The 57,671-nt window shown below is 55.6% G+C and carries 41 protein-coding genes and 1 pseudogene (2 of these 42 cut by a window edge); 14 read left to right on the top strand and 28 right to left on the bottom strand.

Features of this window, described 5'->3' with window-relative positions:
* The 4 genes in view from PGS10_RS04875 to ssuB are tightly spaced (at most 10 nt apart) and all read left to right on the top strand, a layout consistent with a single transcriptional unit that may run on beyond the window.
* On the top strand, positions 1–774 hold the 3' portion of the coding sequence (locus tag PGS10_RS04875; RefSeq protein WP_045395665.1) for a sulfonate ABC transporter substrate-binding protein. 189 nt of this gene lie to the left of the window's left edge; 774 of the gene's 963 nt are visible here — the last part of the coding sequence; its start codon lies off the left edge, out of view; it ends in the stop codon at positions 772–774.
* Positions 771–1,916 (top strand): FMNH2-dependent alkanesulfonate monooxygenase, encoded by a 1,146-nt coding sequence (ssuD, locus tag PGS10_RS04870; protein ID WP_213797506.1) that lies wholly within the window; start codon positions 771–773, stop codon positions 1,914–1,916. Before PGS10_RS04875 ends, ssuD begins: the two co-directional genes overlap by 4 nt.
* A gap of 10 nt (positions 1,917–1,926) precedes the next feature.
* Positions 1,927–2,718: an aliphatic sulfonate ABC transporter permease SsuC gene (gene ssuC / locus PGS10_RS04865; protein WP_015367447.1), complete on the top strand. Its 792-nt coding sequence runs from the start codon at positions 1,927–1,929 to the stop codon at positions 2,716–2,718.
* Positions 2,715–3,488 carry an aliphatic sulfonates ABC transporter ATP-binding protein gene (ssuB, locus tag PGS10_RS04860; protein WP_213797508.1) on the top strand — a complete coding sequence of 258 codons (774 nt, stop codon included), beginning with the start codon at positions 2,715–2,717 and terminating at the stop codon, positions 3,486–3,488. The genes ssuC and ssuB overlap by 4 nt, the downstream gene beginning before the upstream one ends.
* 183 nt (positions 3,489–3,671) lie before the next feature.
* Here the strand turns inward: ssuB and pepN are convergent, their stop codons facing one another.
* The gene (pepN, locus tag PGS10_RS04855) at positions 3,672–6,287 is read right to left on the bottom strand and encodes an aminopeptidase N (RefSeq protein WP_213797509.1); all 2,616 of its coding nucleotides are present in this window, start codon (positions 6,285–6,287) and stop codon (positions 3,672–3,674) included.
* A 328-nt stretch (positions 6,288–6,615) separates the two neighbouring features.
* Between pepN and pncB the strand changes: the two genes are divergently transcribed.
* The 4 genes from pncB to PGS10_RS04835 all read left to right on the top strand — a co-directional run bounded on the left by pncB (position 6,616) and on the right by PGS10_RS04835 (position 12,432).
* A complete protein-coding gene (gene pncB, locus PGS10_RS04850) occupies positions 6,616–7,818 on the top strand; it encodes a nicotinate phosphoribosyltransferase (RefSeq protein WP_047065560.1) in 1,203 nt (400 codons plus the stop codon).
* 164 nt (positions 7,819–7,982) lie between these two features.
* Positions 7,983–9,383, top strand: coding sequence for an asparagine--tRNA ligase (asnS, locus tag PGS10_RS04845; protein WP_047045619.1), 1,401 nt, complete (start codon positions 7,983–7,985; stop codon positions 9,381–9,383).
* Positions 9,384–9,975: 592 nt separating this feature from the next.
* Positions 9,976–11,055: a porin OmpK35 gene (gene ompK35 / locus PGS10_RS04840; protein WP_213797511.1), complete on the top strand. Its 1,080-nt coding sequence runs from the start codon at positions 9,976–9,978 to the stop codon at positions 11,053–11,055.
* Between the two features lie 186 nt (positions 11,056–11,241).
* Complete coding sequence (locus tag PGS10_RS04835; RefSeq protein WP_045395708.1) at positions 11,242–12,432, top strand: amino acid aminotransferase; 1,191 nt, start codon at positions 11,242–11,244, stop codon at positions 12,430–12,432.
* A 66-nt stretch (positions 12,433–12,498) separates the two neighbouring features.
* On the opposite strand, the gene PGS10_RS04830 is transcribed toward PGS10_RS04835, so the two are convergent.
* From PGS10_RS04830 to cmoM, 7 genes and pseudogenes are all read right to left on the bottom strand, one after another.
* Positions 12,499–13,146 carry an MBL fold metallo-hydrolase gene (locus PGS10_RS04830; RefSeq protein WP_316422491.1) on the bottom strand — a complete coding sequence of 216 codons (648 nt, stop codon included), beginning with the start codon at positions 13,144–13,146 and terminating at the stop codon, positions 12,499–12,501.
* A 13-nt stretch (positions 13,147–13,159) separates the two neighbouring features.
* On the bottom strand, positions 13,160–13,711 hold the full coding sequence (locus tag PGS10_RS04825; RefSeq protein WP_015367456.1) for a YcbK family protein: 552 nt from the start codon (positions 13,709–13,711) through the stop codon (positions 13,160–13,162).
* 302 nt (positions 13,712–14,013) lie between these two features.
* On the bottom strand, positions 14,014–15,810 hold the full coding sequence (gene ldtD / locus PGS10_RS04820) for a L,D-transpeptidase (protein WP_045395714.1): 1,797 nt from the start codon (positions 15,808–15,810) through the stop codon (positions 14,014–14,016).
* Positions 15,811–15,994: 184 nt separating this feature from the next.
* Positions 15,995–20,443: a chromosome partition protein MukB gene (mukB, locus tag PGS10_RS04815; RefSeq protein ID WP_316422490.1), complete on the bottom strand. Its 4,449-nt coding sequence runs from the start codon at positions 20,441–20,443 to the stop codon at positions 15,995–15,997.
* Positions 20,443–21,147, bottom strand: coding sequence for a chromosome partition protein MukE (gene mukE / locus PGS10_RS04810; protein WP_015367459.1), 705 nt, complete (start codon positions 21,145–21,147; stop codon positions 20,443–20,445). Before mukE ends, mukB begins: the two co-directional genes overlap by 1 nt.
* Positions 21,128–22,450, bottom strand: a complete 1,323-nt coding sequence (gene mukF, locus PGS10_RS04805; protein WP_015367460.1) for a chromosome partition protein MukF — start codon at positions 22,448–22,450, stop codon at positions 21,128–21,130. Before mukF ends, mukE begins: the two co-directional genes overlap by 20 nt.
* Positions 22,447–23,251 (bottom strand): annotated as a pseudogene (cmoM, locus tag PGS10_RS04800) (tRNA uridine 5-oxyacetic acid(34) methyltransferase CmoM). Before cmoM ends, mukF begins: the two are co-directional and overlap by 4 nt.
* Positions 23,252–23,372: 121 nt before the next feature.
* Here cmoM and elyC point away from each other — a divergent pair.
* The gene (elyC, locus tag PGS10_RS04795; protein WP_047045607.1) at positions 23,373–24,152 is read left to right on the top strand and encodes an envelope biogenesis factor ElyC; all 780 of its coding nucleotides are present in this window, start codon (positions 23,373–23,375) and stop codon (positions 24,150–24,152) included.
* Here the strand turns inward: elyC and PGS10_RS04790 are convergent.
* From PGS10_RS04790 to serC, 12 genes are all read right to left on the bottom strand, one after another.
* On the bottom strand, positions 24,129–25,022 hold the full coding sequence (locus PGS10_RS04790; protein ID WP_213797541.1) for a YcbJ family phosphotransferase: 894 nt from the start codon (positions 25,020–25,022) through the stop codon (positions 24,129–24,131). The two genes, elyC and PGS10_RS04790, sit on opposite strands and share 24 nt — an antisense overlap.
* A 130-nt stretch (positions 25,023–25,152) precedes the next feature.
* Positions 25,153–25,899, bottom strand: coding sequence for a 3-deoxy-manno-octulosonate cytidylyltransferase (gene kdsB / locus PGS10_RS04785; RefSeq protein WP_045395726.1), 747 nt, complete (start codon positions 25,897–25,899; stop codon positions 25,153–25,155).
* A complete protein-coding gene (gene ycaR / locus PGS10_RS04780) occupies positions 25,896–26,078 on the bottom strand; it encodes a protein YcaR (RefSeq protein ID WP_042892909.1) in 183 nt (60 codons plus the stop codon). Before ycaR ends, kdsB begins: the two co-directional genes overlap by 4 nt.
* Before the next feature lie 62 nt (positions 26,079–26,140).
* Positions 26,141–27,370 (bottom strand): winged helix-turn-helix domain-containing protein, encoded by a 1,230-nt coding sequence (locus PGS10_RS04775; protein WP_047077865.1) that lies wholly within the window; start codon positions 27,368–27,370, stop codon positions 26,141–26,143.
* Between the two features lie 54 nt (positions 27,371–27,424).
* Positions 27,425–28,405 (bottom strand): tetraacyldisaccharide 4'-kinase, encoded by a 981-nt coding sequence (gene lpxK, locus PGS10_RS04770; RefSeq protein ID WP_047045600.1) that lies wholly within the window; start codon positions 28,403–28,405, stop codon positions 27,425–27,427.
* Positions 28,402–30,150 (bottom strand): lipid A ABC transporter ATP-binding protein/permease MsbA, encoded by a 1,749-nt coding sequence (msbA, locus tag PGS10_RS04765; protein WP_032707692.1) that lies wholly within the window; start codon positions 30,148–30,150, stop codon positions 28,402–28,404. The genes lpxK and msbA overlap by 4 nt, the downstream gene beginning before the upstream one ends.
* Positions 30,151–30,186: 36 nt before the next feature.
* Positions 30,187–32,451, bottom strand: coding sequence for a ComEC family protein (locus PGS10_RS04760; RefSeq protein WP_047045594.1), 2,265 nt, complete (start codon positions 32,449–32,451; stop codon positions 30,187–30,189).
* Positions 32,452–32,656: 205 nt separating this feature from the next.
* Positions 32,657–32,944 (bottom strand): integration host factor subunit beta, encoded by a 288-nt coding sequence (ihfB, locus tag PGS10_RS04755; RefSeq protein WP_004100704.1) that lies wholly within the window; start codon positions 32,942–32,944, stop codon positions 32,657–32,659.
* 150 nt (positions 32,945–33,094) lie between these two features.
* A complete protein-coding gene (gene rpsA / locus PGS10_RS04750) occupies positions 33,095–34,768 on the bottom strand; it encodes a 30S ribosomal protein S1 (protein ID WP_015367470.1) in 1,674 nt (557 codons plus the stop codon).
* A 137-nt stretch (positions 34,769–34,905) separates the two neighbouring features.
* Positions 34,906–35,589: a (d)CMP kinase gene (cmk, locus tag PGS10_RS04745; protein ID WP_045395738.1), complete on the bottom strand. Its 684-nt coding sequence runs from the start codon at positions 35,587–35,589 to the stop codon at positions 34,906–34,908.
* Positions 35,590–35,783: 194 nt separating this feature from the next.
* The gene (aroA, locus tag PGS10_RS04740; RefSeq protein WP_047045592.1) at positions 35,784–37,067 is read right to left on the bottom strand and encodes a 3-phosphoshikimate 1-carboxyvinyltransferase; all 1,284 of its coding nucleotides are present in this window, start codon (positions 37,065–37,067) and stop codon (positions 35,784–35,786) included.
* Positions 37,068–37,141: 74 nt separating this feature from the next.
* Positions 37,142–38,230, bottom strand: coding sequence for a 3-phosphoserine/phosphohydroxythreonine transaminase (serC, locus tag PGS10_RS04735; protein WP_045395743.1), 1,089 nt, complete (start codon positions 38,228–38,230; stop codon positions 37,142–37,144).
* A 448-nt stretch (positions 38,231–38,678) separates the two neighbouring features.
* Here serC and PGS10_RS04730 point away from each other — a divergent pair, with 448 nt between their 5' ends.
* The 5 genes from PGS10_RS04730 to pflA all read left to right on the top strand — a co-directional run bounded on the left by PGS10_RS04730 (position 38,679) and on the right by pflA (position 45,309).
* Positions 38,679–38,906 carry a hypothetical protein gene (locus PGS10_RS04730; RefSeq protein WP_045395746.1) on the top strand — a complete coding sequence of 76 codons (228 nt, stop codon included), beginning with the start codon at positions 38,679–38,681 and terminating at the stop codon, positions 38,904–38,906.
* Positions 38,907–39,043: 137 nt separating this feature from the next.
* The gene (gene ycaO / locus PGS10_RS04725; protein WP_047045589.1) at positions 39,044–40,804 is read left to right on the top strand and encodes a 30S ribosomal protein S12 methylthiotransferase accessory factor YcaO; all 1,761 of its coding nucleotides are present in this window, start codon (positions 39,044–39,046) and stop codon (positions 40,802–40,804) included.
* 381 nt (positions 40,805–41,185) lie between these two features.
* Positions 41,186–42,043 (top strand): formate transporter FocA, encoded by an 858-nt coding sequence (focA, locus tag PGS10_RS04720; RefSeq protein ID WP_047045585.1) that lies wholly within the window; start codon positions 41,186–41,188, stop codon positions 42,041–42,043.
* Between the two features lie 51 nt (positions 42,044–42,094).
* Entirely contained in the window at positions 42,095–44,377 is a 2,283-nt protein-coding gene (gene pflB, locus PGS10_RS04715) for a formate C-acetyltransferase (protein WP_015367478.1), read from the top strand.
* A gap of 191 nt (positions 44,378–44,568) precedes the next feature.
* On the top strand, positions 44,569–45,309 hold the full coding sequence (pflA, locus tag PGS10_RS04710) for a pyruvate formate lyase 1-activating protein (protein WP_015367479.1): 741 nt from the start codon (positions 44,569–44,571) through the stop codon (positions 45,307–45,309).
* Between the two features lie 156 nt (positions 45,310–45,465).
* On the opposite strand, the gene PGS10_RS04705 is transcribed toward pflA, so the two are convergent.
* The 8 genes from PGS10_RS04705 to ftsK all read right to left on the bottom strand — a co-directional run.
* A complete protein-coding gene (locus tag PGS10_RS04705; RefSeq protein ID WP_015367480.1) occupies positions 45,466–46,614 on the bottom strand; it encodes an MFS transporter in 1,149 nt (382 codons plus the stop codon).
* A 273-nt stretch (positions 46,615–46,887) separates the two neighbouring features.
* Positions 46,888–47,751: a dimethyl sulfoxide reductase anchor subunit family protein gene (locus tag PGS10_RS04700; protein ID WP_045395752.1), complete on the bottom strand. Its 864-nt coding sequence runs from the start codon at positions 47,749–47,751 to the stop codon at positions 46,888–46,890.
* A gap of 1 nt (position 47,752) precedes the next feature.
* Entirely contained in the window at positions 47,753–48,370 is a 618-nt protein-coding gene (locus PGS10_RS04695) for a DMSO/selenate family reductase complex B subunit (RefSeq protein WP_315709817.1), read from the bottom strand.
* Between the two features lie 10 nt (positions 48,371–48,380).
* Positions 48,381–50,819 (bottom strand): dimethylsulfoxide reductase subunit A, encoded by a 2,439-nt coding sequence (gene dmsA / locus PGS10_RS04690; protein WP_063416358.1) that lies wholly within the window; start codon positions 50,817–50,819, stop codon positions 48,381–48,383.
* Between the two features lie 194 nt (positions 50,820–51,013).
* A complete protein-coding gene (gene serS / locus PGS10_RS04685) occupies positions 51,014–52,306 on the bottom strand; it encodes a serine--tRNA ligase (RefSeq protein WP_015367484.1) in 1,293 nt (430 codons plus the stop codon).
* 92 nt (positions 52,307–52,398) lie between these two features.
* Positions 52,399–53,742 (bottom strand): replication-associated recombination protein RarA, encoded by a 1,344-nt coding sequence (gene rarA, locus PGS10_RS04680; protein WP_045396235.1) that lies wholly within the window; start codon positions 53,740–53,742, stop codon positions 52,399–52,401.
* Between the two features lie 8 nt (positions 53,743–53,750).
* The gene (lolA, locus tag PGS10_RS04675; RefSeq protein WP_015367486.1) at positions 53,751–54,362 is read right to left on the bottom strand and encodes an outer membrane lipoprotein chaperone LolA; all 612 of its coding nucleotides are present in this window, start codon (positions 54,360–54,362) and stop codon (positions 53,751–53,753) included.
* Positions 54,363–54,484: 122 nt separating this feature from the next.
* Positions 54,485–57,671: the 3' portion of a DNA translocase FtsK gene (ftsK, locus tag PGS10_RS04670; protein ID WP_316422489.1), read on the bottom strand. The gene runs 785 nt beyond the window's last position; the window shows 3,187 of its 3,972 coding nt (coding positions 786–3,972); its start codon lies off the right edge, out of view; it ends in the stop codon at positions 54,485–54,487.

The raw sequence follows: 57,671 nt of genomic DNA, 5'->3' as shown, positions 1-57,671 counted from the left end.
TTTCCCGCCGGGCCGCAAATGCTGGAAGCGCTGAACGTCGGCAGTATTGATATCGGCAGTACTGGCGATATTCCACCGATTTTCGCTCAGGCTGCCGGCGCCGATCTGGTCTATATCGGCGCGGAACCCGCGAAACCGAAAGCGGAAGTGATTCTGGTTGCCGATAACAGCCCAATCAAAAGCGTGGCAGAACTGAAAGGACGTAAGGTGGCGTTCCAGAAGGGCTCCAGCTCGCACAATCTGCTGCTGCGCGCTCTGCAGCAGGCAGGCCTGAAATTCAGCGATATCCAGCCGGTATATCTTGCCCCCGCCGATGCCCGCGCCGCATTTCAGCAGGGTAATGTCGACGCCTGGGCTATCTGGGATCCCTATTACTCTGCGGCGCTGCTGCAAGGCGGGGTACGGGTACTGAAAGATGGTAGCGACCTGAAGCAGACCGGTTCGTTCTATCTTGCCGCCCGTCCTTATGCCGAAAAGAACGGCGCCTTTATCGAAGGCGTGTTGGCGACCTTTAGCCAGGCGGATGCCCTGACCATCAGCCATCGCCAGGAAAGTATTGCCCTGCTGGCCAAAACGATGGGGCTACCCGAAGCGGTAATCGCCAGCTATCTCGACCATCGTCCGCCAACCGCGATATCCCCGGTAAGCGCGGAAACGGCCGCTCGCCAACAGCAAACCGCCGATCTGTTCTATGAGAACAAGCTGGTACCGAAAAAAATCACTATTCAAAACCGTATCTGGCAGCCTGCCCCCGCACAAGGAGCGAAATCATGAGTCTGAATATGTTCTGGTTCTTACCCACCCACGGTGACGGCCGCTATCTGGGCACCGACGAAGGGGCGCGCCCGGTAGACTACAGCTATCTGCAGCAAATCGCCCAGACCGCCGACCGACTCGGCTTTACCGGCGTACTTATTCCCACCGGACGCTCCTGTGAAGATGCCTGGCTGGTTGCCGCTTCAATGATCCCCGTCACCCAGCGGCTGAAGTTCCTCGTCGCGCTGCGCCCAAGCGTCGTATCGCCTACCGTCGCCGCGCGCCAGGCAGCTACGCTTGATCGGCTCTCTAATGGCCGGGCCTTGTTCAACCTGGTCACCGGCAGCGATCCAAATGAATTAGCCGGCGATGGCGTATTCCTCGACCACACCGAACGCTATGAAGCCTCCGCCGAGTTCACCCATATCTGGCGCAAGCTGATGGAAGGCGAAACCGTGACCTTTCACGGCAAACATCAGCACGTACGCGGGGCGAAACTGCTCTTCCCGCCGCAGCAACAGCCGCGACCGCCGCTCTACTTTGGCGGCTCCTCGGACGTTGCCCAGGATCTGGCCGCCGAACAGGTAGACCTCTATCTGACCTGGGGCGAACCGCCGGCGCAGGTGGCGGAAAAAATCGCCCAGGTGCGTGAGAAAGCCGCGCGCCTCGGCCGCAGCGTCCGCTTTGGTATTCGTTTGCACGTCATCGTTCGCGAAACCAATGAAGAGGCATGGCAAGCGGCGGAAAGCTTAATTTCCCATCTGGATGACGAGACCATCGCCCGCGCGCAGGCAGCCTTCGCGCAAACCGATTCTGTTGGCCAGCACCGCATGGCGGCGCTGCACAACGGCCGTCGCGACAAACTGGAGATCAGCCCGAACCTGTGGGCCGGGGTCGGTCTGGCGCGCGGCGGCGCAGGTACTGCGCTGGTTGGCGATGCGTCCACCGTCGCTGAACGTATTAATGAATACGCCGAACTTGGCATCGACAGTTTTATCTTCTCCGGCTACCCGCACCTTGAGGAAGCCTGGCGAGTCGGCGAACTGCTGTTCCCGCTGCTCGATGTCAACGTTCCGACGATCCCTCAGCCGCAAAACCTGCGCCTGCAGGGGGAAGCGGTAGCGAATGAATTTATCCCGCGTAAAGCGGCGCAAAGTTAGGGAGCGAACTATGGCAGCCTCTTCGCAAAAACTTCTGTTACGCCTCGCCCCCTGGTTTTTACCGGTAGGCACCGTGTTGATCTGGCAATTGGCGTCCTCGGTAGGCTGGCTCTCAACCCGTATTCTCCCCTCTCCGGAGGGGGTACTGAAAGCCTTCTGGACGCTCTCCGCCAGCGGCGAACTGTGGCAACATCTGGCGATCAGTTCCTGGCGCGCCTTGCTTGGCTTCGCCATCGGCGGCTCCATCGGCCTGACGCTCGGGCTCATTAGCGGGCTCTCGCGTTGGGGCGAACGCCTGCTGGATACCTCCATCCAGATGTTGCGCAATGTGCCGCATCTCGCGCTGATCCCCCTGGTGATTTTGTGGTTCGGTATTGATGAAAGCGCCAAAATATTTCTTGTCGCGTTGGGGACGATGTTTCCGATTTATATCAATACCTGGCACGGCATTCGCAATATCGATCGCGGTCTGGTGGAAATGGCGCGTAGCTATGGCTTATCCGGATTCGCTCTTTTCCGCCACGTGATCCTCCCCGGCGCCCTGCCCTCGATTATGGTCGGCATTCGCTTCGCCCTCGGATTGATGTGGCTGACGCTTATCGTCGCTGAGACCATCTCCGCCAATGCCGGCATCGGCTATCTGGCGATGAACGCCCGTGAGTTTCTGCAAACCGATGTGGTGGTGGTCGCCATTATTCTTTACGCCATACTCGGCAAGCTCGCCGATTTCAGCGCGCAACTGCTGGAACGCGTCTGGTTGCGCTGGAACCCGGCGTACCGTCTTCAGGAGGCTAACGCATGAATACTGCTCGTCTTAATCCCGGGATCCCGCTGTTACTCAATGGGGTCAGTAAACGCTACGGCGACAATGTCATTCTCAATGAGCTGGATTTACATATTCCTACCGGGCAATTTGTCGCGGTGGTCGGCCGCAGCGGCGGCGGTAAAAGCACCCTGCTGCGCCTGCTGGCCGGGTTGGAAAAACCCAACGGCGGCGAACTACTGGCAGGCGCGACGCCGCTTGCGCAGATTCAGGAGGATACGCGCATGATGTTCCAGGACGCGCGGTTGCTGCCCTGGAAGACGGTTATCGACAACGTTGGGCTTGGGCTGAAGAGCCAGTGGCGCGATGCCGCTCGCCAGGCGCTGGCCAGCGTCGGGCTGGAAGAGAGAGCCGATGAGTGGCCGGCCGCGCTTTCCGGCGGGCAAAAACAGCGCGTTGCGCTGGCCCGCGCGCTGATCCATCGCCCGCGCCTGTTATTGCTGGATGAACCGCTGGGAGCCCTCGACGCCCTCACCCGCCTGGAAATGCAGGAATTGATTGTTTCGCTCTGGCAGGAGCACGGCTTTACCGTGTTGCTGGTAACTCATGATGTGAGTGAAGCGGTGGCGATGGCCGACCGGGTGCTGTTAATAGAAGAAAAGAAAATCGGCCTCGATTTGAACGTGGATATTCCACGTCCGCGGCGGTTCGGCTCGGCGAAGCTGGCGGAACTGGAAGCACAGGTGCTCGATCGGGTGATGAAGCGCGGCGACAGCGAGCGCGCGCCGCGTTTGTTTAGTCATGGCTAACTAACGTCCCCGGCCCGCGCTTCGCTCGGCCGGACTACCAAATCGCAAAGCGCTGTAGCCCCGGTAAGCGAGTGCGCCACCGGGGATTTTGCGGCCACCAACACCGGCAGTTTCAGCCAGCGTAGTGAATGAACGGTAGCCCGGATAAGGCGCTTGCGCCGCTATCCGGGATTTGCACCGCCGTTACGCCAGCGCCTTGGCGATCTTCTCGAACAGATCGCCGGAGAGATTCTCCAGCCCTTTCAGCTGTTCCAGCGCCGCACGCATCTTGGCCTGACGTTTCTCATCGTAACGTTTCAGACGAATCAGCGGCTCAATCAGACGCGACGCCACCTGCGGGTTGCGGCTATTGAGCTCGGTCAGCATTTCCACCAGGAACTGGTAACCGCTGCCGTCTTCGGCATGGAACGCCGCCGGGTTGCTACTCGCGAAGGCGCCGATCAGCGAACGTACACGGTTCGGGTTGCTCATCGTGAATGAACGGTGCTTGAGCAATCCGCGTACCGTCTCAACCACATTGGCCGCCGGGCTGGTGGACTGCAGGATGAACCACTTGTCCATCACCAGACCGTCCTGGTGCCACTTATCGTCATACTCCTGCATTAATACATCACGGCACGGCAACTCCGCCGCCACCGCCGACGACAGCGCAGCCAGCGCGTCGGTCATGTTGTCAGCATGATGATACTGGGCTTGCACCAGCTTATCTGCCAACTCAACATCGCCAAAAGCCAGATAGCGCAGGCAGGTATTGCGCAGAGAACGTTTACCGATATCGGCATGGTCTACGCGATAGCTGTCGAGCTTGTTGGCGTTGTAAACCACCAGCAGCTCATCGGCCAGCTCTTTCGCCAGCGTACGGGTCAGCGCTTCGCGCACCGCCGCGATGGCAATCGGATCGATGATGGTGAACAGTTCAGCGATTTCGTTGGCCGACGGCAGCGTTAAAATTTCCGCCGCCAGCGCCGGATCGATTTTTTCGTCGAGCAGGATCGCGCGGAAGGCGTCAGCGACGTGGATCGGCAGCGACAGCGGCTGTCCCTGCTGATGACGATTAACGTTGAGCTTGATGTAGGTCGCCAGCAGACTCTGCGCGGCATCCCAGCGCGAGAAGTCGTTACGCGCGTGGCGCATCAGGAACGTCAGCTGCTGGTCGCTCCATTTATATTCAAGCTTGACCGGCGCGGAGAATTCACACAGCAGCGCCGGTACCGGCTGGAAGTAAACGTTATCAAAGACGAATGTCTGCTCCGCCTGGGTCACGTTCAGCACGTGGTGCACGGGATGGCCGCCCTTCTGCAGCGGGATCGCTTTGCCTTCGTTATCGTACAGCTCGATACTGAACGGGATGTGCAGCGGCTGCTTGTCGGCCTGTTCCGCGGTCGGCGGCGTACGCTGGCTGATAGTCAGCGTGTACTGCTCGGTTTCCGGGTTATAGTCGTCATGCACGGTAACGACCGGCGTGCCGGACTGGCTGTACCAGCGACGGAAATGCGACAGATCTACGTTCGAAGCATCTTCCATCGCCTGCACGAAATCATCGCAGGTGGCGGCGCTGCCGTCGTGGCGTTCAAAGTACAACTGCATCCCTTTCTGGAAATTGGCTTCGCCTAACAGGGTGTGCAGCATACGGATCACTTCCGCGCCCTTTTCGTAGACCGTCAGGGTGTAGAAGTTGTTCATTTCAATAACCATATCCGGACGGATCGGGTGCGCCATCGGGCTGGCGTCTTCGGCAAACTGCAGCCCGCGCATGGTACGCACGTTGTTGATACGGTTTACCGCACGCGAGCCGAGATCGGAACTGAACTCCTGATCGCGAAATACGGTCAGCCCTTCTTTCAGGCTGAGCTGGAACCAGTCGCGACAGGTCACACGGTTGCCGGTCCAGTTATGGAAATATTCGTGACCAATGACGCGCTCGATATCGAGATAGTCTTTATCGGTCGCGGTATCGGTACGGGCCAGCACATATTTAGAGTTAAAGACGTTGAGGCCTTTGTTCTCCATCGCGCCCATGTTGAAGAAGTCGACGGCGACGATCATATAGATGTCGAGGTCATATTCGAGACCGAAACGGGTTTCGTCCCACTTCATTGAGTTTTTCAGCGAGGTCATCGCCCACGGCGCGCGGTCGAGATTGCCGCGGTCAACGTACAGTTCGAGCGCGACTTCACGCCCGGAACGGGTGGTGAAGGTATCACGCAGCACGTCGAAATCGCCGGCCACCAGCGCGAACAGGTAACAGGGTTTTGGGAACGGATCCTGCCACTGGATCCAGTGACGGCCATTGTCCAGCTCGCCCTGCGCTACGCGGTTGCCGTTAGAAAGCAGGTAGGGGTATTTCGCTTTATCGGCGATGATTTTGGTGGTGAAGCGCGCCAGCACGTCCGGGCGGTCGAGGTACCAGGTAATATGGCGGAAGCCTTCTGCTTCGCACTGGGTACATAGCGCTTCGCCTGACTGATACAGGCCTTCCAGCGCGGTGTTCGCCGCCGGGCTAATTTCATTGACGATAGTCAGAGTGAAACTGTCCGGCAAACCGCTAATCACCAGCTGATTGTTTTCTTCTTTATAGTCGTTCCACGGCTGGCCGTTCACCTGCAGTGAAATCAGGGTCAGGTCTTCGCCATCCAGACGCAATGGCACATCAGACGCAGCCGCGTGACGGGAAACCTTACTCTCGGCCGTGACAACGGTTTTCGCGGCATCCAGGTCAAAGGTCAAATCAATATCGCTAATCAGATAATCCGGCGCACGGTAGTCGTGGCGGTATTTGGCTTGGGGCTGTTGTGTCATAAAAAACCTTTAGCGTGTCTGTAAAGTATCGGCTCCAGTCTATTCCTGTTGCGCAGATCGCGCTATGCAGAATCTTCATCTTTTCAACGTTCAACACGAAAATCGCTACATATTGATAACACATGAGGCACGAAATGCGCTCGACCCGGCGCAAAGCTTGTGGTGTGATCCGTGTTCAATATATTAAACTAGGCCTCGCAAATGACCGTCAGCGTTACCGTCGAGCCATCGCAGCAGGACAGCACCGGGTATTAAAGGTATACTCCGCCTCCTTTTTTCTGCTTTGGTTTGAATGGAACGCCCCAGTGAGAGGATGCTACTGCGCACCATGACACAATTCACTTCTCCTGTACTGCACTCGCTGCTTGATACGGATGCCTATAAGCTGCATATGCAGCAGGCCGTCTTCCACCGCTACTATGATGTGGAGGTGGCGGCAGAGTTCCGCTGCCGCGGAGACGATCTGCTCGGCATCTATGCCGACGCGATTCGCGAGCAGGTCGAAACCATGCGCGACCTGAAGCTGCAGGACGATGAGTATCACTGGCTGTCCACCCTGCCGTTCTTCTCGCAGGACTATCTCGACTGGCTGCGCGACTTCCGCTACGACCCGAGCCAGGTCACCGTCATCAACGATCATGGCAAGCTGAATATTCGCCTCGCCGGGCCGTGGCGCGAAGTGATCATGTGGGAAGTGCCGCTGCTGGCGGTCATCAGCGAACTGGTGCACCACTACCGTTCGCCGGAAATCGGCGTCGATCTGGCGCTGGAGACGCTCGAACATAAGCTTGCCGACTTCGCCGACATGACCGCCGACATCGATATGTCGGCATTCCGCCTGATGGATTTCGGCACCCGCCGCCGCTTCTCCCGTGAAGTACAGCAGGCTATCGTGCAGCGCTTGCAGCAGGAGCCGTGGTTTGTCGGCACCAGCAACTACGATCTGGCCCGCCGACTCAATTTAACCCCGATGGGCACCCAGGCGCACGAATGGTTCCAGGCCCACCAGCAAATCAGTCCAAACCTGGCCAGCAGCCAGCGCGCGGCGCTAGCCGCCTGGCTGGCGGAATATCCGGATCAACTGGGTATCGCCCTGACCGACTGCATCACCATGGACGCTTTCCTGCGTGATTTCGGTCCTGAATTCGCTACCCGCTATCAGGGACTGCGTCATGACTCCGGGGATCCGCTGGAGTGGGGCGAAAAAGCAATCGCCCATTATCAGAAATTGGGTATCGACCCGATGAGTAAAGTGCTGGTGTTCTCCGATAACCTCGACCTCGGCAAAGCGGTCGAACTGTATCGCCACTTCTCCTCGCGGGTGAAGCTCAGCTTCGGTATCGGCACCCGGTTAACCTGCGACATCCCACAGGTGAAACCGCTAAATATCGTAATAAAACTAGTAGAATGTAACGGCAAGCCGGTGGCGAAACTCTCCGATAGCCCGGGAAAAACCATCTGCCACGATAAGGCGTTCGTCCGCGCCCTGCGCGAGGCCTTCGACCTGCCGCCGATTAAAAAGGCGAGTTAATTTCAACAAGGAGCCTCTCAGGCTCCTTTTTCTTTATTATTTATTGTCAAATTATCCCTTTATGATGCGAATTCTGCTTGTCTGATGGAAGATGACAGGTAACATAGATATCCCCCCGTTGAAGGGGAAGAGACTTTTTTATTGGACTATATAGAGAGAATATTATGAGCGTTGTGCCTGTAGCCGACGTACTCCAGGGCCGCGTTGCCGTTGACAGCGAAGTCACCGTGCGCGGATGGGTGCGTACCCGCCGAGATTCTAAAGCTGGCTTTTCTTTCCTCGCCGTCTATGACGGTTCCTGCTTTGATCCTGTACAGGCCGTTATTAATAATTCTCTGCCCAATTACAATCAGGAAGTGTTGCGCCTGACCACCGGCTGCTCGGTTATCGTCACCGGTAAAGTCGTGGCCTCCCAGGGTCAGGGCCAGAGCTTTGAAATCCAGGCCTCCAGCGTGGAAGTCACCGGCTGGGTTGAAGATCCGGACACCTACCCGATGGCGGCGAAACGCCACAGCATCGAGTATCTGCGTGAAGTGGCGCACCTGCGTCCGCGCACCAACCTGATTGGCGCGGTAGCGCGTGTACGCCACACCCTGGCGCAGGCGCTGCATCGCTTCTTCGACGAACAGGGTTTCTTCTGGGTATCCACCCCGCTTATCACCGCTTCCGATACCGAAGGCGCCGGTGAAATGTTCCGCGTATCGACGCTGGATCTGGAAAACCTGCCGCGTAACGACCAGGGTAAAGTCGATTTCGATAAAGACTTCTTCGGTAAAGAGTCGTTCCTGACCGTTTCTGGCCAGTTGAACGGTGAGACCTATGCCTGCGCATTGTCCAAAATCTATACCTTCGGCCCAACCTTCCGCGCCGAAAACTCCAACACCAGCCGCCACCTGGCGGAGTTCTGGATGCTGGAGCCGGAGGTTGCCTTCGCCAGCCTCAACGATGTTGCCGGTCTGGCGGAAGCCATGCTGAAGTACGTCTTCAAGGCGGTACTGGAAGAGCGTGCGGATGACATGAAGTTCTTTGCCGAGCGCGTGGATAAAGACGCCATCGACCGTCTGCAGCGTTTTGTCTCTGCTGATTTCGCCCAGGTTGATTACACCGACGCCGTCACTATCCTGGAAAACTGCGGCAAGCAGTTTGAAAACCCGGTGTACTGGGGCGTGGATCTCTCCTCAGAGCATGAGCGTTATCTGGCCGAAGAGCACTTCAAAGCGCCTGTGGTCGTGAAAAACTATCCGAAAGACATTAAGGCGTTCTACATGCGCCTTAACGAAGACGGTAAAACCGTCGCCGCAATGGACGTTCTGGCGCCGGGCATCGGTGAAATCATCGGCGGCTCCCAGCGTGAAGAACGTCTCGATGTGCTGGACGCGCGTATGGCCGAAATGGGCCTGAATAAAGAAGACTACTGGTGGTATCGCGACCTGCGCCGTTACGGCACCGTACCGCATTCTGGCTTCGGTCTGGGCTTCGAGCGTCTTATCGCCTACGTAACAGGGGTACAGAACGTTCGCGACGTGATTCCTTTCCCACGTACGCCACGTAACGCCACATTCTAATCGCGTTTCGTTAAAACACTGACAAGGTCGGCGCAAGCCGGCCTTTTTTTATGTCAATTTTCGTGAGCGAATTTCAACAAACTTAAACATCAACCTTCACAATTCGTAATTATGTTACTCACTATTTCCTTACCCTTAGTACGTAGATTTCGCACCTTATGTTAAGACACAAATGAATACACTGATTGAATTGGCTATTTTTTAATCATTACGCGCACGTTATGCAAAAAAGGCGCCTGAACGAAAAAGGAGCCAAACTGAGACAAAAAATAATCAAATCTGTCTTTAGCGAAAATATTCATAACTAATTCATATAGATATATATAAGAAGGTGACAATCTTCGCAAAGTGGAACGGAATTTTGATTGAGTTCACAAAGTTCCCAAAAATAAATATTTGGTTACATGTTTTTTCTTTTTGTTACTACTTTACGATATTGGTAGCATTTTCCGGCTAGCGAAACGGCACTACCGATGGAAAGATGCCTTCAGACACCAAACTATCTTCAATAGTTCTGTAAATTTTCATTGACGGAATTTATTGGCGGCGGTGGCAAGTGTCATATAAAAAATATTAATGAGGGTAATAAATAATGATGAAGCGCAATATTCTGGCAGTGGTGATCCCTGCCCTGCTGGTAGCCGGTGCGGCCAACGCTGCGGAAATCTATAACAAAAATGGTAACAAGCTGGATTTCTACGGAAAAATGGTTGGCGAACATGTCTGGACCACCAATGGTGACACCAGCAGCGACGACACCACCTATGCCCGTATCGGCCTGAAAGGCGAAACCCAAATCAACGACCAGTTGATCGGTTACGGCCAGTGGGAATACAACATGGATGCGTCCAACGTTGAAGGTTCCCAGACCACTAAAACCCGTCTGGCCTTCGCCGGTCTGAAAGCGGGCGAATATGGTTCATTCGACTATGGCCGTAACTACGGCGCCATCTACGACGTCGAATCCGCAACCGATATGCTGGTTGAGTGGGGCGGCGACGGCTGGAACTACACCGATAACTACATGACCGGCCGTACTAACGGCGTGGCCACCTACCGTAACTCAGACTTCTTCGGTCTGGTTGACGGTCTGAGCTTCGCGCTGCAGTACCAGGGTAAAAACGATCACGACCGTGTGATTCGTAAACAGAACGGCGACGGCTTCAGCACCGCGGCAACCTACGCGTTTGATAACGGTATCGCGCTGTCCGCAGGTTACGCTAACTCCAACCGTAGCGTTGACCAGAAGCGCGACGGCAACGGTAACAAAGCTGAAGCATGGGCAACCTCTGCTAAGTACGATGCTAACAACATCTACGCCGCTGTTATGTACTCCCAGACTTACAACATGACCCCGGAAGAAGATAACTACTTCGCGGGCAAAACTCAGAACTTCGAAGCTGTGGTTCAGTATCAGTTCGATTTCGGTCTGCGTCCGTCCCTCGGCTACGTGCAGACTAAAGGTAAAAATCTGCAGGCTCGCGGCGGCTTCGGCGGCGGCGATGCGGACCTGGTTAAATACGTAGAACTGGGTACCTGGTACTACTTCAACAAAAACATGAACGTGTACGCGGCGTACAAGTTCAACCAACTGGACGACAATTCCTATACTCGTGAAGCAGGCGTTGCCACCGACGACCAGGCTGCGGTTGGTATCGTTTACCAGTTCTAATCTGTAGTACACCCCTTCGTGATATGCCTAAAAAGCAGGACTTCGGTCCTGCTTTTCTGCGTTACTAAGACGAAGATCGTAACTTGCAAAAACCTTCTCGCTTTTTGTCGCAAACGGTTGGCAATTTGTAAATCTACCGTTACCCTGATAGCGGATTTCCCTCAGTAATCACAATGGAACCTCGTCATGTTTGAGAACATTACAGCCGCCCCTGCCGACCCTATTCTGGGCCTGGCCGATCTGTTTCGTGCCGATGACCGCCCAGGCAAAATTAACCTCGGAATTGGTGTTTACAAAGATGAGACAGGTAAAACGCCTGTTCTGACCAGCGTAAAAAAAGCCGAGCAATATCTGCTGGAAAATGAAACCACCAAAAACTACCTAGGTATTGATGGTATTCCGGAGTTTGGTCGTTGCACTCAGGAGCTGCTGTTCGGTAAAGGAAGCGCAATTATCAGCGATAAGCGCGCCCGTACCGCCCAAACCCCAGGCGGCACCGGCGGCCTGCGCGTAGCGGCTGATTTCCTTGCCAAAAACACCGACGTTAAACGGGTATGGGTAAGCAACCCAAGCTGGCCGAACCATAAAAGCGTTTTCGGCGCTGCCGGGCTGGAAGTGCGTGAGTACGCTTACTACGATGCCGCTAACCACCAGCTTGATTTCGACGGTCTGCTGGCCAGCCTGAACGAAGCGCAGGCGGGCGACGTTGTGCTGTTCCACGGCTGCTGCCACAACCCAACCGGCATCGATCCAACGCTGGAACAGTGGCAACAGCTGGCGCAGATGTCCGCCGAAAAAGGCTGGCTGCCGCTGTTTGACTTCGCCTACCAGGGCTTCGCCCGCGGTCTGGAAGAAGACGCTGAAGGCCTGCGCGCGTTTGCCGCGCTGCATAAAGAGCTACTGGTCGCCAGCTCTTACTCGAAAAACTTCGGCCTGTATAACGAGCGCGTTGGCGCCTGTACGCTGGTTGCCGCCGATCAGGACACCGTCGATCGCGCGTTCAGCCAGATGAAAGCGGTTATCCGCGCCAACTACTCAAACCCGCCGGCGCACGGCGCCTCGGTGGTGGCGACGATTCTCAGCAACGACGCGCTGCGCGCCATCTGGGAACAAGAACTCACCGATATGCGCCAGCGTATTCAGCGCATGCGCTTACTGTTTGTGAATACTCTGCAGGAAAAAGGCGCCAGCCGCGACTTTACCTTCATCACCAAACAGAATGGGATGTTCTCGTTTAGCGGCCTGACCAAAGAGCAGGTACTGCGTCTGCGTGAAGAGTTCGCTATTTATGCGGTCGCGTCCGGGCGTATCAACGTTGCCGGCATGACGCCTGATAATATGGCGCCGCTGTGCGAAGCCATCGTCGCGGTACTGTAATTCCCAGCCCTGACACATAAGAAAAGGCCGCAATCGCGGCCTTTTTTACTTCCTTGAGGTCAGGCATTACCAGACCGGCATTTCATCCTGCAGGAACGGATTATGCAGGCGCTCATATCCCAGCGTCGATAACGGGCCATGACCGGGGATAAATGTCACGTCGTCGCCCAAAGGCAACAGTTTACGTTTAATCGCATCAATCAGCTGGCCGTGGTCGCCGCGCGGGAAGTCGCTGCGCCCTACTCCGCCTTTGAAAATCACATCGCCGGAAATCAGCAGACGCGAGGCATCGTCAAAGAAAACCACGTGCCCCGGCGTATGGCCAGGACAGTGCAATACCTGCAAAGCGATATTGCCGACGGTTACCACATCCCCTTCATTCAGCCAGCGGTCCGGCTGCAAAGGCTGACATTCATCCAGCCCGAACATGCGGCTTTGCGCCGGCAATCCTTCCAGCCAGAACTCATCTTCTTTTTCCGGTCCAATAATTGGCACACCGTAATGTTGCGCCAGCTCGGCTGCCGCGCCGACGTGATCCAGGTGACCATGCGTCAACAGGATCTGCATCAGGCTGACGCCTGCCGTCGCGACTTCTTCCTTGATGCGCTCGGCATCGCCGCCAGGATCGACCAGAGCGGCAAGCCGGGTTTGTTCACACCAAATTAAAGAACAGTTCTGGGCGAACGCCGTGACCGGAATAATACGATAGTTCATGATGCTCCTTTCGTTACCAGTGCCGTACCGGACCGGTATCAATATGCACAAAGTTGCTACGTGGGTAGTATCCTACACCACCTGAGCGCATAGATAACGCCGCTTTGCGAATATTGCTTAAGGCAACGCCTTCAATGTGGAAATCCATCGCCTGGCCTTTGGTGTGATAGCTATGTTTCGCTACACCACGGCTTCGTGCGCGAAGTTCATCGTTGGTATCGACGGAGCGATAACCGGAGATGAGCTGGACAGGCTTATTGGTGCCGAGTAGTCCCTGTAGGCGATAAAGCTGATCGAATAATCCTGGGTCAATAGACTTAATTTTATTCGCGCGGAAATCACGGAAAAAATGGTTAAGTCTTGCTAATTCATCCTGAATATAGCCTCTACCATCGAAAAACTCCGCCTTGAGTGATTCACCGGTGTGCAGGTTATTCAGCGTCAAAATACGCGGTCGGGGGGTCGAGAGGGTGGCAAATGCCGGCGCAGGGAGAATGGCGGCAGCACCGAGGGCAGCGCCACCCAACGCCAGCAATCTGCGGCGATTAGCGTCAAATTTGTCCATGATAATCAGGTCTACAGGTAAATGAATCGTAATATACTATTCCGCTACAACGTATTTGGCTGACGACGCGCTAACGCTCCCTTACCGCTAATAAAGCTCAGCAGGAGAGCGTTTTCGTTCTGACCGCCGCAATACATTTTTGCGGATTATATGTATATGCACTTCTGGCGCACGAAAGGCACCTTACCGGGCATTATTGCCAACGTCAAGGCAGCCTCACCCCAGGAAATACGGGCCTTGTAGACGACCATGGCCCGATTTCGTTCAGTGCTAGGACAACATTTTTCGCAGAACTACTTCATTTACCTGATTAATTGTTCCGCTTTTGGCAGAATTTGTGCGCTGGATCGCGCGGTGAGATCGTAATTGTAAATATCTGTTCGATATTGTGTACGTCCATCAGCGCCAACAAAGGCAGTCAAATAATATAAATTAACCGGAATATTTTGCCGAATATTGACGTAGCGCGTATCCCCTTGTTTCAGCGCGTCGGAAATGCGTGAATCATTCCAGCCCGCATCCTGCAATAGCATATTCGCCAGTTCAGATGCTTTATTGACGCGAACGCAGCCCGAGCTCAACGCGCGAACATCTTTCTGGAACAGATTGTGGTTCGGCGTATCGTGGAGATAAATAGCATCCGAGCTTGGCATATTGAACTTATACCGCCCCAGCGAGTTGCGCGCGCCCGGCGCCTGCTGGAAACGGAACGGTAGATTCTTCTCGGTGATGGTAGACCAATCGACACCATACGGATCGATAGCTTCTTTGCTGTTCCAGCCGCGCATCAACGTATAACCATGCTGCTCCAGATAGCCTGGATTGTTGCGCACCTTCGGCAGGATATCTTTGCGCGCCAGCGTCGGCGGCACGTTCCACGGCGGGTTGACCACCACGTTGTTCAACGCGCTGCTCATCATCGGCGTTTTACGATCCGGACGACCGACAATGACCCGCGATGCCAGCACCTGACTGCCGTCCTGATAGTAGACCAGCGAGAACGCCGGAATATTGACCATGATGCCGGTGGACAATTTACTCGGTAGCAAACGCAGACGCTGGATATTCAGCGCCAGCACCCCGGCACGCTGCGCCGAAGAGACGTTCAGCCAGTCGCGGGTAGACTGACCGATGACGCCGTCAGCGCCCAGCCCCTGCCAGGCCTGAAAGCGTTTAACGCCCTCGACCAGTTGGCGATCGTACACGCCACGCGCGGCAGGTTTTGTTTTCGATTTCGGTTTCGCCGATGGGCTTACCACATCGCCCGGGAGGGCGATTTTCGCCGAATCATCCAGCATGCCGGTACGCTGCAGGATTTCACGCAGCGCGCCAATATCGTTGCTCCACTCTCCCGGACGTAGCGAGGCGTTGCTGGTCAGTTGCGGCCACGGACGATTATCCGCCACCAGCGTCAGCAGCGCCTGATGCATTGCTTCATATTGTGAATGTTGCGGCGCCAGTCCGGCAATAAATTGCGTTAACGAACCGTTATCCAGCGCCAGCTGCCACTGATTGATGACCGAGAGCGGCGGCGTCGTCATTTTGTAAGGCGTTGAGCCGTACAGCCAACGGTTTCCCTGCATCGGAATACCGCTAATAAAATGCAGATATCCCATCATGGCGTCGGAGAGCACGACATCGCGGGCCAGGCCGCTGACTGACGGGTCAGTCAGTAGGCTCACCCAGGTGGTGAACTGCGGCTGGAAGCCAGCGATAGCGACCTCCGCCAGCTGCTGCTGGAAGGCCTGTACCGCTTCGCGGTTCTCCCACATGGGTTTCATGTCGCGGGCAGCGTACAGCGCTACCAGCGGATTGATATAAACCGGATGATAACCAGACGGCAGTAAGGCCTCGATTTCAGCACGGCTTTTCGCCACCGCATCCGCCGCCAGCGGCTTCTCGCCGGCCATTTGCGCGACCGCAGCGGACTGGCCGTCGCTTTGGGCTAATGCCGACGACAGATCGCCCACCGTCGCGGAACTATCTGTGGGTATAACTTCAGGCTCTGCGGCCTGGACATTGAACAGCGGAGCAAATGCAAAAGCCAGGCTCAGGCTGAGCACCGACAATTGTCGACCATACCGTTTCTTTAGCAACATCCCTTGCCCCCTGTTAACACATTGCTGCCCGCCTAATGGGGCTTATTCTCAGTATATAAAGGCGAAAACGCTTTTGCCTTACCAAATGTAAAGAAGTTTAAAGACTATACCTTGTTAGCGTACTGTACAGAAAAACAAAAAGGGCGACAAATTGTCACCCTTTTTCCTATTAATCGACACCCTTTCAGGAGGCGTCAGCGGTTCCAGGCAGCGCTTCCGGCACCGGCGCGGCAAAACCGCGCAGGCCGACAACGTGTACGTGTTCGTGATTATTAAACACTTTACGCACCAGTTTATAAGTTGTGCCTTTTTCCGGGCTGATATTTTCAGGCGCCGCGATAATCAGCTGCATCTCCAGACGTTCGCACAGTTCGAACAGCGTGGCGATAGAGCGAGCATCAAGACGCGCTGCTTCATCGAGGAACAGCAGACGGCAAGGCGAGATATCCTTACCGCGCAGTCGACGGGATTCATCTTCCCAGCTCTGCACCACCATCACCAGAATCGACATCCCGGTACCGATCGCTTCACCGGTTGACAGCGCGCCGGACTCCGCGCGCAGCCAGCCGTCGGAACCACGGTTAACTTCCACTTCCATCTCCAGATAGTTGCGGTAGTCGAGCAGCTCCTCGCCGATGGTTTGCGGCGTACGTTGCCCCATATCAATCTGCGGATTCAGGCGCTGATAAAGTTTCGCTAGCGCTTCCGAGAAGGTCAGGCGATTACTGTTAAACAGATCCTGATGCTGCTCATGCTGTTCGGAGAGGACATCAAGCAGCGTCGAGTGGGTTTCACGCACGTTGACGTTCAGACGCACGCTGTTGACCTGACCAAACGATACGCTCTGCAGCCCCTGGTTGAGCATGCGAATACGGTTCTGCTCACGCTGAATGGTCTTGCGAATGATATTCGCCACGCTGCGTGAGCTGATCGCCAGCTTCTGCTCGCGGTTGGTCAGCTCTTCGGTCAGACGACTGAGCTCGATTTCCATCTGCTCGATCGCTTCTACCGGATCATCGGTGCGAATAATATCCTGACGGATACGCTCGCGCAGATGCTGATAAACGGCAACGAAGAACTGAATTTTGCGCTCCGGACGTTTTGGATCTTCCGAAATACGCAGAACGTCGCGCAGGTGCTCGTTATCAGCGACCGCCAGACGCAGCGCGCCCAGCGCCTTATCCGACATCGAACGCAGTTCGTCGGCGGAGAGATAGGCCAGCTCGCGGCGGTGCAGACGACGTTCCACGCCGTTGTCTTTCACCAGACGCATCACCGCGCACCAGCCCGCTTTAGCGCTCACCACCTGCTCGCGCATTTCGCAGTAATCGCGCTCCAGCTTGCGCAGTTTGCGGGTCAGGTTGTCCATCTCCGCTTCGCAGAAGGTCAACGCTTTTTCCAGCTGATTACGGCGGGAGCGGTTGTTGCTCAGCTGCATATGCAGCTCATCACGACGCGCGCGCGCGCGCTCTTCCGCGCCGGCATCGGCACGCACGCCGATATCCTGCAGCTCTTTATACAGATCGTTGAGCAGCTCTTTCTTGGTGTCATACGAACTTTTCAGCGACGCCAGCACCTGGTTGTACTGGTTCAACTGCGCAACGTGGCTACGCATCGCTTCGCGAGCGCGGCTACGCTCGGATTCTGCTTGTTGCAGGCGCTGGCGCAGCTTTTCGTTAAGATCGCTGTTGCCGCTGAGCATCTCCGCCGAGTCAGAGTAGCTGAAGTGAGCGCGGCGCTGCACGACTTCCGCCAGCGCGAAAGCCTGCTGGCGCGCATCGCGCTGGATTTGCTGCGAATAGGCGTAGTCTTCTTTCAGCTGTTCGAACTGTTCCGGGTCGCTCTGCAGTACCGAGACGATGGGTTCCAGTTTCGCCAGCTGATTGCCATGCTGCTGGATAAAGCGCGCCGCTTCCTGCGCTTCATCCAGACGCTCCTGAATTTCATCTACGCGATCGGCCAGCGTCTCATCGGCCAGCAGATTCAGGCGCGGCAGCAGGCGGTTAAGCGCCGACACGCCCTCTTTCGCCTGCTCATACTGGACGCGGTTGTGCTGGTTATCACTTTCATGCGCATTCAGCGCGCGCTCCAGTTCGCCGCGGCGGCTATTGAGTTTGCGGATCTCTTCTTCCGGATCGTCATCAAAGGCAACCGCCAAATGGCTACCGATGAAGCGGCTGAAGGCCTGATGCAGGCGCTGCGTTTTCTGCACGTCAAACGACAGCGTAGCAAAACGCTCGGAGAGGCTTTCACGCTCGGCGTGCAGCGTTTCGATGCGGTTTTCACGCGCGGCGCGGCCAAACAGCGGCAGCGTCGGGAAGCGCGAATAGCGCCACTGGCGGTCGGCAATTTTCACGACCACCGCTTTTTCCAGCTCATCGACGCTGAAAACGCTGTCATCGAAGGACTGCGGATCGCCTTCGATCAGATACAGGTCTTCCGGGCAATCTTCCAGCCCTTCGAGCTGCTCCGCCACCTGCGACAGATCCGGAACCACGATCGCATGGCGCGATGGGCCATACAGCGCGGAGAAGTACGGGGCATCTTCGAGGCTAACGTCGTCGTAGATTTCCGACAACAGCACGCCGCCAAAGCGCTCCGCCAGCGCGTTCAGACGCGGGTCTTCAGAACCGCCCGGCTGGCTGAGACGCTCGATTTCTTCGTCGATGGCGCGCTTGCGGGCGCCGACTTCATCGCGCTCAACGATTGCTTCGCGCTCGCGCTCCAGCAGCTGCTGCAGGTACTCGGTGACGTCCTGGCTTGATTCAAACTGCTCGCCGCTCTGCTCGCACAGCTGGTTGAGGCTGTTTTGCGCCGCCAGCCAAATCGGCGCCCGGCGCATCAACGTCTGGGTACGCGACTGCAGCTGTTCCAGCTCCTGACGCAGAGCCATGCGCTGTTCCTGAGCGTTAGAAACGCTATCGGCCAATGACGCGATGCGCGCTTCCAGCTCCTGATGCAGCGTTTCCAAATCGTCGATATCGTAGCGTTTGCCCTGGCGCTTACAGAACTCGGCCAGCTGGCGCTCGGCGTCCTGTTGTTCACGCAGGCGCTGCTCCAGCTCATTGAGACGGCTACGCAACCCATGAGCCTGCTCCGCCAGATGACGCTGGTTGACGCCATCGCGTAGTAATTCACGCGCCACATCCCAGGCTTCATTACGCGCCAGCGGGCCGTTGATCGCCGCAACCAGCTGATACGCTTGTTCAAACTGGCTGTGCGCGGTTTGCGCCACGCTCATTTTTTGTTCCAGCGACAGCATTTTTTCCGTCGCTTCCAGCTCTTTCGCCTGGAAAGTTTCCAGCCATTCGTCGGCGCTGTCGGCGGTTAAATCCGGCAGGTGACACAGCGCGCGCGCGCGCTCCAGCGCCTGTAGCGCCTGATTGTACTGAATGGCGCGAGTCTGCTGCACGTCGAGCGCCTGCTGGTAATCGGCGAGCTGGCTTTTCAGCTCATCCACTTCCAGTTCGGCGGCCTCGGCGCGGGCTTCGTTCTCTTCCTGCTGGTCTGCGGCTTCCGCCACCACTTCATTTTGCTCTTCCAGACGAATCTGCAGTTCGTCGAGATCCGCTTCGTAGCGCTCGATTTTTTCCTGCTGACGCAGCGCCGTTTGTACCAGGTTCAGGTGATCGCTGGCGGCCTGGTAGTCGGCTTCCAGATCGCCTTCTGCGCCGTTGTGTTCCTGCAGCTCGCGCGCCATATCGACATGTTTGTACTGCTCTGCCGCCAGCTGCGAACGCGAGGTAAAGAGCTCGCGACGGTACTCCAGCGCTTTATCCAGATGGATTCGCCGCTCGTTGGCGTGGCGCATGTAGTCCGCCGCCACGTAGTTGGTGGCTTCGCTGATAAGGTGCTTAAACAGATCGCGATCGGACTGAGTTACGCGAATCGCTTCCAGGGTCATACGGTTTTCACGCAGCGCCGCTTCCATATCCTGGAACGCCTTACGCACGCCGCTGTTTTCCGGCAGCAGGTAATCGCGCAGCGAGCGGGTAATGGTGCTGGAAATCCCGCCGTACAGCGAGGCCTCAATCAGGCGGTAGTATTTGCTACGATCGGATGCTGAACGCAGACGACGGGCCACCACGCCCAAATCAAACATCAGCGAGTGATATTCGGTGATCGAGTTGAACTGTTTGAACTGCACCCCTTCCATCGCGTCGAGCTTGTCTTTCAGCTCGTTGAGGCTCACGACACGCGCCTGGCGCTCGTTGAGCGTTTCGGTCAACAGTTGGGTCGGCTGGATCGAGGTTGGCAATCCCTGGATGGCAAATGGCTTAATATCGACTTTACGATCGCGCCCGGCAACCTGCTGCAGACGTACACCGACAACCACGCGCTGGTGGCGCGAGTTGATCACGTCGAGCACCGAGTAACAGACGCCGGCACGCAGTTTACCGTGCAGGCCTTTATCGCGCGAACCGCTGGTGGCGCCCGCTTCAGTGGTGTTACGGAAGTGCAGCAGGGTTAAATCGGGGATCAGCGCCGTGACGAAAGCCGCCATGGTTGTCGATTTACCGGCGCCGTTACCCCCGGAGAGCGTCGTTACCAGCTCATCAAGATCGAAGGTCCGGGCAAAAAAACCGTTCCAGTTAACCAGCGTCAGCGAGCGAAACTTACCGCGTTCAATCATTATTCTTCCTCCCCGCTATCCGGCTGATTCTCTTCATTCTCGTCATTGAGCTGCAGGTGATTCTCCAGCGCCATTGCTTCGCCGTCGCGGATCATGCGCAGCTGCGCTTCGCGCGGATCGTCGCCGACGCGCACGTCAGCGCCAAAGCGGAACACCGATTCGGTGATGCGGAATTTACTGCTGTCGTGGCCCATAAACCACACCATGCCGAGGCGACGCAGGCGGTTGAGGGACGCGCGCATTTTTTCCTGCAGCTTCTGGCGGTCGAGGTCGGAACCGGTGGAACGGTTGTTCACCAGCTTCAGTAATTTACTTTCATCCGCCAGCGTCAGGAGTTCATCGTAGAGCTCCTGCTGGGTGAAGATGCCTTCATTAGCCAGACGTTCGGGGCTGAGGTAGAGGTAGCAAAGAATTTTGCCGACCATCATATCCAGCTCTGATAATACCGAGCGCGGAATCAACGTCGTAGAGCGCGGGCGCAGGTAGAAGAACCCCTCCGGCGCGCGGATCAGCTCAACGTTGTAGCGCGCATAAAACTCTTCCAGGTAATCCTGAAAATCCATCAAAAATGCGTGATTATCCAGCTCATCCAGGCCAATGTGACGACCTGCGCGCAGGGCGCTATCCAGCGCCGGAAATAACGGATTGGCCAACGCCTGCGCCAGCTTAGCTGGCATCACTTGTTCAATATTTGTCAATGACATGCGCCTGTACCTTGGCTCCGTAATCATTAATCGGCTGCCATTTTGCCGGCAGTCCGGTGAAATCTGCCTGGGCGACGCCCAGCTGTACCGCCTGGTCAACGACGATTCGCGCGACGTCAAAATGGCGCGCACGCGGATATTGCGCCAGGAACTCTCGCGCCACCAGGCCGAGATCCAGCGGCATACCTTTCTCTTTGTAGACCGCCAGCTGCGCTTCAATCAGCGCGGCCAGCTGCTCGCGAATTTCGTTGAACTCTTCGAATTCGAGGTCTGCCGGCAGCTCGCCGGTGACTTCTTCATCGCGCAGCGCCATCTCTTCATCGCGCATATCCAGCAAGCGATCGGCGCTGGCGTAGGTCAGCGCCCACGGAGCATCGAAGTAGGTCTGCACCGACTGACGCAAACGCTGGGCGAAAACGCGGTTTTTATCCATATCGATGGCGGTACGGATAAATTTATGTACGTGACGATCGTAACCGATCCACAGGTCGATAGCCTGTTGGCCCCAGCTGACGATACGGTCGAGCTTGCTTTGCAGGTCGAACACCAGACGGTCGACAAAATGCAGATCGTCGCGCGCGATGGTAGCGTCCTGGATACGCAACAGGTTGGCCTGCAGCTTATCGCCCGCCGCATCCAGGGTATCCTGCAATTCGCGCAGGGTGCCGGAGGTTTCGGACAGCAGCAGTTCGCAGCTAGAAATCGCCGCGCGCCAGTCTTTGTTCAGCAGTTGGGCGATATCGTCTTTCACCTGCTGCTGCTGCTCATCCATGATGCGTTGAGTCAGATCGATACTATCGAAGATTTCCGCCACCGAATATTTCAGCGGCGCAAAAACGTTGCGATGCCAGTGGAATTCATCGCCACCCTCATCCGCGGAATCTGCAGCCCGCTTCAGTTCGCCGGCCACAATCGACAGCTGCATCGACAAACGCAGGGTGGAAAATTCACGCTGGCGAATGTAGTAATCGGTAATGCCGATACCTAACGGCGTCAGGCGATAGATAGCATTCCCTTCCGTTATTTCGCTGGTAAAGCGGTTCAGCAGACGCTGGCGCACCATATCGTTGATGGCGTTATTGGCGCGCTGGCTGATGGTTTCGCTGGTCTGCTCAAACGCATCACTAACGTGGCGGAACGCGTCCACCAGTTCTCCCTCGGTCATTTCCCCTTCCAGCCGCTCGCCGTTCAGCGTGGCGACAGCCAGCAGAAAAGAGAGTCTGTCGACCGGCAGCGAGATGGAAAAATCATTTTTCCTGGCCCAGGCAACCAGTTCGGGGACTGTCTGGGAAAATTCACTCATAGTTTATCCTTGCATCTGCGGCTGTGCGCCTGGATCTTTCTTAAGCGCAGTGACATGAATATAGCGGCCCAGGCTGATATACGGCTCCTGACGACAGTAGCGCGTTTCCAGCTCCAGCAGCACCGCAAAACTGTCATGCTGTTTACGTTTCTCACGCAGATAATCATGAAACACCCGCACGCCGGTTTTACCGGTTATCTGCCAACCGAGATCTTCCAGCCAGCCGTAAACCTGCTGCGGATCGCGCGGATAATCCGGCGACAGCGTGCGTTTTTTCTTTTTCGGCATGCCGATTTGTACGTAGTCGAAGTTTCCGGCGACCATATTGTGCATCAGCAGGCCGTTAGCATTGTAGAACATTAACGACAGCGCGCCGCCCGGGCGCAACACCGACCACAGCGTGCGCAACATTTCCTGCGGTTCCGCGACCCACTCAAGCACCGCATGAAACAGTATCAGATCGACGGGGCTTTCCAAATGCTGAGCAATATCCTGCGCCGCGCATTGTACAAAATGCATGTTGTCGATCACACCTTTATCGCGGGCGGCCTGCTGAGCGCGAGCCACCATTTCGGCGGAAAGATCGCATAGCGTGACGTGATGGCCTAATTCCGCGACGCGGATCGCCGTTTGCCCTTCGCCGCCGCCGGCATCAAGCACCCGCAACGGCCCTGGCCCCATCTGCTTAAGCAGCGGTTCCAGATCCTGCCAAAGGATCGCCTGACGCAGTTGGCCCTTGGTGGTGCCATAAATATTGCGCGAAAACTTTTCAGCGATGTCATCAAAATTGCGATCCTGCACGGACGACTCCACAAGCCAACACAAAACCGCTATTTTGTCATACCCACGGCGATAATGAAGCGATCTGTTATAAGATCCACGCAGAACTTTGCTTATATGGTTAAAAAAGGAACCATCCGGGATGCTTTTTACGCTGAAAAAGGTTTTTGGCGGTATGCTGTTGCCGCTTCCTCTGCTGTTATTGCTGATGGCGGTCGGCATCGCCCTGCTGTGGCGCAGCCGTTTTCAAAAAACCGGCAAGACGGTGGTCACCTTAAGCTGGCTGTTGCTGGCGCTATTAAGCCTGCAGCCGGTGGCTGATGGGTTATTAAAACCGATAGAAAAAAGCTACCCGACCTGGCGCGGCGGCAAATCCGTTGAGTATGTCGTGGTGCTGGGTGGCGGCTATACCTGGAACCCGCAGTGGGCGCCTAGCTCCAATCTGATCAACAACAGTCTGCCGCGGCTGGCAGAGGGGATCCGCCTGTGGCGGGAAAACCCTGGCGCGAAAATGATTTTTACCGGCGCGGCGGCCAGGAGTAACCCGGTCAGCACCGCCGAGGCGGGAGCGCGCGTCGCCGAAAGCCTCGGCGTGCCGCGCAGCGCCATTATCGTCCTTGACCGACCAAAAGATACCGAACAGGAAGCGGCTGAAGTCAAAAAAGCCATCGGCGGCGCGCCATTCCTGCTGGTGACCTCCGCCTCGCACCTGCCGCGAGCGATGATATTTTTCCGCCATGCAGGGCTAAATCCGTTACCGGCGCCAGCCAACCAGCTGGCGGTAGAGTCGGCGCTTAACCCCTGGGAGCGCGCGCTGCCGTCACCGTATTGGCTGATGCACAGCGAACGCGCGATTTACGAGACTCTGGGGCGGGGCTGGCAGTGGCTGAAGGGAGCGTCAGGCGATCCAGGGCAGGATTGATTTCGCGGCAAATGAGAAACGGGCGCGATCGAAGCGCCCGGTATTCACCAGGTTTTCGACTTCATCCCATAACTGATATAACCAGCGCCGCCAGACGAAAGACTCCGCGACCGGCGCCCGCTGCAAATAACGCCATAACAGCTGCTCCCCTAACCCGCCGTCGGCGAGGCGGAACAATTCATACTCGCGCGGCGCCCACAGCATCATCCCCGGCCCGACCATCGCCAACAGCTGATCGGTGCGCGCGTCTTTGAGCATGCTACGTAGCGTAAAGCAGCCATGGACCAGCACGCAGTTGTCGTTGAAATCACTAAACAATTGCGGCAGGCTTTCACGACTGCGGAATAAAATGCGCTTATCCTGCATTGTCAGCCCGGTGTCATGATAGAGGTTAAGCGTGCTCCACAGCATTTCTACCCGCTGGCGATACCAGTGCGGCCAGACGTTTTCCTGAGTGCTATCGACCATTCCCACACAGCCGCCGCTGTCGTGGCGGTGCCATGCCAGTAATCCTTCGACAATCTGATCCTGCAGTTGCTCCCACCGCTCGGGCGTGCGCGCCGGCGCTTCTACTGAAACGCCGCGTAACCGTTCAATCAGCAATACGTCAGGCCCTGGATGCTCTTCATGTGTCATGACACCGTACACCACCGGCATACGAACGGTGCCGCTACGGGCAAGCATTGAGATTTTCCACGCCAGCTGGCGCGCCACGCCCGGCGTAGTGAAGCTTTTCGCCAACAGCGGCATCGGGTTTCCCTGCGCATCATACAGCGACCACAGCGCTGACGAGGGTTTCTCGCTAACGCATTCCACGCGGCTTAGCTTCTCGCCAAGCAGGTGGCTCAGTTCGGCTCGCAACTGTTCCATCATAGATACCCTCATGAAGACTACTGTTTTCATAATGAGCGTCTGGGGGCGACTTGTCAGCGGATAAGATCAAAAATGGGCTAATTAGCGGCAGAAATATGTCCCCTCCAGGCGAAGGGGACGGCAAGAATTAACGCAGTTCGGCGCGGACGCGTTCCAGATCTTCCGGGGTATCCACGCCAGTGCCAGGAACCACTTCCGCCACCGCAACGTGAATTTTTTCGCCATACCACAATACGCGCAGCTGTTCGAGCATCTCAATTTGTTCGAGCGGGCTTGGCGCCCAGCTGACGTAGCGGCGAATAAAACCAGCGCGGTAGCCGTAAATACCAATATGGCGCAGCAGGGAATCGCCAATTTGCTCACGCGATTTTGCAAAGCGATCGCGATCCCACGGAATCGTCGCTCGTGAGAAATAGAGCGCGTAGCCGTCGGCATCCATGACCACTTTGACCGCATTCGGGTTAAACGCTTCTTCGGCATCGTGGATAGGCACCGCCAGCGTTGCCATCCCGCTGGTGCTGGCCGCGAGGTTTTCCGCCACCTGGCGCACGATCGCCGACGGGATCATCGGTTCATCACCCTGAATATTGACGATGATGGTGTCATCGCTGAAAGCGCATTTTTCAACGACTTCCGCCAGACGCTCGGTGCCGGATTGATGGTCAGCGCGGGTCATGCAAACCTCGCCGCCCGCGGCTTCAACCGCACGCGCGACATCTTCATGATCGGTGGCGACGATAATGCGATCCGCGCCAGATTCGCGGGCGCGCTCCAGCACGTGGACGATCATCGGTTTACCGTTGATATCCTGCAGAGGTTTCCCCGGCAGACGCGTGGAGGCAAATCGGGCAGGGATAATGACGACGAAACTCATGGCTGGCTCTCTTCTACCGCGAGTGAGCGCGCTTCGTTTTCAAGTAGTACCGGGATCCCTTCGCGCAGCGGGAAGGCCAGACTGTCGGCTTTGCAGATAAGCTCTTGCTTATCCTGACTGTAATACAGCTTACCGTTACAAACCGGGCAGGCGATAATTTCAAGTAAACGGTGATCCATGATTCCTCCTGATGGACCGAATAGATTTATCAGCAGCATATCACAGGATGGTAGCCGGCGTATCACGCGGCTTCAACGCCCCAACCTTGCCGCTGGTTAGCAAATAGCGTCGCGGGTAGCTGGCGCAGCACAACCTCTTCTGCACCTTGCCAGCGCGCAAAATCGTTAATTGCCCGCTGGAGTCCGCTTTCCAGCCCGGCGGTCACTTTCACGCCCTCTTCCAGCCACAGCGAAAAGATCTCAAGCATGCCGTCCTTTCGGTGCAACTTGCTGTCCATCCTGCCAACCAGTTTTCCCTGATGCAGCAACGGTAGCACAAAGTAGCCGTATTGCCGTTTCGGCGCTGGGGTATAACATTCCAGTCGATAGCTGAAGTTGAATAACTGCTCGGCCCGTTTACGGTCCCACACCACCGGGTCAAACGGCGAGAGCACGGCGCTGTGGCTGGCGGTTAACTTACCGCCGGGTGCCGATTCCAGCGCCGCTTGCAGATCGCGATGCAGCCACATTTCCCCCAGTTCTTCAACCATAACCGGCACCACCAGCCCCTCATCCTGCCAGCCCTTCAGCAGTGCCGGTAATGCAGGCTGGCGTAGACGATAATAATCGGCCAGCCACTGCGGACGAAAAACGCCCAGGCTGCGCGCGCTGTTACGCAGCATAATAGACTCGGCCTCCTGGCGGGAGAGCGCGTCGCGCTCGTCATCCCAGTGCGGCATCGCCCGATGGGTTAAATCATAGACGCGATGAAAGTTACGCCGCTCAACGACCATCAGTTTGCCGGCGGTGAACAACCCTTCAAGATGACGTTTATGCGGTTTCCATTCCCACCAGCCGCTGGCTCCTTTACGCGGATGGGAGAAATCCGCTGAGCGAACCGGGCCATTTTGCGCGATATGCGCCAGCAACTCTTCTATGCTGGCGGCGTGTTCGTGCATCCACTCTTTATGGTATTTCCAACCCATCTTGTCAGGATTCAACATCCGGTGGCGCACGAGGGCGAAATCGTTACGCGGCAAAAAACAGGCCTCATGCGCCCAGTACTCCATCAGCTCGCCACTACGCAGAGAATCATCCAACCAGTGCTGAGGATAACTGCCAAGACGACTAAACAGCACCAGATAAGGGCTACGGGCGACCACGTTGATCGTATCGATTTGCAGCAGCGACATCTGCTGAATAGTGGAAAGGATGTCAGTCTGGCGAGCGCGACGCCGGGGCTTTTTCAGTAGCCCTTGCGCCGCGAGATGAAGATGGCGAGCCTCTTTTAGCGACAATTGCAATACCGACATGCAGGTTCTCCGTAGGGGATTCAAGCACAGCGGCGAGCAAAACCAGCACGCAGGTTAACGTTGCGCCAGCGTCACTAAGTCCGCGAGCAACCGCTGTGCGCGTTCATCGGTCATTATGGCGTCAACCGGTAGATACCACCAGTTAGCGGCGGCAAATTCACGGCATTTAACCGCGTCTTTTTCGGTCATTAGCAGCGTCTGCTCCGAGCTTGCCAGTACAGCGACCGCGCTTTGACTAAGTGCCTGATGATCCGCCAGCGCCACAGTTTTCACCGGATGCACGCCGCAGTTTTCAAGCGTCGCGAAAAAGCGCGGCGGATGGCCAATGCCGGCCATCGCCACTACGTTGTCGAGGGTCGCAACATCGCGACGCTCGCCGGTAAGCAGGTTCACCGCCATGCCGGGACGCAACTGCATCGGGATTTCCCCCGGACGTGCGACGCCGCCGTTGACGATAACGGCATCGACGCTTTGCAAACGGGATGCTCGCTCGCGCATCGGCCCGGCCGGCAACCACCAACCATTGCCAAAGCGGCGTACGCCGTCAATCACAACGATTTCTGTATCCCGCGCCAGCTTATAATGCTGAAGACCATCATCGGTGACGATAATTTGTAAATCGTGAGCGGCTAATAAGGCTTTTACCGCCTCGCTACGCAGTGGCGCAACCGCCACCGGCGCGCCGGTACGCTGATGAATTAACACCGGTTCATCGCCCGCCTGCGCTGTACTGGTGGCATTATCCAGCAGCAGCGGATAGCGGTCGGCTTTGCCGCCGTAGCCGCGAGATACCACGCCGACGCGTATGCCCCGCTGCTGCAGTTGTTCCACCAGCCAAACCACCACCGGCGTTTTACCGTTGCCGCCGGCGGTCAGATTACCGACCACGACCACCGGCACCGGCGCGCGCCAGGCTTTTTTCCACCCCAGTTTATAGCTGAGGCGGATGCAAGCGCTCACCAGGCCATACAGCCAGGAAAGCGGCAGCAATAGCCGCCATAGCGGCGATTCGCCGGACCAGATGCGCGCTATCATTGACCGAATTGCATCTTGTGTAACTGCGCGTAAACGCCTTTATGTTCCAGCAGATCCAGATGGCTGCCGCGTTCAACGATGCGACCATCTTCTACCACCACGATTTCGTCAGCCTGTTCGATAGTCGACAGACGGTGGGCGATAACCAGCGAGGTGCGGTTTTTCTGCAGTTCATCCAGCGCCGCTTGAATTGCACGTTCCGACTCGGTATCCAGCGCCGAGGTGGCTTCATCGAGGATCAGAATAGGGCTATTGCGCAGCAGCGCACGCGCAATAGCGATACGCTGACGTTGACCACCGGAGAGCATCACGCCATTCTCGCCGATAATCGTGTCCAGTCCATTATCCATCTTGTTGATAAAGTCCATCGCATAGGCCATACGCGCCGCTTCTTCAATTTGCTCGCGGGTGTACTCTTCGGTACGCGCATAGGCGATGTTATTGGCGACGGTGTCATTGAACAGATGCACGTTCTGCGAAACCAGCGCCACCTGATCGCGCAGGGAGCTCAGTTTGTACTCGCGTAAATCGTGGCCATCCAGCAGAATCTGCCCCTCGTCAACGTCGTAGAACCGGGTAATCAGGCTGGCGATGGTGGATTTACCTGAGCCTGAACGCCCTACCAGCGCAACGGTTTTCCCTTCCGGGATGCTCAGATTGATGTTACGCAGCGCGGCAACTTCGCGGCCAGGATAGCTAAAGGTGACGTTGTGGAACTCCAGGTTACCTTTGGCGCGCTCAATCACGCGAGTGCCTTCATCTTTCTCCTGCTCGGAATCCAGAATGGAGAAAAGCGTCTGACATGCGGCCATACCGCGCTGGAACTGCGCGTTGACGTTAGTCAGGGATTTCAGCGGGCGCATCAGCGCGATCATCGAAGAAAAGACCACGGTAATGGTACCGGCGGTCAGCGTTTCCATGACGCTTGGGAAGCTCGCCGCGTAGAGCACAAAGGCCAGCGCCAGAGAGGCAATGAGTTGAATGACCGGGTCGGAGATGGAGGACGCGGAGACCATTTTCATGCCCTGCAGGCGCATCTTATTACTGACTTTGTCAAAACGCTTGGTTTCAACCGCCTGACCGCCGAACATCAGCACTTCTTTATGCCCTTTGAGCATCTGTTCCGCGCTGGTGGTCACCTGCCCCATGGTGTTCTGCATATTCTTACTGATATTACGAAAACGCTTCGAAACCACCCGAATCGCCACAGAGACGATAGGCGCAAGCACGATAAGAATTAGCGACAATTGCCAGCTGTAATAGAACATCATGGCGAACAGGCCGATAATTGAGGCCCCTTCACGCACTACGGTTATCAACGCGCTGGAGGAAGATGAAGCGACCTGTTCGGAGTCGTAGGTGATACGCGACAGCAATGTCCCGGTGGACTGTTTGTCGAAGAAAGCGACAGGCATGCCCATCATATGACCGAACAGGCGGCGACGCATGGTCATCACCACTTTGCCGGAAACCCAGGAGATACAGTAACTCGAGATATAGCTACTGATGCCACGCAGCACCATCAAACCGATCACCACCAGCGGCATCCATAACAGCACTGAGCGATCCGTTTTACCAAAACCATCATCCAATAACGGTTTAAGAAGCGATAACATGAAGGTATCACTTGCCGCGTTAAGCACCAACGCCACGGCCGCTACGATTAGCCCGGCTTTAAACGGCGCTATCATCGGCCAAAGTCGGCGGAAGGTCTGCCACGTGGAGAGATCTTTATCGTTCTGCATTCAATAAACCAGCTTATGTTGAAATAGCCGCATATTCTACCCGTTCTGCGCGTCCCCGCCAAACCACTGATGATACCAACGCGGTAAAAGTTGATCTCGTAAGCTATGGATTTGCCAACCTTCTGGAGAAAAAATAATCGTTATTTGCCCCGAGTGCGGCGTATCAAACCACCGATATCCCTGCTCACGATAGCGCTGCGCGACTTTTTGGGAAGGCATCTTCCATGCATTGTATCGCGCTGCCGAGGCGATAGCCGCCTCTCCCCCTACCCGCTGCAACAATGTCACGCCGGATGAAGTGTTGCTGCCGTGGTGCGGAACCTGAATAAGTGTAGACATAAGATGCTGCCAGTAATGGCTTATCATCTGCTCTTCGGCCGGGATTTCGATATCGCCGGTAAGTAAAACGCTACGCTTGCCGTCATCGACCCTAACCACACAGGAACCATTGTTCCCTTTATGTTCACCCGCAGGCAATGGCCAAAGCGCCTGAAATCGGAGCCCTCGCCAGCGCCAGGTTTCCCCTCTGCGACAGGGTAGATGCCCGCGCGCTTTAAGCGGACTACGAATAACGAGATTGGGCCACGCCTGAATAATCGCATTCAGGCCACCGCGATGATCAAGATGTTCGTGGCTCAATATTATGCCTTCCGGATGAAGACCGCGCCAGCGTAGCCAGGGTACGATAAGCCGCTCACCGCTATCGCCTCCCGGCCAGGCTGGGCCGGTATCGTACAAAATTGCCGCGCCCTGACGCTCGATGACCACCGCCAGCCCTTGTCCGACATCCAGCATCGTCACCCGCCACTCGCCCGGTGAGGCGGCGCGCCAGAAAGGCCAACTGAGTAGCGCCACGCCGCTAATACAGAGTAACGGCATCTGACGCCAGGCCTGAAAACGCCATACCAGAAGCGCCAGCCACGGCAGTAAACTGACCGCCAGCCAGCGTTCGTCAAGCGATACCCATCCCGCAGGCAAATGGCGTAAGAACCAGAATAAGATTGCCAGCAACCGATCGGCGAGTTGCCATAACGCCATTTCAAGCAATGCCGGACCGCTGAGATGCAGTAACATGGCCGCTAAAATCAGCGGGACTATTAGAAATGTCACCAGCGGAACGGCAATCAGGTTCGCTATCAGTGATGTCAGACTAATACCATGGAACAGTGCTATCTGCAGCGGCGCCAATAATAGCATCAGGCCACACTGCAGGTGGCTCAGCGCCAGCAGGTGCCGCCACGGTGAATGACAGCGGTAAGGGCGAAGCGGCGCAAGCTGATACCAGAAAATCAACGCAGCAACCGCAAAGACCGATAACCACAGGCTTTCTGAAATTATCGCCAGTGGATCGGCCAGCAGTATTGCCGCAATACAACAGCAAAATATTTGCCAGGGCGACCAGCGCCTGGCCTGTAGCCGCAACAGACATCCTGCGGTTAAGGCCGCACAGGTACGTAGCGCCGGGGGTTGCATGCCGGTAAGCCAGGCGTAAAACAGCGCGCAACCTAACCCGACAAGCAGCGGTATCCGCCAGCCTATCCAGCGGCACGGGAGAAAGAACTGTATTCCGCGAACCAGCAACCAGCCAAGCGACGCCCCCAGCGCAATATGCAGGCCGGAGATAGCCATTAAATGAGACGTCCCCGTCTCCTGCATTAACCTTTTTATCTCATCCGCAACCGCAAGGCGCTCCCCCATTCCCAGCCCCAGCATCACCGTTCTCCACGGATAATTAGCAAGTGCGCGGTTCAACGAGTCCAGATAGCGAGCCCGGGAACTACAACGTGAATCAAGCGATGAGGCATTCAGAAAACGTCCGCTAAGCGGACGATGTTGAGCAAGGGCGTAGCGCTGGCTATCGAAGCCGCCCTCATTTAACTGCCCATGCACCGGACGAGCGCGGATGGTCATCAGCCAGCGCTGCCCAACGCAGCCTGCTTCAGGCAGTTCGCCGCCGTAAAGGGTGATCCCAACCGCGGGATATAAACGCCGCCCATCAAGACGGATTATCTTACCTTGCCAGCTCGTCAGGCCATCACCGCCTACCAGCTTAATAACGGCCTGCCGGTTGCGACCGGGAATATGCTCAGTGGGCCACAACGCCTGCCGGGCATGTAATATTCCCCACACGAGAAATAGCAACGTCAATGCGGCATACGTTGTGTAAGGTTTGCGCAGCGTTGCCATGATTATCGCAACGCCAATAAGACACCAAACGCTTAGCATATTCGGTAGTGCCGGTAGCCAAAGCAGCGGCGAAATTCCGATTATGGCGCAGCCTGCCAGATGTGGTAATCGCATAACACCTCCCTGTTATCGGGGAGTGTCAGACAATTCGCCGCCGCGATCATGTTGAAAAGAATGGCATTGCGTCGCGCTGTCCGGGAAATATTGTCTCTTGCTATCAGTTAACAAAAGTTTTGCGAGCGGACACGGAAAACAGGCATAAAAAAAGCACCCTCAGGTGCTTTTTTATTAAGTAAGTCTTTGCCTGATGCGGAAAAACTTACTCTTCGTAAATATTGGCGCGGTCGCGTAGTTCTTTCCCAGGCTTAAAGTGCGGAACGTATTTACCTTCCAGTTCCACTTTATCGCCAGTCTTCGGGTTACGCCCGGTGCGAGGTGCTCGATAGTGCAGAGAGAAGCTGCCGAAACCGCGGATTTCAATGCGCTCACCTTGAGCAAGCGTTGAGGCCATATGTTCCAGCATTTCTTTAACAGCATCTTCCACCGCTTTCGCCGGGATATGAGATTGCTGGCTGGCAAGTCTTTCTATCAATTCTGACTTGGTCATTTTTCCTCCGGTTTCCTTCAAGGCAAAGTTAGCTTACAGCTTAAACAAGGGCGGCCGTAGCCGCCCTTTGTGCTTGATTACAGGACGAATCCTGCAATCTGTCAAGTAAACTCGTCATTATTCAGACCGTTGTGGCCTGAATAACTAAGATTACTCGCCTTTAGCTGCTTTGAAAGCTTCAGCCATTGCGTTGTTAGAGAAGTTTGCATCTTCCTGTTTGTTAACAGTTGCGATTGCATCTTTCTCGTCAGCTTCGTCTTTCGCACGAACAGACAGGCTGATTGCGCGGTTTTTACGATCAACGCCGGTGAATTTAGCTTCAACTTCGTCGCCAACGCTCAGAACCAGAGTTGCATCTTCAACGCGGTCACGGGATGCTTCAGAAGCACGCAGGTAACCTTCAACGCCGTCAGCCAGTTCTACGGTTGCGCCTTTAGCGTCAACTGCAGTTACTTTACCGGTTACGATAGCGCCTTTCTTGTTCAGAGCAACGTAGTTGTTGAACGGATCTTCCGCCAGCTGTTTAACGCCCAGGGAGATACGCTCACGTTCTGCGTCAACCTGCAGTACAACTGCAGCGATTTCGTCGCCTTTTTTGTATTCACGAACTGCTTCTTCGCCTGCAACGTTCCAGGAGATGTCAGACAGGTGAACCAGGCCGTCGATGCCGCCGTCCAGGCCGATGAAGATACCGAAGTCAGTGATAGACTTGATTTTACCTTCAACACGGTCGCCCTTGTTGTGGGTTTCCGCGAACTGCTGCCATGGGTTAGATTTGCACTGCTTCAGACCCAGGGAGATACGACGACGTTCTTCGTCGATATCCAGAACCATAACTTCCACTACATCGCCAACGTTAACAACTTTGGACGGGTGGATGTTTTTGTTGGTCCAATCCATTTCGGAAACGTGAACCAGGCCTTCAACGCCTTCTTCGATTTCAACGAAGCAGCCGTAGTCGGTCAGGTTGGTCACGCGACCGGTCAGTTTGGTACCTTCCGGATAACGCTTAGCGATAGCTACCCACGGATCTTCGCCCAGCTGTTTCAGGCCCAGAGATACACGGGTACGCTCGCGGTCGAACTTCAGCACTTTAACAGTGATTTCGTCGCCAACGTTTACGATTTCGCTCGGATGCTTAACGCGTTTCCAGGCCATATCGGTGATGTGCAGCAGGCCGTCAACGCCGCCCAGATCAACGAATGCACCGTAGTCAGTGAGGTTCTTAACGATACCTTTGACTTCCATGCCTTCCTGCAGGTTTTCCAGCAGCTGATCGCGCTCTGCGCTGTTTTCGGATTCGATAACGGCACGACGAGAAACAACGACGTTGTTACGTTTCTGGTCCAGCTTGATGACTTTGAATTCAAGCTCTTTGCCTTCCAGGTGCAGCGTGTCGCGCACCGGACGAACGTCTACCAGGGAGCCCGGCAGGAACGCACGAATACCATTCAGCTCAACAGTGAAGCCACCTTTAACTTTGCCGTTGATAACACCGACTACAGTTTCAGCGTCTTCGTAAGCTTTTTCCAGCGTGATCCAAGCTTCGTGACGTTTAGCTTTCTCACGGGACAGCAGGGTTTCACCGAAGCCGTCTTCTACTGCATCCAGAGCAACGTCAACTTCGTCACCAACCTGGATTTCCAGCTCGCCCTGGGCGTTTTTGAACTGCTCAGCCGGGATGGCGGACTCAGATTTCAGACCAGCGTCAACCAGTACAATATCTTTGTCGATAGCAACAACAACACCACGAACGATGGAACCCGGGCGGGTTTCGATTTCTTTTAAGGATTCTTCAAATAGTTGAGCAAAAGATTCAGTCATGTTTAATCTTCAGGTTTCATATTTAACGTCCACCTGGCTCCGTGCCGGATGGGGTTGTTTAACATACCCGCTAACACTCCGTTGCTGCGGGGGTACTGCTATAATTCGGAGGCTCGCAACGCTTTGCCGCTTAACGGTTAAGCGATAGCCAGTTTTTCGCGCGCATATTGTAGCGCTTTTTCAATTACTTGCTCAATGCTTAGTTCAGTTGAATCGAGAACTAATGCATCAGCGGCCGGGACAAGCGGCGCCACGGCACGATTACGATCGCGATCGTCACGCTCTTTTATCTCGGACAAAAGACGTTCAAAGTTAACACTAAAACCCTTTTCCTGCAACTGTAGCAGGCGGCGCTGCGCGCGTTCTTCCGCCGACGCATCGAGGAAAATTTTAACCGGCGCATCAGGGAAAACAACGGTGCCCATATCGCGGCCGTCGGCAATCAGGCCGGGCTGCTCGCGAAAGGCGCGTTGACGGCGCAGCAGCGCTTCGCGAACGCGCGGGAAGGCAGCGACTTTCGAGGCGGTATTGGCCACTTCCTGGGTGCGGATCTCCGCACTCACATCCTCACCTTCCAGCACCACTTCCAGGTTGCCGTCAGCAGAAATAAAACGTACATCGAGATGAGCGGCCAGCGGAACCAGCGCCTCTTCTGACTCGACGTCAACATGATGATGTAAGGCCGCCAGCGCCAAAACGCGATAGATAGCGCCGGAATCCAACAGATGCCAGCCAAGCGCTTCCGCCATTGCCTTGCACAACGTGCCCTTACCCGCACCGCCAGGTCCATCAATGGTGATTACCGGAACATTTGCCGTCATCTTTATTCTCCTTTAGCAAGGCGCATGAATATAAACGCCGCGCATTATACGCATCAATGCGCCAGAAAGTGAGCATTGTGTGCAAATTACGGAATAGTAGAAATTAAATGTAGAAGAATTGCGCAATTATAGCGGGCTGGCGGAATACCAGCCCGGAAGATGACAAAGCTTTACCTTATCGGACGAGACAGAATTTACGCCAGGGTACTAATTCGCGCTAGCTGCTCGAAATAGTCCGGGAACGTTTTCGCCGTACATTTCGGGTCAAGGATAGTGACCGGCGTTGCCGACAGCGCCACCAGCGAGAAGCACATCGCCATGCGGTGATCGTTGTAGGTACCGATTTCAGCAAATTTCAGCGTCTCAGGCGGCGTGATGCGAATATAGTCTTCACCCTCTTCCACTTCGGCGCCGACTTTACGCAGTTCAGTTGCCATCGCAAACAGACGATCGGTCTCTTTCACCCGCCAGTTGTAAATATTACGCAGCACCGTGGTACCTTTCGCAAACAACGCCGCGGTAGCGATGGTCATGGCGGCATCCGGAATATGGTTCATATCCATATCAACGGCATTCAACTCGCCGCGTGTACAGGCGATAAAATCGTCGCCCCAGACAACCGTCGCGCCCATTTTTTCCAGCACGTCGGCGAATCGAATATCGCCCTGTACGCTATTGCGGCCAATACCGGTCACTTTCACCGTACCGCCCTTAATAGCGCCGGCAGCGAGGAAATAAGAGGCTGAGGAGGCATCGCCTTCCACCAGATAATCGCCCGGCGACTGATATTGTTGCCCACCGCGCACGACAAAGCGCTGATAGTTGTGGTTTTCAACGTTAACGCCAAAGGTTTTCATCAGGTGCAGCGTGATGTCGATATAAGGTTTAGATACCAGCTCGCCTTTAATCGCGATCGTCGTGTCCTGCGGCGCCAGCGGCGCAGTCATCAGTAAAGCGGTAAGGAACTGGCTGGAGACGCTGCCATCGACTTCCACCTGGCCGCCGTTGAAACCACCGCGCAGGCGCAGGGGCGGATAGTTTTCCTGCTCCAGATACTCAATTTGCGCGCCCCCCTGGCGTAACGCATCGACCAGGTGCCCTATCGGTCGCTCTTTCATTCGCGGTTCGCCGGTCAGCACAATATCGTTGTGGCCGAGGCACAACGCCGCTGCCAGCGGGCGCATCGCCGTACCAGCATTACCGAGAAACAACTCCAGCGCGCCGCTGGCCTGAAGCGGACCACCGTTGCCGGTGACTTCACAACGAGTGCGATCGGCGGACAAGGTGTAGTGAACTCCCAGGGCGTTAAGCGCATTGAGCATATGGCGAACATCATCGCTGTCCAGCAAGTTGGTCAGCACGGTGGTGCCGTGGGCTAATGCCGCCAGCAGCAAAGCGCGGTTAGAGACACTTTTTGACCCGGGTAGGTTTACTGTGCCATCAACGCGCGCAATGGGTTGTAACGTCAGGGATTCCATGAAACTCGACTCTCAAAAAAACAGAATAAAAACCCCGCAGACCGGCCGCGGGGATGAAAATAAGCGCTCAGCAATTAGCCGCGACGACGTTCGAAGTCCTGCATGAAGTCGGTGAGCGCCTTGACGCCGGCCAGCGGCATCGCATTGTAGATAGAAGCACGCATACCGCCCACCACGCGGTGGCCTTTCAGCGCATGCAAACCGGCCGCAAAAGACTCTTCAAGGAACAGTTTGTCCAGCGCGCTATCCGCCAGCTGGAACGGCACGTTCATCCGCGAGCGGTTGGCAGCGGCAACATCGTTACGATAAAAATCACTGTTATCAATCACGCCATACAGCAGGTCCGCTTTTTGGCGGTTGATTTTATCCATCGCGGCCACGCCACCCTGCTCTTTCAGCCATTTGAATACCAGCCCCGCCAGATACCAGGCGAAGGTCGGAGGCGTGTTAAACATTGAGTCATTGGCGTTCAGCACGGTGTAATCAAGAATTGATGGGCAGGCGACGCTGGCTTTACCCAGCAGGTCTTCACGCACGATAACCAGCGTCAACCCTGCCGGGCCGATATTCTTCTGCGCGCCAGCGTAAATCACGCCATAACGGCTGACGTCGATTTCATGGGACAGAATACTGGAGGAGTAATCCGCGGTGACGACGACATCTTTGTCAAAATTCGGCGTTTCGTGAATAGCGATACCATCGATGGTTTCATTTGGGCAGAAGTGCAAATAGGCCGCGCCCGGCGTCAACTGCCATTCGCTCATCGGTTTAACGGCTCGCAGGCCGTCAACGGTAGTTTTCGCATCGATAACGTTCGGCGTGCAGTATTTTTGCGCTTCTTTCACCGCACTTGCCGCCCAGTAACCGGCGTCCACATAATCTGCTGTCGTTTTATCACCCAGCAGATTTAACGGGATCCCGGCAAACTGTCCGCGACCGCCGCCATGACAGAACAACACTTTATAGTTGGAAGGGATATTAAGCAGATCGCGGAAATCCTGTTCTGCCGTTTCAGCCACCTGGATAAACTCCTTACCACGGTGGCTGATTTCCATTACCGACGTCCCCAGACCGTGCCAGTCGCACAGTTCCTGTTGCGCCAGTTTGAGAACTTCTGCCGGCAGCATTGCCGGGCCCGAACTAAAGTTATAGACCTGAGCCATTTCCCCTCACCACGTTGCTATATTGTCTGCACGCGAACCGTCGCGGGCATAAGTTATTCCTGTGGCTATCGGTTTTATCATTCAGTGACACACACCGCAACGAGTAAAACTAAGCGGCCCACAAACGAGGCCACCGTCACACAAAAGAATCAACCAGCTTGACGTCATTAAACCGACATAATCGCTGCGAGCAGATCGCTTTTTCCTCTCTCTTCCGCCGTCCATTCCGGATTTGGACTGACGGCATAAATAATTATCATCTACGTTCACAGGAAACGATCTCGCCGTAGCTCCCCCCGTCAACTCATTTAATACTTGAATATTATCTTAATTCTTCATGAATTATGTTTCCGCGAGAGCACCGTCATTTACCGTCGTATTTCCAGATCATTAAAATTTTCGAACCAGCCGATGAAGACTGGTATTAATCACTTTTAAAGGAATATTTATGCGTGAATTAACCTATAACGAAATGTCTGATGTGAGCGGCGGCTTTGGCCTGTTGTCCATTCCTGCGGCAGTTGGTTTACTGGTCAGCATTCCGACGATTGTCATCGGAGCGATAACCGGGCCCTTTACGCTGGGCGCAGGCTTCGCGGTAATGGCGGCAGGCATCGTCGGTACCAGTCTCGCCGGCGCGGCAATGATCGTTAGCATTTGTACGCCGATTCTGTAACTTGCTACGGCATGTGGAGTTTCTCCGCATGCCATTTACCGCTCTTCTCTTTTTATGCATTGCCGCGGCTAACGACATAGCCACTTACCGGTAAAACCCGTATCATTGCGCATCCTGCCAACAATAAACGAATTGCTATGACCCAGACATTTATCCCCGGCAAAGATGCCGCCCTGGAAGATTCCATCGCTCGCTTCCAGCAGAAACTGCTCGACCTCGGATTTGATATCGAAGAGGCCTCGTGGCTGAATCCGGTACCACACGTGTGGTCCGTTCACATTCGCGATAAAGAGTGCGCGCTGTGTTTTACCAATGGTAAAGGCGCAACTAAAAAGGCGGCGCTGGCTTCCGCGCTGGGCGAATATTTCGAACGTCTGTCTACCAACTACTTCTTCGCGGACTTCTGGTTAGGCGATACCATCGCCAACGGTCCCTTCGTTCATTATCCGAACGAAAAGTGGTTCCCGCTGACGGAAGATGATGAAGTACCGGAAGGCCTGCTGGATGCCCGCCTGCGCGCCTTTTACGATCCGGACGATCAACTGACCGCCAGCATGCTCGTGGATCTGCAATCCGGCAACGACGAGCGCGGCGTCTGCGGCCTGCCGTTTACCCGTCAATCAGACGGCGAAACCGTCTATATTCCGATGAACATTGTCGGCAACTTGTACGTTTCCAACGGCATGTCAGCGGGTAATACCCCGAATGAAGCGCGCGTGCAGGGCTTGTCTGAAGTCTTTGAGCGTCATATCAAAAACCGTATCATCGCAGAGAGCATCAGCCTGCCGGAGATCCCGGCTGAAGTGATGGCGCGCTATCCGGGCGTCGTTGAATCTATCGCCAAACTGGAAGCCGAAGGTTTCCCGATCTTCGCCTACGATGGCTCTCTTGGTGGTAAATATCCGGTTATCTGCGTAGTCCTGTTTAACCCGGCTAACGGCACCTGCTTTGCCTCTTTCGGCGCCCATCCGGATTTCGGCGTGGCGCTGGAGCGTACTGTTACCGAACTGCTACAAGGCCGCAGTCTGAAAGATCTCGACGTCTTTACCCCTCCGACCTTTGATGACGAAGAAGTTGCCGAGCACGCCAACCTGGAAACTCACTTCATTGATTCCAGCGGCCTGATCTCCTGGGATATGTTTAAACAGGATGCCGACTATCCGTTCGTTGACTGGAATTTCTCCGGCAGCACTGAAGAAGAGTTCGCCACCCTGATGGCTATCTTCAAAGCTGAAGATAAAGAAGTCTATATCGCCGACTACGAACATCTGAGCGTCTACGCCTGCCGGATCATCGTTCCGGGGATGTCCGATATTTATCCGGCGGAAGACCTGTGGCTCGCTAATAACAGCATGGGCGCACACCTGCGCGACACTATTCTCTCCCTGCCGGGTAGCGAGTGGGAAAAAGAAGATTATCTGGCGCTCATCGAGCAAATGGACGATGAAGGACTTGATGATTTCACGCGCGTCCGCGAACTATTAGGCCTGGCAACCGGCAAAGACAATGGCTGGTATACCCTGCGTATCGGCGAGCTGAAAGCGATGCTGGCCTTGGCCGGCGGCGACCTTGAACAGGCGTTGATTTGGACAGAGTGGACCATGGAATTCAATGCCTCCATCTTCAGCCCTGAGCGCGCCAACTATTATCGCTGCCTGCAAACGCTGCTGTTGCTTAGCCAGGAAGAAGAGCGCCAGCCGCTGCAGTACCTGAATGCCTTCATCCGTATGTATGGCGCGGATGCTGTGGAAGCCGCTAGCGCCGCCCTGAGCGGAGAGGCGCCATTCTATGGCCTTCAGGCGGTCGATAACGATCTGCGCGCTTTCCCGGCACATCAGTCTTTACTGAAGGCCTACGAAAAGCTGCAGCGGGCAAAAGCGGCCTTCTGGGCCAAATAACCCATTAGGGGTAAACCATAACGTTACGGGGCCGCCAGCGGCTCCGTTTTTTTATGATTTGCTCCAAAACCACGCCATTTTGTAGGTGCAAAGTTAACTATAAGTAAAATCCAAACATTGATGATATTTAGATTGTTAATTTTAATAAAAATACTCCATTTTAATTAACCGTAAACAATGGTCACTCATGGAAATTTTCAACATTATTTGCAAATATTAAAATTTAGTTTTTCATTAAAAATCAAAAAGATAAAGCCATAACAGGCTAATTCCACACGCAAAATGGGCCTATGACTCCGGTAGGATATGATCTACATCAAATTCCCTTCTATAATGCTTTGTTAGTATCACACCGCCAACTTATATAAAGAGAGAGTTAGTGTGAAAGCTGACAACCCTTTTGATCTTTTACTCCCTGCCGCGATGGCGAAAGTCGCCGAAGAAGCAGGTGTCTATAAAGCGACGAAACATCCGCTGAAGACGTTTTATCTGGCGATTACCGCAGGTGTCTTCATCTCCATCGCTTTTGTGTTTTATATCACGGCGACCACCGGTACTGCCGCAATGCCTTTCGGGATTGCCAAACTTATCGGCGGGGTATGCTTCTCACTAGGTCTGATTCTTTGCGTCATCTGCGGTGCTGACCTTTTCACCTCGACCGTACTGATCGTCGTGGCGAAAGCCAGCGGGCGTATTACCTGGGGTCAGCTGGCAAAAAACTGGCTTAACGTCTATGTTGGAAACCTGATCGGCGCGCTGCTGTTTGTACTGTTAATGTGGTTATCAGGCGAATATATGACTGCCAACGGCGGCTGGGGCTTAAATGTTCTGCAAACTGCAGACCACAAAATGCACCACACGTTTATTGAAGCCGTCTGCCTGGGTATCCTGGCTAACCTGATGGTGTGTCTGGCAGTCTGGATGAGCTACTCCGGCCGCAGCCTGATGGACAAAGCGATGATCATGGTGTTGCCGGTTGCGATGTTTGTCGCCAGCGGCTTTGAACACAGCATCGCGAATATGTTTATGATCCCGATGGGTATCGTAATTCGCAACTTTGCGAGCCCGGAATTCTGGACCGCTATCGGTTCAACTCCGGAGAGTTTTTCTCACTTAACCATTATGAACTTTATCACTGATAACCTGATTCCAGTCACTATCGGAAACATCATCGGCGGTGGTTTGTTGGTTGGGTTGACGTACTGGGTCATTTACCTGCGTGGCGACGATCATCATTAATGGTTGTCTCAGGCAGTAAATAAAAAATCCACTTAAGAAGGTAGGTGTTACATGTCCGAGCTTAATGAAAAGTTAGCCACAGCCTGGGAAGGTTTTGCGAAAGGTGACTGGCAGAACGAAGTCAACGTACGTGACTTTATCCAGAAAAACTACACCCCATATGAAGGTGACGAATCCTTCCTGGCTGGCGCAACTGATGCGACCACCAAGCTGTGGGACAGCGTAATGGAAGGCGTTAAACAGGAAAACCGCACTCACGCGCCTGTTGATTTCGACACTTCCCTCGCATCCACCATCACTTCTCACGACGCGGGCTACATCGAGAAAGCGCTCGAGAAAATCGTTGGTCTGCAAACTGAAGCCCCGCTGAAACGTGCGATTATCCCGTTCGGCGGTATCAAAATGGTTGAAGGTTCCTGCAAAGCGTACAATCGCGAACTGGACCCGATGCTGAAAAAAATCTTCACCGAGTACCGTAAAACTCACAACCAGGGCGTTTTCGACGTATATACCCCGGACATCCTGCGCTGCCGTAAATCCGGCGTACTGACCGGTCTGCCGGATGCTTACGGCCGTGGTCGTATCATCGGTGACTATCGTCGCGTTGCGCTGTACGGTATCGACTTCCTGATGAAAGACAAATTCGCCCAGTTCAACTCGCTGCAGGCGAAACTGGAAAGCGGCGAAGATCTGGAAGCAACCATCCGTCTGCGTGAAGAAATTGCTGAACAGCATCGCGCGCTGGGTCAGATCAAAGAGATGGCGGCTAAATATGGCTACGACATCTCCGGTCCGGCGACTACCGCTCAGGAAGCTATTCAGTGGACCTACTTCGGTTACCTGGCCGCCGTTAAATCTCAGAACGGCGCGGCAATGTCCTTCGGTCGTACTTCCAGCTTCCTGGATATCTACATCGAACGTGACCTGCAGGCGGGTAAAATCACCGAGCAAGACGCGCAGGAAATGGTTGACCACCTGGTCATGAAACTGCGTATGGTTCGCTTCCTGCGTACCCCGGAATATGATGAACTGTTCTCCGGCGACCCGATTTGGGCAACGGAATCTATCGGTGGTATGGGCGTTGACGGCCGTACTCTGGTAACCAAAAACAGCTTCCGCTTCCTGAACACCCTGTACACCATGGGGCCGTCTCCGGAGCCGAACATCACCATCCTGTGGTCTGAAAAACTGCCGCTGAGCTTTAAGAAATTCGCCGCTAAAGTATCCATCGATACCTCTTCTCTGCAGTACGAGAACGATGACCTGATGCGCCCGGACTTCAACAACGACGATTACGCTATCGCATGCTGCGTAAGCCCGATGATTGTTGGTAAACAAATGCAGTTCTTCGGCGCTCGCGCTAACCTCGCGAAAACCATGCTGTATGCTATCAACGGCGGCGTTGATGAAAAACTGAAAATGCAGGTTGGTCCGAAATCTGAACCGATCAAAGGCGACGTCCTGAACTTCGACGAAGTTATGGAGCGCATGGATCACTTCATGGACTGGCTGGCTAAACAGTACGTCACCGCGCTGAACATCATTCATTACATGCACGACAAGTACAGCTACGAAGCCTCTCTGATGGCGCTGCACGACCGTGACGTTATCCGCACCATGGCGTGTGGTATCGCAGGTCTGTCCGTTGCTGCTGACTCCCTGTCTGCTATCAAATATGCGAAAGTTAAACCGATTCGTGACGAAGACGGTCTGGCTGTTGACTTCGAAATCGAAGGCGAATATCCGCAGTTTGGTAACAACGATGCTCGCGTCGATGACATGGCCGTTGACCTGGTTGAACGTTTCATGAAGAAAATTCAGAAACTGCATACCTACCGCAACGCTATCCCGACTCAGTCTGTTCTGACCATCACTTCTAACGTCGTGTATGGTAAGAAAACCGGTAACACCCCAGACGGTCGTCGCGCTGGCGCGCCGTTCGGACCAGGTGCTAACCCGATGCACGGCCGCGACCAGAAAGGTGCTGTTGCTTCTCTGACCTCCGTTGCTAAACTGCCGTTTGCTTACGCTAAAGATGGTATCTCTTACACCTTCTCTATCGTACCGAACGCGCTGGGTAAAGATGACGAAGTTCGTAAGACTAACCTGGCTGGTCTGATGGATGGTTACTTCCACCACGAAGCGTCCATCGAAGGTGGTCAGCACCTGAACGTGAACGTCATGAACCGCGAAATGCTGCTCGACGCGATGGAAAACCCGGAAAAATATCCGCAACTGACCATCCGTGTATCTGGCTACGCGGTACGTTTTAACTCCCTGACTAAAGAACAGCAGCAGGACGTTATTACCCGTACCTTCACTCAGACCATGTAATTCCCTGTCTGACTGAAAAAGCGTACAATAAAGGCCCCACATCAGTGGGGCCTTTTTAACAAGTGATACCCTGCCCCAGCCTGCTTTGCCAGTTATCTATACTTTGGGTACCTGTCAAAACAGACTTAACACAGCCGGTTTGAGCTGTGCATCATAGGCCCTGGAGGGCCGAATCCGGAGATATCACCGCAATGTCAACTATTGGTCGTATTCACTCCTTTGAATCCTGTGGCACCGTCGATGGCCCAGGTATCCGCTTTATTACCTTCTTCCAGGGCTGCCTGATGCGCTGCCTTTACTGCCATAACCGCGACACCTGGGATACCCATGGCGGTAAAGAAATCACCGTTGAAGAATTGATGAAAGAAGTGGTGACCTATCGCCACTTTATGAATGCCTCCGGCGGCGGCGTCACCGCATCCGGCGGCGAGGCAATCCTGCAGGCGGAATTTGTTCGCGACTGGTTCCGCGCCTGTAAAAAAGAAGGTATCCACACCTGTCTGGATACCAACGGCTTCGTACGTCGCTACGATCCCGTGATTGACGAGCTGCTGGAAGTCACCGATCTGGTGATGCTTGACCTTAAGCAGATGAACGATGAAATCCACCAGAACCTGGTCGGCGTTTCTAACCATCGTACGCTGGAGTTCGCCCAGTATCTGTCGAAGAAAGGGATTAACGTGTGGATCCGCTACGTCGTGGTTCCCGGCTGGTCTGATGATGACGATTCCGCGCATCGTCTGGGTGAGTTTACCCGCGATATGGGTAACGTCGAGAAAATCGAACTCCTGCCCTACCATGAGCTGGGTAAACACAAATGGGTGGCAATGGGCGAAGAGTACAAACTTGACGGCGTACACCCACCGAAGAAAGAGACCATGGAGCGGGTAAAAGGCATCCTGGAGCAGTATGGCCATAAGGTGATGTACTAAACTAGCAGCGGGCCGGAGGTACTCTCACCACGGCCCGCAACTATAATAGTATCAATCCCGCCGATAACGCCACACTATGAACGCAATACCGTCTGCCCACAGGAACATTCATTTCATAAACGGACTACGCGCGGCCTTCGCCGCGCGCCAGAATGTTTACGCGTGTGCCACCGGCGTCGGATGATGCCCGGCTTTGCGCAGCAGCGTCAGCAGGTAAATAAACGATACGCTGGCGATCATAATAAACAGTAGGTTATCAGAGAAGTTCTGCATCAGCATTGCCGTCAGGGTCGGCCCCAGCAGGCTGCCGATGGTATAGCTCATCAGCAGCGCCTGGTTCATCGCCACCAGTTGATGGTGTTCAACCTTCTCGCAGGCCCAGGCCATCGCCACCGGATACAGAGTAAAACCGGATGCGCCGAGCACAAAAAGCGCGGGAGCCATTGCCGCCTGGCTCAGCATCGCCAGACAGCCCAGAATCACCACAAAGACCTGTACGCGCAGCACCAGCAGGCGGCCATAGCGGTCCGCCAGACGCCCGACCGGCCACTGCCCGAGAATGCCTGCGCTAACCATCACCGCCATCCAGAAACCAATACCCGAATCGCTGACGCCCTGATGATTTAGCCACAGCGGCATCAGGCCGTACAGTGAACCAAGCACGATGCCGGAAATGATGCAGCCATTCACACCGTGGCGCGCCTGACGCAGTTTCAGCATCGGCCAGATACGTACCGTTTCATGCGGCTCGTCGGCCTGGCTCATAATACGTGTAAACATTAGCGGCAGGATCGCCGCCAGCGCCAGGCCGGTAACCCACGGCAGCACGCTCATTAAATCGGTCGGTAATTTGCTGACCATCAGTTGGCCCAATACGGTACCGATGTAATAGACCATCATGTACGCCGCCAGCAGTCGACCGCGGCTGCGGGAAGTACCGCTGCACACCAGCGCGCTTTCCACCACCACCCAGATCATCGCGCAGCCCACCCCGGCAATAAAACGCCAGCTCAGCCATGTCCAGAAGCCGAGCGTAATACCCAGGCCAACGCAGCCAACGGCAAAAATTAATGACGCCAGGTAATAGCTACGGTTAAACCCCAGACGTTTAATGACCCAACCGGCAAATAACGTGCCCACCAGATTGCCGGTAAAATAAGAGGAGCCGACCATCCCAACCTGCCAGGTTGGCATATTTTCATGGGCGAGCCAGAGTGGGACAAGCGTATTTAAAACCGCGATTGCCAGCGTCAACAGAAGCAGGCCACAGAGCAACATTTGCACTGGGCGAGTGTAGATGGTCATGGGTGTTAACCGTGAGGAAGTTCAGATTTCGTGCGCATCATGACACCGCTGTAAACATTGTCAATCCGCCAGAATTCAGGCCTGACGCGGTTTTCAGGGCAACGATAGAAGTTTTTTATCCAGCGGAACGGTAACGGAATTATTCTTTATATTATTCCATTGTTTTTATTAATTTATTGGAAAACGAAGAAGGAAATATCAGTAGAAAAATTTCATCAATCAACCGCATTTTTTAATCACGCCGGAATAAACTTCCGGCGTGATTACTCGCGATTAACTGGCGATTGCCATACCGACGGTCATATGCAGACCATAGAATACGCCGCGACCAATCATCTCACCAACCAGCACCAGCGCAAACGCCAGGCCCAACAGCGGCAATGCGGGCTGATAACCTTTAAGCTGCGGTACAATCCAGCAGACCAGCGCCAGCACTAATGCGACCGTCCGCCATGCCATCAATGAACCATAATCCGGCACCAGCGCCGAAGCCTGCTGAATCGAACTATGAATAGTCGCCAACTCGCTGCCCTGGATCAGCGCGACGGTCACGCTAATCACCAACGCCACCAGCATAATCACCGGCAATAAACGCATCGCCCAACCATCTACGCCCGCGACACGCAGCAGCAGATAACCCAATAGCGGCCCGCCGATAAACAGGGTCAGGAAGAAGTTGAGCGGCGTCCAGATGGTGTACCAGGTGGGCACGGTATCGATGGTGTTATATACGCGGATCATCATCCAGACGAAGATGACGCCGAGGATCATGGTGACGACCAGCCACAGACTACGCAGCCCAGACGACAGTTTATTTACCACCGCCAGCAGCCAGCCAATACCACCGACGGCAAAGAAAAGCGCGCCGCTGGCGATTTCATTGCTTAACGATGATGCGCCAACGCGGTTCAGCGAATTGAACGCGCGCATAGGTGAACCAAGGTGCATGGTGGAGGCGATAAAGCCGATCCCCATCAGCACCCACAGCCCAAACATGCTCATTATCACCCGCTGCTGCTGCTCGCGCGAAAGTTCGCCCTTCATCAACGCCAGCGCGAGAACGATAAAGCCCCCGGCGACGCATTGGCCAAAGACCGTGAAAATCATCAACGGCCATTCATGCCATCCATTTCCCATTTCAGACCTCCTTCGGATTGGCCAGATAGCCGGTGGTATCCCCACACGGACGGCTGTTGGCGTTAGGTTTTATCACAATGCTCGGCCTGGTGAAGTGCGCTGAAGGCAGCGGCGCCACGGCGGCCAGCTGGCCGTGTTTTTCCCGCAGTTCGGCAATCGGCCCGAAGTCCAGCGCGCGTAGCGGGCAGGACTCGACGCAAATCGGTTTCTTGCCTTGTGCGACACGCTCGTGACAGCCGTCGCATTTGGTCATATGCCCTTCGGCGGCGTTGTACTGCGGCGCGCCATACGGGCAGGCCATATGGCAGTAGCGACAGCCGATGCACACCTCTTCATTGACCACCACAAAACCGTCTTCGCGCTTGTGCATCGCCCCGCTCGGGCAGACCTTGGTGCACGCCGGGTCTTCGCAGTGGTTACAGGCGATAGAGAGGTAATAGGCGAAAACGTTCTGATTCCAGACGCCGTTGTCCTCCTGCCAGTCGCCGCCGGCATACTCATAGATACGACGGAAGCTGACGTCCGGCGTCAGGTTCTTGTAGTCTTTACAGGCCAGCTCGCAGGTTTTGCAACCGGTGCAACGGGCGGAATCGATAAAAAATCCATACTGAGTTGTCATCGGTTACTCCTTACAGCTTTTCAACCTGGACGAGGTTGGTATGCGATGGGTTGCCTTTCGCCAACGGCGACGGACGTTGAGTCGTCAGCACGTTAATGCTGCCGGCCTGATCCACGCGTGAAGCGTCCGGGTTATACCAGGCGCCCTCGCCCAGCGCGACAACGCCCGGCATCATACGCGGCGTCACTTTCGCTTCGATATGCACTTCGCCGCGATCGTTGAAAATGCGAATGCGATCGCCGTTGGCGATGCCGCGTTTGTGCGCATCGATCGGGTTAATCCACATCTCCTGGCGGCAGGCTGCCTGCAGGACATCAACGTTGCCATAAGTTGAGTGGACGCGAGACTTGTAGTGGAAGCCCGTCAGCTGTAGCGGATATTTGGCGGACAACGGATCGTTGTAGTTTTCAAACCCCGGGGTGTAGATCGGCAGCGGATCGATCACATCGCCTTCCGGCAGTTCCCAGGTCGCGGCAATTTTGGCAAGCTCCTGGGAATAGATTTCGATTTTGCCCGATGGCGTAGTCAGCGGATTGGCCTGCGGATCTTCACGGAAGGCTTTATACGCCACATGATGCCCCTGCGGGTCACGCTGCTTGAAGATCCCCTGCTGGCGGAAAGTATCGAAATCCGGCAGTTCGGGAATCGCTTTACGCGACTGCTCATACAAATAGCGCATCCAGCCTTCCTGAGTGCGGCCTTCGGTAAACTTCTCCGCCACCCCCATGCGTTTCGCCAACTCGGTGGTCATCTCATAGATGGTTTTGCATTCGAAACGCGGTTTAATCGCCTGGTCGGCAAAGATGACGTAAGACATATTGCCGCAGGAGGCATCCAGCGCGAAGTCCATCTGCTCCGAGGCGGTACAGTCCGGCAGCAGAATATCGGCGTATTTCGCAGACGACGTCATGTGGCAGTCGATTACCACAATCATTTCGCACTTCTTATCGTCCTGCAGGATTTCGTGGGTGCGGTTGATCTCGGAGTGTTGGTTGATCAGGCAGTTACCCGCGTAGTTCCAGATCATCTTGATCGGTACATCGAGCTTATCTTTGCCGCGTACGCCATCACGCAGCGCGGTCATTTCCGGACCACGTTCAATCGCGTCGGTCCACATAAACATGGAGATGCTGGTCTCTACCGGGTTATCCAGCGTCGGCATGCGCTCGAAAGGCAGGCTATATGATCCTTCACGCGCGCCGCTATTACCTCCATTGATCCCAACGTTACCAGTCAGAATGGCGAGCATGGAGATGGCGCGGGTGGCGATTTCGCCGTTGGCGTGACGCTGCGGTCCCCATCCCTGGCTGATATACGCCGGCTTCGCCGTCGCAATCTCGCGAGCCAGTTTCACAATGCGCTCACGCGGGATCCCGGTAATGGTGGACGCCCACTCCGGTGTTTTAGCGATACCGTCGGAGCCCTGACCAAGGATGTAAGCTTTATAATGTCCATTAGACGGCGCATCGGCAGGCAAGGTCTTCTCGTCGTAGCCGACGCAGTATTTATCGAGGAAGGGCTGATCGACCAGATTTTCAGTAATCATCACCCACGCCAGCGCTGAAATGAGCGCCGCGTCGGTTCCCGGACGAATTGGGATCCATTCATCTTCACGCCCGGCTCCGGTGTCGGTATAGCGCGGATCGATAATGATCATGCGGGCATTGGATTTCTGCCGCGCCTGCTCAAGGTAGTAAGTGACCCCGCCGCCGCTCATGCGCGTTTCGCCAGGGTTATTGCCGAACAGCACCACTAACTGACTATTTTCGATATCCGACGGGCTATTGCCATCGGCCCAACCACCATAGGTGTAATTCAAACCAGCCGCAATCTGCGCCGATGAATAGTCGCCATAATGATTGAGATAGCCGCCGCAGCAGTTCATCAGACGAGCAATCAGGGTTTTACCCGGCGGCCAGGAACGAGTCAGAGTCCCGCCGAGCGTACCGGTTCCGTAGTTCAGATAGATAGATTCGTTGCCATAATCTTTAATCAGGCGCTGCATATTGCTGGCGATAGTGTCGAACGCCTCTTCCCAGCTAATTTGTTCGAATTTTCCTTCACCGCGTTTGCCGACGCGCTTCATCGGATATTTCAGCCGGTCGGGGTTATAGACGCGGCGGCGCATAGAGCGGCCGCGCAGACAGGCGCGAACCTGATGCAGACCGTCATAGTTATCGTCGCCGGTATTATCGGTTTCTACATACTTAATCGCGCCGTCAACCACGTGCATACGCAGCGGGCAACGGCTGCCGCAGTTAACGGTGCAGGCGCTCCAGACCACTTTCTCACTGACTGGCGCCAGCGTATCAGCGGCGTGCGCAATACGCGTGAAGGGTAAGGTCAATGCGTTGCTGGCCATCGCCAGACCGCCTATCGCCGTGGTTTTCATCAAACCACGTCGGCTAACTTCGGCAGCCAGTAAAGCATCGGGGGCTTTGATTTTCATAGATACTCGCTTTGGTTGCTCACAATAAGCTGACAATCGTTATATAATTTTATATATATCGGATTTTATTGGCTTTTTATGCTGTATTAATCCAAAGGGAGTATCACCGGATTTACTGAGGGGATTATTGCCCGGTATCAATAAGGATATAAAAAAAGCGCCCGCAGGCGCTTTTAAGGAAAGAGCAGAAAAGATTACCCGATATACTCGAGGCCGCGCATATACGGGCGCAGGACTTCCGGGATCTCGATACGGCCATCGGCCTGCTGATAGTTTTCCATCACCGCAACCAGCGTACGGCCAACCGCCAGACCAGAACCATTCAGAGTGTGAACGAGACGAGTCTTTTTGTCGGACTTGCTGCGGCAACGCGCCTGCATACGACGCGCCTGGAAATCCCAGACGTTGGAGCAGGAAGAAATTTCGCGATAGGTATCCTGCGCCGGAACCCACACTTCGAGGTCATAGGTTTTACAGGCGCTAAAGCCCATATCGCCGGAACACAGCGCTACCTTACGGTACGGCAGACCCAGCAGTTGCAGAACCTTCTCAGCGTGGCCGGTCATCTCTTCCAGCGCCGCCATAGAGTCTTCCGGACGTACGATCTGCACCATTTCAACTTTGTCGAACTGGTGCATACGGATCAGACCGCGGGTATCACGACCATACGAACCCGCTTCAGAACGGAAGCACGGCGTATGGGCGGTCATTTTAATCGGCAGATCGTCTTCGTCGATGATTTCGTCGCGGACCAGGTTGGTCAGCGGCACTTCGGCGGTCGGAATCAACGCATAGTTGCTGCTATCGGCTTCTTCTTCCAGCGGACGAGTATGGAACAGGTCGCCGGCGAATTTCGGCAACTGGCCAGTACCATACAGCGTGTCTTGGTTCACCAGATAAGGAACATAGTTCTCGCTATAACCGTGCTGTTCGGTGTGCAGATCCAGCATAAACTGCGCCAGCGCGCGGTGCAGGCGGGCCAGTTGGCCTTTCATCACCACGAAACGGGAACCGGTTAGCTTAACGGCGGCGGCGAAGTCCAGCCCCCCGTGCATTTCACCCAGCGTAACGTGGTCGCGCACCTCGAAATCGAACTGACGCGGTGTCCCCCAGCGGCTGACTTCAACGTTGTCGTTTTCGTCGCGGCCAACCGGCACGTCATCGTGAGGAATGTTCGGGATCGCCAGCGCGATATCGCGAATTTCCGCCAACAGCGTTTCCAGCTCGGACTTTGCGGCATCCAGCTGTTCGCCAAGCTTGTTCACTTCCAGGCGTAATGGCTCGATATCTTCCCCGCGCGCTTTCGCCTGGCCAATGGATTTCGATCGGGAGTTACGCTCCGCCTGCAGGTTTTCGGTTTGAACCTGCAGAACTTTACGACGCTCTTCAAGAGCGCGCAGTTTATCTACATCCAGCTTAAAGCCCCGGCGTGCCAGTTTTTCTGCGACTGCGTCTGGCTCGGTACGCAGCAGATTGGGATCGAGCATGCTTATCCTGTGCTTATCGAATTTAAATAGGAAAAATGGCCGCAAACTACGGCCACGGAAATATAGGTAATAACCTTACCGCAACGCCACAATTAGCGGTAGCGTTTTATCTGGCTATTTTGATCCAGTTCGGCAAGCCAGGCGAGCTTTTCAGCGATTTTGCCCTCGAGCCCCCTGTTTGTTGGCTGATAATAGCGCGTTTGCGCCATTTCCTGCGGGAAATACTGCTCGCCGGCGGCGTAGGCGTTAGGTTCATCGTGCGCGTAGCGGTATTCCTGACCATAGCCCATCTCTTTCATGAGTTTGGTCGGCGCATTGCGTAAATGAACCGGCACGTCGTAATCAGGGCGATCGCGGGCGTCGGCCAGCGCAGCCTTAAAGGCGGTGTACACCGCATTACTCTTCGGCGCGCAGGCCAGATAAACAATAGCCTGAGCAATAGCCCGTTCGCCTTCTGCCGGCCCGACGCGGGTAAAACAATCCCACGCGGAAATGGCCACCTGCATAGCCCGGGGATCGGCGTTGCCGACATCCTCTGACGCGATAGCCAGACAACGGCGCGCAACATACAGCGGGTCGCCGCCCGCGGTAATGATCCGTGCGTACCAGTATAATGCCGCATCCGGGGCGCTACCGCGCACCGACTTATGTAACGCGGAAATAAGATCGTAAAAACGGTCGCCTTTATTATCAAAACGCGCGCTACGCTCGCCGGCAATTTCAGTAAGCAGTTCGGCTTTCAGCACTCGCTTGCCCGAATCGTCGCTTTCAGCCATATCGGCCATCATTTCTAACGTGTTCAACGCCCGACGCGCGTCGCCGTTGACCAGTTCGGCAATCGCCTTGCGAGTTTCATCTGGCAGGACAATATCTTGCCCGCCGTAGCCGCGCGCTTTATCGCCCATCGCCTGGTTAAGCACCTGCTCGATATCATCCGTGGTCAGCGACTTAAGTAAATAGACGCGGGCGCGGGAAAGCAAAGCGGAATTAAGTTCGAATGACGGGTTTTCGGTCGTCGCGCCAATAAAAGTAATGGTGCCATCTTCGATGTGCGGCAGAAAGGCGTCCTGCTGACTTTTATTGAAACGATGCACTTCGTCTACAAACAGGATAGTGCGCCGACCGGCGTTGCGGTTTTGCCGCGCGCGCTCGATAGCTTCGCGGATCTCTTTGACGCCAGAGGTGACGGCCGAGATACGTTCGACATCGGCATTGGCGTAGCGTGCAATCACTTCCGCAAGGGTAGTTTTACCGGTGCCCGGCGGCCCCCACAGGATCATCGAGTGCAGATGCCCGGCCTCAATCGCCCGCGGTAGCGGTTTACCCGGCGCCAGCAGGTGCTGCTGGCCAATGTACTGCGCTAAATTTTCTGGCCGCATACGGGCGGCCAGAGGTTGAAACGCGTTATCGGAAAAATCGAGCGAAAAGTTGCTCACATTCGCCTCTACTTACGTTGATCGTCCACCGTCACCCCTTGCGGCGGTGTAAAAGTGAACTTAGATGCGTCGACGGCGCCATTCTGCTGCGACTTCAGCTGGTAGCTGCTGCGCTGATCGTCTTGCTCAACAGCGCTGAACTGATGGATAGTGCCGTCACGGCCCACATTGATTGTGAACTGCTTCAGGTTGCCGTTACCGCTTTTCGGCGTCAGCACAAAATCATCGCCGTTTTGCTTGATGTTGTATTGCTGCCAGTCCGCTGACTGGTTGCGGGCGATCAGCATGAACGGCGTGTTGCTGGTCGCGTTTTTCAGCCAGGTCGCGGTTGCCTGCTCGACAAACGGGTTGTAGAACCACAGCGTTTTCCCATCCGATACCAGAATACTTTCATCCGGCTGGGTCATATGCCAGTTGAACAGATTCGGGCGTTTCACCCACAAATCGCCCTGCCCGTCCTGCACGGCATTGCCGCTTGCGTCGGTCACTTTCTGAGTGAAGCTGGCATGGAAGCTGCTAACTTTATCCAGACGGCTTTTTAAGTCGCCGGCAGCGTCTGCCCAAACCTGGCTTACCACGAAGCCAGACAATAATGCACAGGTGATGGCAAGTTTCTTCATTGTTGATCCTTATTGTGCGTCACTCCCGACGCGGGAGCCTGTTCTGTCTCTACTGTAGAGCCGTTGATAACAACGGAATAGCAGAACAGGCTGATTTTGCGCTTATTTACCGAACTTTGCACTTACTCGAAGGGCGGCGGCGCCAGGACTTCACGGTTACCATTATGGCCCTGCTCGCTGACGATCCCCTGGGCTTCCATCTGCTCAATGATACGCGCCGCGCGGTTATAGCCGATGCGGAACTGACGCTGTACTCCGGAGATCGAGGCTTTGCGTTTCTCGGTCACGAAGTTGACCGCCTGGTCGAACAGCGGATCCAGCTCTTCGCCGCCATCAAAGCCGCCACTACCGCCTTCGCTTTCACTGTCGGAGGTAATGCCGTCAACATACTGCGGACGACCGCGCGCTTTCCAGTCCTGAACCACGGCGTGTACTTCCTGGTCACGGACAAACGCGCCATGCACGCGAACCGGCATCGTGGAGTTAGGCCCGGAATAGAGCATATCACCCATGCCCAGCAGCGATTCTGCGCCGCCCTGGTCAAGGATGGTGCGCGAGTCAATCTTGCTTGATACGGTAAAGGCGATACGCGTCGGGATGTTGGCCTTGATAAGACCGGTAATCACGTCAACTGACGGACGCTGGGTCGCCAGCACCAGGTGAATACCCGCCGCGCGCGCTTTCTGCGCCAGACGCGCAATAAGCTCTTCTACCTTCTTACCGACGGTCATCATCAGATCGGCGAATTCATCCACCAGTACCACGATATACGGCAGTTTTTCCAGCACCGGATGTACGGCATCCATGCTGTCGCCCGGTTTCCAGTACGGATCCGGGATCGGACGTCCCATACGCGCGGCTTCAGCGATCTTCTCGTTGTAGCCCGCCAGATTACGCACGCCCAGCGCCGACATCAGCTTATAACGGCGCTCCATTTCGTTGACGCTCCAGCGCAGCGCATTAGCGGCGTCTTTCATGTCGGTGACCACTTCCGTCAGCAGATGCGGGATACCTTCGTACACCGACAGCTCAAGCATTTTCGGGTCGATCATGATGAAACGCACGTCTTCCGGCTGCGCCTTGTAGAGCATGCTGAGGATCATGGCGTTCACGCCAACCGATTTACCAGAACCAGTGGTACCGGCAACCAGCAGATGCGGCATTTTCGCCAGATCGGCCACCACCGGATCGCCGGCGATATCTTTACCCAGCACCACGGTAAGCGGCGATGGGTTCTCGCGGAATTTCGGACAATCGAGCACTTCGCGCAGGTATACGGTCTGGCGTTTTTTGTTCGGTAATTCCAGGCCGACGTAAGGTTTACCCGGAATGACTTCCACCACGCGCACCGCCACGGTCGACAGCGAACGCGCAAGGTCGCGCGACAGGTTAGAGATTCGCGCGGCCTTCACCCCAGGCGCGAGGTTCAGCTCGAAGCGGGTGATCACCGGGCCAGGCGAGTAGTTCACCACATCCGCTTTGATGCGGAAATCGGCGAGACGCGCTTCGACCAGGCGCGCCATCTGCTCAAGCGCAAAGGTATCAACAGGTTCAACTTCGCTCGGCGGCGGCGTCAGGAGATCCAGCGACGGCAGCGGAGTCGTCGGTCTTTGCAGCGGACGGCTGTCGCCATTACGCATCAGCAATGGATGAATAAGGCTATCCTGCGGCTGCGGCGCGGGCGGCTGATAACCCTGCGGAGCAACCGGCTGTTGCTGCTGCACTGGCTGTTGAGCAGTCTGATAAGCCTGCGGCTGCGGCGCTACCGGCTGATGGTGTACGGGCGGCTGCGCAGGTTGATAACCCTGCTGCGGCGCGGCTGCCGGTTGTTGGTAGTGCTGAGCCGGTTGCTGGGGCTGCACTTCCGGCGTCGGCATAAACAGCGGCTCGCTCGGACCATCATTGACCAGCGTTTTCATCGGCGAGAACTCATAGTCCGCCGGTGAGAAAGGATTGGCTCCCGGCGGCTGCTCGCTGGCATAGCGCTGCTGCTGGGTCGCGGCAAACTGGCGAGCCAGTTCCGCTTCAGCGGCTGCGTCTTCGTCCTGCTCATCGCTTTCTGACTCCCAGGACTCGCCATAGCGCTGTTGCTGGGTTGCGGCAAACTGGCGCGCCAGCTCGTCTTGTTCCAGCGCATCGGCTTCTTCGTCGCTCAACGGCTCGTTATCGTAATGCTGTTCCAGCTCGGCCCGACGCGCGCGCTCTTCAGCAATACGCTGAGACGGCAGCTTAATGCCATAGGAAGCAAGCTCCCGACGCGTCGGCACGCGGACGCGATTCGGGCGCGGCAATTTCGGACCGATGCCTTCTTTAACCTGTACCCGCGGGCCGCTGGATGCCGGGCTGAAAACTGGCGCTGCGTCGGCGGCGGCTGACGCCGCTGAAGCGGCTGCGGCTGCGCTGCCAGACGTCGTGGCCTGATGAACGCCAGCGGCGACGGCGGTCGCAGCGGCGGCATCGACGGACGGCATGGATGGGGCAGCCGGGGCGGTTATCGGTTTGGTTGCTACCGGGCTCGCCGGTTCAGGGATTGGCTGATACCAGGACTCCAGCAACTCACGCTCGCGCGCACGTTTCTCTTCGACTTCCTCGAAGTAGTACATCGGCGGGCGTTTAGTTTCTTCCTGAGGCGCTTCAGGCTCAGCGGCAGGCGCCGGTTCCTGATGGTAAACAGGCTGTTGAACAGCCGGTTCAGGCTGATAAACCGGCGGCTGCTGCGGCGCGTATTCCGGCTGATACACCGGTTGCTGCGGATGCGCGGCTTCCGGCTGGTAAACCGGCGGCTGCTGCGGCGCGTATTCCGGCTGGTACACCGGCTGCTGCGGATGCGCGGCTTCCGGCGGGTAAACCGGCGGCTGCTGCGGCGCGTATTCAGGTTGATACACCGGCTGCTGCGGATGCGCGGCTTCCGGCGGGTAAACCGGCGGCTGCTGCGGCGCGTATTCAGGTTGATACACCGGCTGCTGCGGATGGGCGGCTTCCGGTTGATAAACCGGTGGCTGCTGCGGCGCGTATTCCGGCTGATACACTGGTGGTTGCAGGTGGGCAGCCTCCGGTTGATATACCTGCCCTGTCCCCTGCTCCGCCCATGCCTGCGGCACAGCTGCAGCGGCGGAAGCCGCGCCGATCGGGTCGGCAACCGTATGGCCATTCAGTAGCGGATCGTAAGGGTCTAAATCGCCAGGACGCGCGGCGCTGGCGCCTGAGAACAGGACATCATCGGCCGCGACAGGCGCGCCGCTGGCGCTATATTGTACGGCTTCCGCATCATCCATACGTTTACCGGAGAACAGTGCGGCATCCGTTTTA

It is taken from the genome of Klebsiella sp. 141153, assembly GCF_032601995.1.
GTDB lineage: Bacteria > Pseudomonadota > Gammaproteobacteria > Enterobacterales > Enterobacteriaceae > Klebsiella > Klebsiella aerogenes.
This window is presented reverse-complemented; position numbering and strand designations above follow the sequence as displayed.

Excerpts from the sequence above, each read along its gene's own strand:
- PGS10_RS04835 (WP_045395708.1), top strand. The coding sequence starts at position 11,242 with ATGTTTGAGAACATTACAGCCGCCCCTGCCGACCCTATTCTGGGCCTG.
- msbA (WP_032707692.1), bottom strand. The coding sequence starts at position 30,150 with ATGCAGAACGATAAAGATCTCTCCACGTGGCAGACCTTCCGCCGACTT.
- ycaR (WP_042892909.1), bottom strand. The coding sequence starts at position 26,078 with ATGGATCACCGTTTACTTGAAATTATCGCCTGCCCGGTTTGTAACGGT.
- elyC (WP_047045607.1), top strand. The coding sequence starts at position 23,373 with ATGCTTTTTACGCTGAAAAAGGTTTTTGGCGGTATGCTGTTGCCGCTT.
- mukE (WP_015367459.1), bottom strand. The coding sequence starts at position 21,147 with ATGTCATTGACAAATATTGAACAAGTGATGCCAGCTAAGCTGGCGCAG.
- lolA (WP_015367486.1), bottom strand. The coding sequence starts at position 54,362 with ATGAAGAAACTTGCCATCACCTGTGCATTATTGTCTGGCTTCGTGGTA.
- serS (WP_015367484.1), bottom strand. The coding sequence starts at position 52,306 with ATGCTCGATCCCAATCTGCTGCGTACCGAGCCAGACGCAGTCGCAGAA.
- asnS (WP_047045619.1), top strand. The coding sequence starts at position 7,983 with ATGAGCGTTGTGCCTGTAGCCGACGTACTCCAGGGCCGCGTTGCCGTT.
- PGS10_RS04700 (WP_045395752.1), bottom strand. The coding sequence starts at position 47,751 with ATGGGAAATGGATGGCATGAATGGCCGTTGATGATTTTCACGGTCTTT.
- kdsB (WP_045395726.1), bottom strand. The coding sequence starts at position 25,899 with ATGAGTTTCGTCGTCATTATCCCTGCCCGATTTGCCTCCACGCGTCTG.
- ompK35 (WP_213797511.1), top strand. The coding sequence starts at position 9,976 with ATGATGAAGCGCAATATTCTGGCAGTGGTGATCCCTGCCCTGCTGGTA.
- ssuD (WP_213797506.1), top strand. The coding sequence starts at position 771 with ATGAGTCTGAATATGTTCTGGTTCTTACCCACCCACGGTGACGGCCGC.
- lpxK (WP_047045600.1), bottom strand. The coding sequence starts at position 28,405 with ATGATAGCGCGCATCTGGTCCGGCGAATCGCCGCTATGGCGGCTATTG.
- PGS10_RS04705 (WP_015367480.1), bottom strand. The coding sequence starts at position 46,614 with ATGACCATCTACACTCGCCCAGTGCAAATGTTGCTCTGTGGCCTGCTT.
- PGS10_RS04695 (WP_315709817.1), bottom strand. The coding sequence starts at position 48,370 with ATGACAACTCAGTATGGATTTTTTATCGATTCCGCCCGTTGCACCGGT.
- rpsA (WP_015367470.1), bottom strand. The coding sequence starts at position 34,768 with ATGACTGAATCTTTTGCTCAACTATTTGAAGAATCCTTAAAAGAAATC.
- pflA (WP_015367479.1), top strand. The coding sequence starts at position 44,569 with ATGTCAACTATTGGTCGTATTCACTCCTTTGAATCCTGTGGCACCGTC.
- ssuB (WP_213797508.1), top strand. The coding sequence starts at position 2,715 with ATGAATACTGCTCGTCTTAATCCCGGGATCCCGCTGTTACTCAATGGG.
- ihfB (WP_004100704.1), bottom strand. The coding sequence starts at position 32,944 with ATGACCAAGTCAGAATTGATAGAAAGACTTGCCAGCCAGCAATCTCAT.
- pflB (WP_015367478.1), top strand. The coding sequence starts at position 42,095 with ATGTCCGAGCTTAATGAAAAGTTAGCCACAGCCTGGGAAGGTTTTGCG.
- PGS10_RS04730 (WP_045395746.1), top strand. The coding sequence starts at position 38,679 with ATGCGTGAATTAACCTATAACGAAATGTCTGATGTGAGCGGCGGCTTT.
- cmk (WP_045395738.1), bottom strand. The coding sequence starts at position 35,589 with ATGACGGCAAATGTTCCGGTAATCACCATTGATGGACCTGGCGGTGCG.
- serC (WP_045395743.1), bottom strand. The coding sequence starts at position 38,230 with ATGGCTCAGGTCTATAACTTTAGTTCGGGCCCGGCAATGCTGCCGGCA.
- ycaO (WP_047045589.1), top strand. The coding sequence starts at position 39,044 with ATGACCCAGACATTTATCCCCGGCAAAGATGCCGCCCTGGAAGATTCC.
- PGS10_RS04760 (WP_047045594.1), bottom strand. The coding sequence starts at position 32,451 with ATGCGATTACCACATCTGGCAGGCTGCGCCATAATCGGAATTTCGCCG.
- pncB (WP_047065560.1), top strand. The coding sequence starts at position 6,616 with ATGACACAATTCACTTCTCCTGTACTGCACTCGCTGCTTGATACGGAT.
- mukF (WP_015367460.1), bottom strand. The coding sequence starts at position 22,450 with ATGAGTGAATTTTCCCAGACAGTCCCCGAACTGGTTGCCTGGGCCAGG.
- PGS10_RS04775 (WP_047077865.1), bottom strand. The coding sequence starts at position 27,370 with ATGTCGGTATTGCAATTGTCGCTAAAAGAGGCTCGCCATCTTCATCTC.
- PGS10_RS04825 (WP_015367456.1), bottom strand. The coding sequence starts at position 13,711 with ATGGACAAATTTGACGCTAATCGCCGCAGATTGCTGGCGTTGGGTGGC.
- ldtD (WP_045395714.1), bottom strand. The coding sequence starts at position 15,810 with ATGTTGCTAAAGAAACGGTATGGTCGACAATTGTCGGTGCTCAGCCTG.
- PGS10_RS04830 (WP_316422491.1), bottom strand. The coding sequence starts at position 13,146 with ATGAACTATCGTATTATTCCGGTCACGGCGTTCGCCCAGAACTGTTCT.
- pepN (WP_213797509.1), bottom strand. The coding sequence starts at position 6,287 with ATGACACAACAGCCCCAAGCCAAATACCGCCACGACTACCGTGCGCCG.
- aroA (WP_047045592.1), bottom strand. The coding sequence starts at position 37,067 with ATGGAATCCCTGACGTTACAACCCATTGCGCGCGTTGATGGCACAGTA.
- mukB (WP_316422490.1), bottom strand. The coding sequence starts at position 20,443 with ATGATTGAACGCGGTAAGTTTCGCTCGCTGACGCTGGTTAACTGGAAC.
- dmsA (WP_063416358.1), bottom strand. The coding sequence starts at position 50,819 with ATGAAAATCAAAGCCCCCGATGCTTTACTGGCTGCCGAAGTTAGCCGA.
- ssuC (WP_015367447.1), top strand. The coding sequence starts at position 1,927 with ATGGCAGCCTCTTCGCAAAAACTTCTGTTACGCCTCGCCCCCTGGTTT.
- PGS10_RS04790 (WP_213797541.1), bottom strand. The coding sequence starts at position 25,022 with ATGGAACAGTTGCGAGCCGAACTGAGCCACCTGCTTGGCGAGAAGCTA.